Raw genomic sequence first — 57,671 nt, forward strand, 5'->3', positions numbered from 1 at the left:
ATCGGTGTTGAGCCGGACAGAAAAGGAGGTTTCCGCCGATGAGACTGATCGTGACAGGCGGTGGCACGGGCGGACACGTTTTTCCCGCGCTTGAAACGGCCCACGGAGCGGTGTCGCGAGGCTGGGACGTCGCGTACTTGGGTTCGTTAAGGGGCATCGAAGGAGAGCAGTGCCGCAAAGCCGGGATCGCGTTCGAAGGCTTTCCGAGCGGCCCGGTCTACAGACCGTTCTCTTCGAGGGGCCTGCGTTCCGTCTTAAACCTCCTCAAGGCGACGTCGTCCGCTGTCAAGGTTTTGAGGGACCGTCGTCCTGACGCGGTCTTCTCGACGGGCGGTTACGCGAGCGCTCCGGTCGTCAACGCAGCACGCAAGTTGGGGGTCCCCTACGTCCTCCACGAACAGAACACGGTGCCAGGCCGGACGAACCAGTTGCTCGGCCGGAACGCCGAGGCCGTCGCGACCGTGTTCGACTCCGCTGCGACGTGGTTCCCGGGATGTCGGGTCGTCCGGACGGGCATGCCGATCCGGAGGGAACTCCGAGACTCGGCCCAAGGCCGTCTCCCTTTAACCCATTCTCTGGAAAAGGCGGCTCCTATCGTTCTCGTCATGGGCGGGTCGCAGGGTTCGACGGCGCTCAACGACGTGGCCCTGGCGACGGCCGTCCGCATGGCGTCCACAGAGGTCCAGTGGCTTCACGTGACGGGTCTGTCGCACTTCGAGTCGACCGACTCCTCGTTGCGCAAACTGGCCGTCCGCTCTGACTACGCGATCAAGGCGTATCTGGACGCCGAAGAGATGGCGACCGCGATGTTCTCGTGTTCGCTCGCCGTCTGCCGTTCGGGAGCGGGGACGCTTTGCGAACTGGCCGCGTTCCGGAAGCCCGCGATCCTCGTGCCCTACCCCTCCGCCTTCCGCGACCACCAGACACTGAACGCGCGAGAGTTCGAAAAGATCGGGGCCGCCGAAGTCTTGTCCCAGGAGGGTCTATCGGCGAGCACGCTCGAACCGCGCATCCACGCGTGGCTGAACGACCATGACCGTGTCCGCGCGGCAGAAAGATCGATGGCCGATTGGGACGCCCCGGACGCTCTCGAACGGATCCTGGGCCTGATAGGCCAGTCCGTGAGGAAGGAGGCCTTCGTCGCATGAGGACGAAGCGCGAGATCGAGACCGAGTTCGCCCCGCGGGCGACCCTGCATGCGTCGAAGTCGTTCTTCCTCGTGGGGATCGGCGGAGCGGGCATGAGCGGGATCGCCCGTATGTTGCGCCACCGGGGATTCAACGTGAAAGGCACAGACTCGACGCCGTCGCCGTTGATCGAAGAGCTTCGCGCCGAAGGGACCGAGGTCTGGATCGGACACAGCGGCGACTTCGTCTCGATGGGGGACGCGATCGTCCTGACCGATGCGATCGATCTGAAGGCCTCGCCAGAGGTCCGCGCCGCGAAGGAGTTGGACTGCCCGCTCTACCGGCGGTCTCAAGTCCTGGGCTGGCTGCTCGAAGGGAAGAAGACCATTGCCGTCACGGGCACGCACGGTAAGACGACGACCACGGGCATGATCGGGGCGGGCCTGCGTGCGGCCGGTCTCGACCCGACGATCGTCGTCGGGGCCGAGGTCCCCGAATTCGGCGGCGCGATCGTCGAAGGGACAAGCGAATGGGCCGTGATCGAAGCGTGTGAAGCATACGACTCGCTGCGAGACTTCGACCCTTACATCGCCGTCTTGACCAACCTCGAACTCGATCACGTGGACTTTCACGGGAGTTGGGAGGGTTTGAAGAAGACGCTCCTGGACTTCGCCTGCAGGGTTCCAGAGGACGGTGCCTTCGTCTGGTGCTCCGATGACGACGGCGCCTACGAGTTTCGCAGCGAGGATTTCGACGGAGCGTGTCCGAACGGCCGCGAAACCCTCGCTTACGGGTTCCGCGACCGCATGAATGAACTCACTGACGAGGAACGTCGGTCAGGTGGCCTTGCGTTCCGCCTTCTGGAAAAGTTCATCCGCCGGGCGCAAGGGTTGCAGCCCTCGCCAGATTGGACGGGAGCGCTGCGCATGGCGGGCCGGCACAACGCCCTCAACGCTCTTGGAGCGCTTACCGCTTGCGAACACGCCGGTGCGGACCGGGAAGCAGCGATTCAAGGGATCCAAAGCTACGCCGGCGCCGAGCGTCGCCTTCAAGTCCTCCATGAAGGCGACGTCACCGTCATCGACGACTACGCCCACCACCCCACCGAAATCGTTGCCAGCCTCCAGGCGGTGAGAGAGCGGTACGTGAAGTCGGGACGGCTGGTCATCGTCTATCAGCCCCATCTTTATTCGCGCACCGAGCCGCTGATCCCTGAGTTCGCCCACGCGCTCGACGGCGCCGACCTCGTCGTCCTGACGGACATCTATCCGGCGCGAGAGGCCCCGATCGCCGGTGTCAGCAGTTTCCGGATCGCGGAGTTGGTCGAGAAGCCGTGCGTCTATGTCCCTCAACGCCACCTTTTGCCCCGAAAGGTAGCCGGCCTGGTCCGGGCCGGTGACGTCGTGGTCGGGATGGGTGCCGGCAACATCTCCGAGTTCGCGCCAGCGTTCATCGAAGAGGTGAAACGCGGGACGCCTTTCGACCGGGCAGCCAAAGTCGCCGTCCTCTTCGGCGGTGACAGTGCCGAGCGTGAAGTGTCGATCCTGAGCGGACGGGCCGTGCAGGCGGCTTTGGAAGCGAGAGGCTACGACGCCTGGCTTTTCGACGCGAGCGAAGCCCTCTTGTCCAAAGGCGACCTGTCCGGGCTCCTCGACCGTCGACCGGACGTCTGTTTCCTGACCGTGCACGGGACGAACGCTGAAGACGGCGCCGTCCAAGGGCTCCTCGAACTCCTCCATCTTCCGTACACGGGAAGCGGCGTCCAAGCCAGTGCCGTCGCGATGGACAAGCGCTTGACCAAGACGGTCTACGAGGCCGAAGGCCTTCCGTGCCCGCGAGGGGTCTTGCTCCGTGTCGGTGACGCTTTGGCTTGGCCCGAGTCCCGTACGGGGTGGGTCGTCAAACCGAACGCCCAAGGCTCGACGGTCGGTCTGTCGTTCGTCGACGACGAGCGCGGTCTGGAGGCCGCCGTGATCAAGGCTCGCAGGTTCGGCGACGACGTCCTGGTCGAAGAGTGGCTCCGCGGAGTCGAGATCAGTGTGCCCGTCCTTGGGGACACGGCTTTGCCCGTCGTGGAGATCGTTCCGGCGAGCGGCGCGTACGACTTCGAAAGCAAGTACACGCCTGGAGCGACGACCGAGATCTGCCCCGCCCGCTTGTCGCCGGAGCAGACGGCGGAAGCCCAGCGTTTCGCCGTTCGCGCCCATCGCGCCCTCGGCTGTGAAGGGTGTTCGCGGACCGACATGATCGTGACCGGAGACCGGACTGTCTGCCTGGAGACCAACACGCTCCCCGGCATGACGGCGACGAGCCTCGTCCCGAATTCGGCCCAAGCGGCCGGAACGGACTTCGGAGCACTGTGCGCTTGGATGGTGGAGGACGCCCTTGCCCGCGCGGCGAAAAAAGGCGCGTAAGGTCCGGCTCGAGCCGGGACCGTGGCTGTGGGCGGCGTTCGCCGTGAACATCGTCTTAGGTTTGGCCCTGAGCCCGTTGACCGCGGTCCAGAAAGTCCGCGCGGTCGGGGTCGCCGATTACGACCGGGAACGCACGACCGAAGTCCTTCAGACGTTGCGCGGGGTGCCCGTCGCCAGGGTCGACGGCACGCTCCTTCGTAGCCGTCTGTCGGCCGACAGGGGCGTGCTGGCGTGTTCGTTCACGCCGAACATGTTCGGACGCGCCGTCGTTCGCGTGACGACGCGCACGCCGGTCGCGGTCTTGGAAGGCGGCGGGTCTTGCCTGGACGGCGGCGGCGTGTTGTTCCCGTGTTCGGTGTCCAAAGGGTTGCCGGAACTCAAGTTGCCGGACGGCTACGGCGGAATCCGACCTGCTTTGTCGGGCTCCTGGGAATCCACGGCGGTGGCCGAAGTCTGTCGGGACTTGCCCGCACAAATCCCCAATGTTGACTGGAAGGTTGAACTGGGGACGCGCGGCGTACTATCCTTACAAGCTAGCGGCACGGAGATCGTGTTGGGTTCGTCAGAGCATTTGCCGCGCAAGATCGGAAAGTTGAAAGAACTGCTCGATGAGAGGCCCGGTCTTCTTGGAACCGCAAAGCAAGTGAACTTGACCGCACCCGACGCGCCGATGATCCTCGGCCGCTAAGGGAAAGGCGATTGGTCAATCCTTTTATCAGGAAGAGGTCCGAAAACCAATGGGTGCTGCCGTTGAGCGTCATGACGTTCGTCTTCGGCTTGATCACGTCGCTCGCTTGGATCGGAAACCAAGACCGGACGAGCCGGGTCGCCCGCCTCTCTGAGGAGCAGAAGCTCCGCTATGCCGCAGGCAAGCTCGACTTGAGCGAGGACAACGAGCGGTTGCGCGAAGAGGTCAGCAAGCTCCGCTCCGAAAACTCGAAGCTCCAGAACGCCGTCGCTCAGAACAGCAGCGCGAGCAAGTCGCTGAACGAATCGCTGCAGGAGTACAAGCTGTACGCGTCCTTGACCCCGGTCGAAGGGCCGGGCGTTTCCGTGACGCTCAAAGACGTCAAGTCTCAGCTCCCCGACGAGATCGCCAGCATCGGCGAGATCATCCACGACACGGACGTCCTGAGGGTCGTGAACGAGCTCAAGAACGCGGGCGCCGAAGCCATTTCCGTGAACAACCGCCGGGTCGGGCCCTTGACGAACTTCCGCTGCGTCGGCACGACGATCCTCGTGGACGAGTACAAGATCGCCTCGCCCGTCGTCGTTCGAGCGATCGGTGACTCGGACACTCTGTTCGGGGCGATCAACCTTCCAGGAGGGATCCTGGACGAGATCCGCAGGACGGACCCGAAGATGGTCGAAGTCGACCCGGTCCAAAAGATGCGCCTGCCCGGCTATTCGGGTCCGACGACGTTCAAAGTCGCCCAGGTCTCAGGTGACACCAAGTGATCCTGATCCCCGTCGTCGCGCTGTTGATCGGCCTGGCGCTCGGCTTCCTGTTCAGAGCGTCGTTGCCTCCTGAACTGTCGGTCTACCTGGCCGCGGGGGTCGTCGCGGGTCTGGACACGGTCTTAGGCGGCGTACGGAGTTCGATCGAAGGGAAGTTCCGGACGGACGTTTTTGTGACGGGTTTCGTGGCGAACGTCTTGATCGCGTACTTCCTCGCTTGGTTCGGCGACAAGATCGGCGTGAACGTCTATCTGGCGGCGATCTTGGTCATGGGCACAAGAATCTTCACGAACCTCAGCCTCATCCGCCGACATTTGCTGACAAAATGGCACGACGCGCGGGAGCGCAGGCGGTTGGACGCCGAAGCGAAGCAGATGCAGGCCGAGTCCGACGCCGAATCTGATGCGAAGGTCCAACAGACCGTGACGACATGAACAACAAGGAGGCAATCGTCGTCGACCTCGGGTCGACCAAGGTGGTGTGTCTGGCCGCTGTCCAGACGGAGTCCGGTGAGGTCCGGGCCGAAGCTTGGTCGCAAGTGGGCTGCCGTGGCGTCCGGAAGGGGATCGTCCTGGACATCGACGAGACGTCGGCCGCGATCGACGAAGCCGTGTCACGGGTCGAAAAGTCGGTCGGCCGGTCGGTGGACGAGATCGCCGTCAGTGTCGCCGGGGCCCACCTACAGAGCGTGAACGCCCAAGGGTTCGTCCCGATCTATCCCAATACGCGCCCCGTCCGTCGCGACGACGTGCTTGCCGTGATCAACCATAGCCGCCAGATCGTGATGCCGAGCGACCGCGAGCAGATCATGGCCGTCCCCCGCGAGTTCCGTGTCGACGGGCAACGCGGCGTCCAGCGACCGATCGGGATGTCCGGTGGCCGCCTTGAAGTCGTGACCCACCTCGTCACGGGGCAGTCGTCGCTGATCGACCTTGTTGACCGTGCCGTGACCCTTTCGGGCCGAAAGGTGCTCGAGATGGTGCCGCAACCGCTCGCGAGCGGGCTTGGGGTCGCGACGGCGGACACGATGGAAGAGGGGTGCGCCGTCATCGACGTCGGGGGAGGGACGACCGACGTCGCAGTCTTCTCGGGCGGGGCCGTCGCCCACCTCGCGAGCATCCCCGTGGGGGCCCACCACGTGACCACCGACCTAGCCGCGCTCCTGAAAGTTTCACTAGATGAAGCCGAGCGCCTGAAGACCACATATGGGTCGGCTTCGAGTCGGGACGTGCCCGAAAACGAGCGTGTCCAGGTGCAGCAGACCGATCAACCGGAACCGAGGCCCATGCAGCGTCGGGTACTCTGTGAGATCGTGGAAAGCCGTATGCGCGAGATCGTGGGTCTCGCGGTGCGGCAGATCGAAGCGAGCGGGCTGGCAGGTTCGCTCCGCGGCGGTGTGACGGTCACCGGCGGTGGAAGCCTCTTGCCAGGGACGGCGGCGCTCTTTTCGGACGCGCTCGGATCGCGCGTCCAGAACGGTTCGCCGAAGGTCGCGGGCCCGAACGCGAGGACGTTGGACGTGCCGACGATGAGCACGGCCGTCGGACTCGCAAAGTACTGTTTGGAGAGCGACGACCAGGAGTTCGCCCCCGTCTCGGGGTTCGCGAACTGGAAGGACAAGATCCGGACATTGAAAAACCCCTTCAACCGGAAGGGACAGGAGACACTCGGAAAATGAGCACGAGCGGCGCAGTCATCAAGGTCATCGGCGTAGGGGGCGGCGGTTCGAACGCGGTCAACCGCATGGTCGAGGCCGGAATCCAAGGTGTCGAGTTCATCGCGATGAACTCGGACGTCCAAGTCCTGGACCGGTCGAACGCCTCGAAGAAGGTCCAGATCGGCACGAACCTGACCCGGGGGCTCGGTGCGGGCGGCGACCCCGAAACCGGGAAGGCCAGCGCCGAAGAGAGCAAGAACGACATCCGCAAGGTGCTCGAAGGCGCCGACATGGTCTTTATCACGGCCGGAATGGGCGGCGGTACGGGGACGGGAGCGGCTCCGGTCGTGGCCGACTTGGCCCGCGAGCTCGGTGCTCTGACGATCGCCATCGTCACGAAACCGTTCGTCTTCGAAGGGCCGAAGCGGCACCGGTTGGCCGAACAGGGAGTCACCTCTCTCACGGGCCGCGTCGACACGCTCATCACGATCCCGAACGACCGACTGATGGACGTCGCCGAACGCAAGACGACGCTTCTCGACGCGTTCCGCATCGCGGACGACGTGCTCCGACAGGGCGTCCAAGGCATTTCGGACATCATCACGGTCCCTGGCCAGATCAACGTGGACTTTGCCGACGTCAAAGCGGTCATGTCCAACGCCGGCCCGGCCCTCATGGGCATCGGTTACGGCATCGGCGACCAACGCGCGCTTCAGGCCGCTCAAATGGCCACGTCGTCGAAGTTGCTCGAGCAGACGATCCATGGAGCCCGCGGGCTCCTCGTCAACGTCACTTCGAGCGAAGACCTCACGCTGAGCGAGGTCACCGAAGCGATGGCGTACATCCATTCGCTCTGCGACGAAGAGGAAGCGAACATCTATTTCGGCACGGTCGTCGACCCGATGCTCGACGGCGAGGTCCGGATCTCGGTCCTCGCGACAGGGTTCGCGCCGAACGCCTATCGGCCCCTTCCGGTGACCCGGGAGCGCGTGGTCGCCGAAATCGAGGACACCGAGCCCGTCGTGCCGGAATCAACGGTAGCGACCGAGCCGGTCCGACAGGCCGAACGGCAGGTGTTCACCGATAAGCGCATCTCTCCTCGAGAAATTTGGGAGAGGGCACAGGCCGGGCTCAGAGAAGCGTCGACGCCGGACGAGAACCTTTACGACGAGGGCGAGATCGACATTCCGGCGTTTTTGCGCGAACACCGTCAACGGCGAGACGGCTAAGTCCGCGCTCTCTGACGCTCATGACGACCCTGGCGCACTTGGCGCCAGGGTCGTTCCCTGTTTCAGGGTCGTTCCCGGTTCCAAGGCATGTGCCTCAAAAAAGCGGACATCGGGCAGAACCCGGTCGCGGCGTCCAGGAACATTCCGAAAGCCGGCAACAAAGCGAGGAACGACCATCTTGGGTCGACGGACGCCGCTAGCACGACGGACGTCACGAGCAAGAGTCCCGCGACGAAGTGGGTCTGCCGCTCGATCCTTCGGGACGGTCGGGCGATGGTCGGTGAGTCGACAGAGAGCGGTGTCACGGTCTGCATGTCGAGAGAGAGGCCACGAGGGCCGAATCCGATTCCGGCCGAAGCGACAGAGCGGCCATTGGCCCCGGTCCAGGTCCCCAATTGAATCGTTTCGCCGGGAATCGTGACTCTGACGGGCAGGAGCGCCCCAGAAGGAGGTGCAGACGACGAATGCCCCGACCCCACACCCTCTCACCCGTCCTCGCCTTGGCCGCCGCCGTGGCCGTGTCGGGCAGCCTTTCGGGCTGCCAGAGCCACGAAGCGGCCAAAGGGCGGGACCAGGAGCTACCCGCCGTTGCAGCGGAGGTCCTGACTGTTCACGGTTCCGAGACGGCACGGACGACCACGGTGTCCGGGACGGTCAAAGCCCGATTCAACGCGACGTTGTCCGCGAAGGCGATGGGTCGCGTCGTGTCGGTCGCCGTCCGGGACGGCGACTCTGTCCGTCAAGGTCAGACGCTCCTCACGGTCGACGGTCGCGAGTTGGAAGCGGCCCTCAATATGGCCGGTGCGAACCATCGGGCTTCGGTCGTCGGCATCGGAAGCGCGCGGACGGCCGCTGAAATCGAAGCGAAGACGTCGGACGCCCGGATCGCCCAGGCGGAGTTTCAAGTCCGGCAAGCGGAGGCGGCGCTCGCCTCGGCCATCGCCCGTTACGATCTGGCCGTCTCGGGCACACGGAAACAGGAGGTCGCACAAAGCCGCATCGCGGTCGTGCAGGCCGAGTCCAGTCTCAAGCTGGCCAAAACCGAACTGGACCGGACGACGCGCCTTGTCGATGCCGGCGCCGTCGCCCGAAGAGACCTCGACATGGCCCAGAACCGATACGACCTGGCCAAAGGCCAGTACGAAGCCGCGCTACAGGCCGAAAACCTGGCCCGCGAAGGCTCGCGGACTCAGGACGTCAAGGCTGCGGAGGAAGCGGTCAACCAGGCGCGGGCGGCCGTCAACGGGGCCAAGGCCGGCCTCGTGCAGGCCCGAGCGGCAGCGCTTCAGACCCAAGTCAGGCGGAAGGACGTCGAAGTCGCCCGTGCCCAGGAGCGGCAGGCCGCGGCCGCCGTCGCATCGGCCCGAGTGAGCCTTTCGTACGCGCAAGTCGTCGCGCCCTTCGACGGAAGGGTCGTCCAAAGGCTCGTCGACCCTGGGACGATGGCCGCCCCGGGTACGCCGCTCTTGGCCGTCGAGGGCGGCGGTTTCCTCTTCGAGGCCGTTGTCCCGGAACGGACGGTCCGATCGCTGCCTCTCGGAACAGTGGCGATGGTCACGGTCGACGCTCTCGACCGCCCCGTCACGGGCCGTGTGGTCGAAACCGCGCCCCAAGGCGATGCTTCGACCCACACGTTCGTCGTCAAGTTCCTGCTCGAGGGTTCACCCGGGCTCAAGTCCGGCATGTTCGCGAAAGCGGCCGTGCGGACAGGGTCGGCAAAGGGGATCGTCGTTCCATTGAAGGCGACGTGGCAGCGGGACGGGCTCCAGTTCGTCTATGTCGTGAACGACGAAGGCCGGGCCCGGTTGCGGCTCGTCACACTGGCGAGCGGTCCGGGACCGGAGGTCGAAGTCTTGACCGGGCTTGCCGAAGGTGACCGGATCATCGTGGGTGACCGGACAGGCATCGTCGACGGGGTCTCCGTCAAGGCTGACGGACGATGAAGACGGGCCTTGCGGGCCGGCTCGCGGCGACGTTCGTCAACAGCAAATTGACGCCGCTGCTGATCCTCGCGTCGTTGTTGCTCGGACTGCTGGCCGTCGTTCGGACGCCCCGTGAAGAAGAGCCGCAGATCGTCGTCCCCATGGCGGACGTGGTCGTCGACATGCCCGGTGCGACGGCTAAGGACGTCGAGCGGCGGGTGACGACCCCGATGGAGAAACTCGTCTGGGAGGTCCCCGGTGTGGAATACGTCTATTCGACGAGCAGTCCCGGGCGGGCCATGGTCGTCGTCCGCTTCTTGGTCGGCCAAGACCAGGAGAAAGCGTTCGTCCGGCTCAGGGAAAAACTCCAGAGCCACTACGACATCATTCCTCCCGGTGCGACTCAGCCCATCGTCAAGCCCCGTGCGATCGACGACGTCCCCGTTCTTGCCTTGACCTTGCACAGCAGGACGATCGGTCCTGCGGCGCTCCGAGAAATCGCACTGCGGGTCGAGGAGACGATAAAGAGCGTCCAAGACGTCAGCGAGACGGCGGTGATCGGCGGCCTCAAGCGCGAACTGAAAGTCGAACTCGACAGGTCGCGGTTGGCCGGATTCGGGCTAGGCCCAGACGACGTCCTCCGATCGATCGGTACGGCCAACGTCCAGACCGATGCGGGCCGTTTCGCCGAGGGCAAGGACGTCGTCGCGGTCAAGGGCGGAGGGTTCTTCAAGACGGCCGACGACGTGCGTGACGTCATCGTCGGGGCCAGCGGCGGGCGGTCGGTCAAGGTCGGCGACGTCGCGACCGTCACGGACGGGCCCGAGGAGGCGCAAAGCTACGTCTTCTTCGGTTCGGGGCCTGCGTCGGAAGGCGACAAAGGCAAGAGCCTCGAACCGGCCGTGACCATCAGCGTCGCCAAGCGACAGGGCGTCAACGCGATCGACGTGGTCCATGGGGTGCTCGCGAAGGTCGAAACACTGAAAGGTTCGCTGATCCCGAGCGACGTCGCGGTCACGGTCACCAGGAACTACGGGGAGACGTCGGCCGAAAAGTCGAACGAACTCCTGATGCACATGGGGCTCGCCGTGGTCTCGGTCACGGTCCTCATCGCGATCGCGCTCGGCCGCAAGGAGTCGCTCGTCGTGCTGACCGCGATCCCGGTCACCTTGGCCCTGACGCTGCTGGTCTTCTACCTGTACGGATTCACGTTGAACAGGATCACGCTCTTCGCACTGATCTTTTCGATCGGGATCCTCGTGGACGACGCGATCGTGGTCGTCGAGAACATCGTCCGACACCTCCGGATGCCCGACGCTAAGGAGACCGGACTCATCAAGACGGCGATCCGGGCCGTGGACGAAGTCGGCAACCCGACGATCCTCGCGACCTTCGCCGTCATTGCCGCGATCCTGCCCATGGCGTTCGTCGGCGGGCTCATGGGCCCCTATATGCGCCCGATCCCGATCGGCGCTTCGGCGGCGATGGTCTTCTCGCTCCTGATCGCGTTCATCGTGACGCCCTGGGCGGCGGTCCGCATCCTCAAGAAGGGCCACCAAGGGAAGTCTCACGACGAAGAGGGGCCGGAGGACGCCTTGACGAAGGCGTACCGCAGGATCATGACCCCGCTTCTCCGCTCGGCCAAGGTCCGGACGGTGTTCTTCGTCGCCATCGGACTGATGCTCCTCGGATCGTTCGCGCTGGTCGGAATGAAGGCGGTCACGGTCAAGATGTTGCCGTTCGACAATAAGAACGAGTTCCAGATCATCGTGGACATGCCGACGGGAACGTCGCTCGAGCAGACCGCGATGGTGGCGCAGGCTTTGGCCGACTACGGTTCGAAAGTGCCGGAAGTGACGGACTTCCAGATCTACGTGGGCTCGGCCAGTCCGTTCAACTTCAATGGCCTGGTCCGCCACTACTTCAACCGCAGCGCCAGCTACCAGGCCGATATCCAGGTCAACCTTGTCGGCCGCGAGCACCGTAAAGCCCAGAGCCACGACATCGTAAAGCGGATCCGTGCCGACGTTTCGGCGATCGCGGGCCGCTACGGAGCCAGGGTCAAGATCGCCGAAGTCCCCCCAGGGCCCCCGGTCCTTCAGACTCTGGTGGCCGAAGTCTATGGCCCGGACGAAGCCTCACGGCTCGACACGGCGCAGAAAGTCAAGAGGATCTTCGAGACGACCGAGGGCGTGGCCGACATCGACTGGTACATGGACGACGACCAGGCTACGGTCCGCTTTGCAGTGGACCAGGAGAAAGCGGTCCTGTCCGGGGTCAGTCCGGAAACCGTGACGAGGGCCCTGACGACGGCCCTCACAGGGAGCCAGGTCGGTCTGCTGCACGACGAGTCCGCAAGGGAAGACGTGGCCGTCCGGGTCAGACTGTCGCGCACCGAGCGAAGCGGACTGGACCGGCTGGACCAGTTGACCGTCCGGAACGCGACTGGCTCCGCCGTACCCTTGAGCACGTTGGTCAAGGCGGCTCCGATCGCAACGGACAAGAGCATCTACCACAAAAACCTGTTGCCCGTGATCTATGTCGTCGGAGACGTCGTCGGGAGGCAAGAGAGCCCGGTCTACGCGATCATGAAGATGAACCAGGCGCTGGAGAAGTTACGTCTCCCCGGCGGCTCGAAACTGGACGTCCTCACGACCCACTTGCCCGACGCCCCGGACAAGCAGGCGATGAAATGGGACGGCGAGTGGCACATCACGTATGAGGTCTTCCGAGACCTAGGAGTGGCGTTCGGCGCCGTCCTGATCCTGATCTACATCCTCGTCGTGGCGTGGTTCCAGGACTTCAAGACGCCGATCGTCATCATGGCTCCGATCCCCTTGACCTTGGTCGGCATCCTTCCGGGCCACGCACTCATGGGCGCGTTCTTCACAGCGACGTCGATGATCGGCTTTATCGCGGGGGCGGGCATCATTGTCCGGAACTCGATCATCCTCGTGGATTTCATCGAACTCCGGCGCAGGCAGGGGTCGTCGCTCGAACAGGCGGTCATCGACGCCGGAGCCGTCCGGTTCCGGCCGATGCTGTTGACGGCCGCCGCCGTCATCGTCGGTTCGTTCGTCATCCTGTTCGATCCGATCTTCCAGGGCCTTGCGATCGCCCTCATGGCGGGAGAGATCGCATCGACGCTCCTTTCCCGGTTGGCCGTCCCGGTGCTGTACTTCCTGTCCGCCCGGGGTCGGGCCGAGAAACCTGCCGGGACCTGAATCGCTTGACGAGGATCCTGCCTCTCCTAAGACATGCAAGGCGAATCAACCGACACGGGCGTCGTCGAACTGACCGCGGCCACCTTCAAGCAGGACGTCCTGGAGAACGAGACCCCCGTCCTGATCGACTTTTGGGCGGGATGGTGCGGCCCTTGCCGCGCGATGAAGCCCGTCCTCGCCGAAGCGGCCCGATCGTTGGCCGGTAAGGTCCGGGTCGCGACCGTCGACGTGGACAAGGAACGTGTGCTCGCCGAAGCGTTCGGTATCCAAAGCATCCCCACGTGCGTCCTAATGAGGGGTTCGACGGTGTTGGGCTCCTACGTCGGGGTCGTCCCGGCCCAGTCGCTGGTCAACGATGTCCTGAAACGCGTCGCCTAAGCGTGACGCGAAACTCTCCGGCGACGGTGCCCGCGTCCTCAGGACGCGGGCACCGTTCGCCGTTTGGAGCCGGAGAACAGGCCCTACTTGTCGATCGCGACCTTGACCTTTTCCCGCAGGACGGCCTGGGCCGCGGACAGTCGGGCGATGGGGACGCGGAACGGCGAGCAGGACACGTAGTCCAGTCCGAGCGAATGGCAGAAGACGATCGACTCCGGATCGCCGCCGTGTTCGCCACAGATGCCGCATTTGAGGTCGTTCCGCGCCGAGCGGCCTTCGTCGACGGCGAGGCGCATCAGACGGCCGACGCCGGTCTGGTCCAGGGTTTCGAACGGATTTGCGGCCAGGATCTTCTGGTCGACGTACCGCCCCAGGAACTTGCCCTCGGCGTCGTCCCGCGAAAAGCCGAACGTCATCTGCGTCAGGTCGTTCGTGCCGAAGCTGAAGAACTGGGCGTATTCCGCGATCTCGCCGGCGGTGAGAGCGGCTCGGGGGATCTCGATCATCGTGCCGAAGAGGTACGGGATGTCGACCCCCTGCTCTTGGACGACCTTTTTCGCCTCCGATTCCAACAGCCCTTGGACGACCCGGAGCTCGTTGACGGTCGAGACCAACGGGATCATGATCTCGGGAAAGACCCGCTTGCCCGCCTTTATGAGCTTGGCCGCCGCTTGGAGGATCGCCCGCGTCTGCATGACCACGAGGCCCGGAAGAACGATCGACAGACGGACGCCACGTAGGCCCATCATGGGGTTGGACTCGCGCATGGCTTCCACTTCCGCGAGGAGCTTCATCTTCTCGTCGTATTGCGCGCCTTGCGCGCCCGGTGTGGCGGCGCCGCCTTTGACGCGGAGTTCGGTCGTCTCGCGCAAGAGCTCGTCGTGGGACGGAAGGAACTCATGGAGCGGCGGGTCGATCAGGCGCACCGTGACGGGCTTGCCTTCCATCGCTTCGAAAATGCCCTCGAAGTCCGCTTGCTGGACGACCAACAACCTGTCGAGACACTCCTGTCGGGTGGCCTCGTCCTTCGTGAGGATCAGTTCCTGGACGATCGGGAGCCGCTCGGGCTCGAAGAACATGTGCTCCGTCCTGCAGAGCCCGATCCCTTCCGCGCCGAACTCGATCGCTTGATGGGCGTCACGGGGATTGTCGGCGTTCGTCCTGATCTTGAGCGTGCGGAACTCGTCGGCCCAAGTCATCAGGTCTCCGAAGGAACCGCTCACTTCAGGCGCGATGAGCCGAAGAGGGCCGAGGAACACGTCGCCCGTCGATCCGTCGAGCGTGATCGTTTCGCCTTCCCGGACGGTCCGTTCACCGATCTTCAAGGTCTTGGCGTGCGCGTCGACTTCGAGCTCTTCGGCCCCCGCGACGCACGGGATGCCGAAACCGCGGGCGACGACCGCAGCGTGCGAGGTCTTCCCCCCGCGAGCGGTCAGGACGCCTTGGGAGGCCATCATTCCGTGCACGTCGTCCGGGTTGGTCTCGTCCCGGACGAGGATGACTTTCTCACCTTGTCCGCCGTGGACGCCGAGTTCGGCGGCCGTGTCGGCGTCGAAGACGACTTTGCCGACGGCAGCGCCGGGCGAGGCGGCCAACCCCGAGGTCAAGCGCGTCGCTTCGGACTGAGACGCCGGGTCGATGCGGGGGTGGAGAAGCTGGTCCAGGTGCGACGCCGTAACGCGGTTGATCGCTTCCTCTTTCGAGATCAATCCCTCGCGGACCATCTCGACGGCGACGCGGACGGCCGCGGGGCCCGTGCGCTTTCCGCTTCGGCACTGGAGCATGAAGAGCTTGCCGTGCTCGATCGTGAACTCGATGTCCTGCATGTCGCGGTAGTGCGACTCTAATCGGTCCATCGTTTCGATGAACTGCTTGTACACGGTCGGATCCTGCTTCTCCAGTTCGCTGATCGGCACCGGGGTCCGGACGCCGGCGACGACGTCTTCGCCTTGGGCGTTCATCAGGTACTCGCCGAAAACGGCCTTTTCGCCGTTGGAGGGGTCACGGCTGAACGCGACGCCCGTCCCGCAGTCGTCGCCCGCGTTCCCGTAGACCATCGACTGGACGTTGACGGCCGTACCGATTTCGTCAGGGATCTTCTCGGTCTTGCGGTAGAAGACGGCGCGGTCGTTGTGCCAGCTCTTGAAAACGGCTTCGACGGAAAGGTCGAGCTGTTCCCACGGGTCGGTGGGGAAGTCGCGGCCCGCGTTGTCGTGGACGTGGGCAAGGAACAGGCCGGACACGTCTTCGAGGTGTTCCGCCGTGAGGTCCAAGTCGGACTTGGCTCCTACCTTGGCCTTGTACTGCGCAAAGATCTTTTCGTCGAAGCCGTGCTTGCTCAGCCCGAACGCGACGTCCGAGAACATCATGATGAACCGGCGATAGCTGTCCCAGACGAAGCGGGGGTTGCCCGTCTCCCGGATCAGCGCTTCGATGGTCACCGGGTTCAAACCTAGGTTGAGGACGGTGTCCATCATGCCGGGCATGGAGAACTTGGCGCCCGATCGGACGGACACGAGGAGCGGCCGCTCCGAGCCCCCGAACGTCCGGCCCATCTGCTGTTCGACGTCGGCGACGGCGGCGCGCATCTCGGCCTCGAGCCCGCCCGGAAGCCGGCCCCCCTCGGCGTAGTATTCGCCGCAGACCTCGGTCGTGATGGTGAACCCGGGCGGGACGGGCAGACCGATGTTGGTCATTTCACAGAGGTTGGCCCCTTTGCCGCCGAGGAGGTCCCTCATGCCGGCATGGCCTTCCCGGAACAGGTAGACGCGCTTCTTGCTCATGGTCGTGGTTGGCGGCTCGGCGACCGGCCCGCGAATGGGAAAGAAGGTTCAACGGACTGGAACCGGCCTGGTGCGCGCAGCGACGTCGGTGCGCGAACCTGATGTTACCGGGCGCAAGGCCCCGGCCCGGGGTCTGGAGAGCCCGTCGCGGGCCCATTGGTCCGGAGTCCCGGCCGGACTCGCAACGAGCCTGAGGAATAGGCCATAATTGACGTCCCGCTCGCCGAGCAAGGCAAGACCATGAAAACGGCCACGCATCCTGTCAACCACCCCGTCCTCTTCGTGGACGGCGACCACGAGTGGCAGGGCATCTCGACGATGAAGACGAACGAGACCCGTACGATCGACGGGATCGATCACTTCGTGGTCCGCCTTGAGATCAGCGCCTTCACCCACCCGTTCTACACGGGCCAGAAGAGGATCGTCGACACGGCCGGCCGCGTCGAGAAGTTCATGCGCCGTTACGGCAACCAGGACAAGAAGTCCTAAGTCCGGTCTTTTGATTCTCTGTCGCCGACGCCCGGTCTCGGCCCTGGCGTTCGGTTTTTTCGTCCATATCGCAAGTTCGGTTCGGTTCGCTGGACTCGGTCCGAAAGGCCGCCCATAATCGGGATATGGCACGTGACGAGGGCTATCGTGACCGTTCCGTCCTGATCCATGGCAAGTTCCGGAGCGAAAAGTGGGACTTTCAAGACCACATCCTTCCTCCCATTACGACGGCGGTGAGCTTCCGGCTCCGATCGGCCGAACGGGGTGCAGAAGGGTTCGTCCAGTTCGCTAACCCCGACGTCGACCGCAGGTCCGTCGCCCCGATCTACATCTATGACCGGTTGGACGAACCGTGCACGGGCCTGCTCGAAGAAACCCTGGCCTTTAGCGAGAAGGGAGAGTGCGCGGTCTGCTTCGGGACCGGCATGGCCGCGATCGCCGCTTCGATCGGCATTCACGTTCAAGCTGGCGACCACGTCGTCTTCCATCCTGCGCTCTATGGCTGCACCTACAGTCACGTGACCCGCTGGCTCGGCAAGTTCGGGGTCGAGAGCACGCCCGTCATGATGGGCGACCTGGACGCCTTGCGGGACTCGCTGCGGCCCGAGACCAAAGTGGTCCTGTTCGAGTCCCCGTGCAACCCGACGATGGAACTCATCGACCTCGGCGGGGTGGCCAAGGTCGTTGCCGAGGCCAATCTGAGCCGAGACCCCGGCAAGCGGGTCGTCTCGGTCATCGACAACACCTTTGCCTCGCCATATGCGCAGCGGCCGTTGTCCCACGGCATCGACTACGTCGTGCACTCCTTGACCAAGCACATCGGCGGGTTCGGCGCGACGATGGGCGGAGTGGTCGTCGGCCCGAAGTCCGCTGAAACCGACCTCTTGCTCTACCGGAAAGACTTTGGCGGCTCGATCTCGCCCGACGCCGCCTGGCACATCCTTACGTACGGTGTCCCGACGCTCGCCCTCCGGATGGAGCGCCAACAGCGGACCGCACAGCGGGTCGCCGAGTTCCTCGAACTGCACCCCAAGGTCGGCCGAGTCCACTATCCGGGCCTGGACAGCTTCCCACAGATCGCCTTGGCCATGGAGCAGATGCGCGACATCGACGGCAACTTTGCCCCAGGGGCCATGATCTTCTTCGAGATGAAGGGGGACGCCGACGCGTCGTACCGTCGGGCGATGACGGTCTGCAACCACCTGGCTTCGGACTCTTTGGCCGTGACCCTTGCCGTTTCGCTCGGGCAGATCCGGACGCTCGTCGAGCACCCTGCTTCGATGACGCACTCGGCCATCCCGCCCGAAGAGCAGGTCAAGGCGGGCATCCGGCCGGGCGGCGTCAGGCTGAGCATCGGCCTCGAGGACGAACGCGACATCCTCTCGGACCTTGAGAAGGCGCTGGAAAAAGCCTAACCGAGCCCGTCTTTGAGCTGTTCGAGGCGCTTTTCGTAGGCTTCGCGCTCCTTCTGACTGGACGCGGGGTCCCGCTCGAGCGCCTCGCAGGCCCGCTCCATGAGTTCGAGCGCGTCCTTTTTGTGGCCCGTCCGGAGCTTGGCTTCAGCCATCGCGGACAGGACGGACGGGACGTCCTTCTTCTGGATCTGGAGGACGCGTTCGAGCGCCAGGTAAGCCGTTTCATAGTCCGGATCGGCGAAAGGGGTGTAACCCATCGCGATCCCGGTCCCGATCTTCTGAAGGACGACGGCGTTGTCCTTTAACTCGCCGGTCACGGCGTTCTTGAAAAACTCCTTGGCCTTGGCCTCGTCGGCTTCGGCCAAGAGCTCGAACTTCATCAAAGGGACGAAGTCCTTGACCAAGGGGTCGAGGGAAGCGATCTCGTCGAGCCGGGCGAACGCGGCCTTCTGGTCGCCGGCCGCCAACGCCTTGCGGGCTTCGCCGTACAGTTCTTCGGTCTTTTTCCGACGCAGGATCAGTTCCTCGTGGAGCCGTCCCGCGTCTTCGGTCGTGAAGGTGCCCGCGAGCACCTTCGGGACGACTTGGTCAAGACCGGCCACTCCGGACTCGATCCAGGCAAGCTTCCCGTCGGGGCCCACGACGAAGACGGTCGGGATCGACGTTTGCAGGGCGGCCTGGATCCAGCCCTGCAGGAGCGAGTCGGACGTGTCGTCGACACACACCCGGTAGTCCATGGCCTTGCCCTGGCCTACGACCCAGTCCTGGACGCGGCCGACGTATTCCGTGCTCTTCGGATCGGGGTCTCTGTCCCACACGTTGATGCCGATGAACGTCGCTTTGTCCTTGTAGCGGCCCGCGAGGGCGTTGAAGCCGGGCATGGCGTCGAGCGACGGTCCGGACCACGTGGACCAGAACTGAAGGACGTACGTCTTGCCTTTGGCGAACTCCTTGACCGCTTCGCCCTTGACCCATGTCCCTCCGGACAGCGCCGGAGCAGGGGATCCGACACCAAGGGGACCTGCATCCTGGCCGGACAAGCACAACAGTCCGACGGCGGCGGTCAGTCCGATCAAAGTCATGTTGGTTCTACGCCTGCTCCGCTCATACCGGTTCCGGGCCGTCGCCGAGCCCGCCGAATTTCCGGAATCGACGTTGGTAGGCTGAGACGGCGTCGAGCAGTTCTTCGGCACCGAACTCGGGCCAGGTGCGGTCGGTCACGAAAAGCTCCGTGTACGCCGACTGCCACATGAGGAAGTTCGACCACCTCATCTCGCCCGCCGTCCTGACCATGAGGTCTGGCTCGGGCACGTCCGGAACGTAGAGGTTGCCGGCGATCGCGGCCTCGTCGACGTCGTCAGGCCCGGCCCCGCTCGCGATCAGCTTCTTCACGGCGTCGACGATCTCCGCCCGGCCGCCATAGTTGATCGCTAGGGTGAACCCGATGCCGGTGTTCGTCTCCGTCGAGGTGACGAGCGACCGGAGGGCGCGCTGCAACGTCGCCGGGAGCTCGTCCAGTCGGCCCGAAACGTACACTCGGACGTTGTTCTCGATGAGCGAGCGGAGTTCCGTCTTCGCCGCGTCCTCGATGAGGCGCATCAGGCCGCCGACTTCCGATTCCGGCCTCCGCCAGTTCTCGGCGGAGAACCCGTAGACGGTCAGATAACGGATTCCGAGCTCGCTGGCCTGGAGGAGGACGTTCTTGAGCGTCCGATAGCCTTCCCGGTGCCCCAACAGGCGCATGAGCCCTTTCTTCTGAGCCCATCGACCGTTACCGTCCATGATCACGGCGACGTGCGCGGGGAGCCGGGACAAGTCGATGCCCCGTTCCTCGGCCCGTCGTCGGATATCGTGACCCTTCGCCTTGGCCGGGGATGCGCCGGTGCGCGCCACCTTAGATCTCCATCAACTCGGCGTCTTTCTTCTTCTGGACGTCGTGGACTTCGGCGACGTGCTTGTCGGTCATGTCCTGGATCTTCTTCTCGTGGGATTTCAGTTCGTCTTCGGAGATCTCTTTGTTCTTCTGCGCGGCCTGGAGATGATGGATCGCGTCGCGGCGGACGTTCCGCACGGCCACGCAACCTTCTTCGGCCCTGTGGTGGACCTGTTTGATCAGTTCCTTGCGGCGCTCCTCCGTCATCGGGGGAAGGTTCAACCGGATGTTCTGGCCGTCGTTGTTCGGCGTCAGCCCGAGGTCGCTCTTCAGGATCGCGCGTTCGATCGCGCCGAGCAGGTTCTTCTCGTAGGGCGTGATCAAGATTTGGCGCGCTTCCGGGATCGTGACGTTGGCGACCTGGCTGACCGGCGTCTCGACTCCGTAATAGTCGACGTGCACCGCCTCGAGGATGATCGGGTTGGCGCGTCCCGTCCGGATGCGCTGAAAATCGTGGGCCGTCACCTCGACGGCGTGCTTCATGCGTTGGTCTGCATCCTGCAGGATTTCTTGGACTGTCATGGTCATTCTCCTTCGACTAGCGTTCCGACCGGTTCCCCTTGGACCGCCCGGACCATGCTTCCTGGCTCGTGCAAGTCTAACACGATGACAGGGAGGTTGTGTTCCTGGCACAGGGCGAACGCCGTCTGGTCCATCACCGCGAGCCGCTTGCTCGTCGCTTCGCCATAACCCAGCGTGGCGTACTTGACCGCGTCGGCGTGCTTCTTCGGATCCTTGTCGTAGACGCCGTCGACCTTGGTCGCCTTGATGAGGCAGTCGGCCTGGATCTCCAGAGCGCGCTGGGCGGCGGCGGTGTCGGTCGAATAATAGGGGTTGCCCGTGCCTGCGACGAAGATGACGATCCGGCCCTTCTCCAAGTGGCGCACGGCCCGTCGCATGATGAACGGCTCGCAGACCGCGCTGACGTTGATCGCGCTCAGGACGCGGCACGGGACTCCGAGCTTCTCGATGGCCGACTGAAGGGCGATCCCGTTCATGATCGTGCCGAGCATGCCCATCTGGTCGGCCGAGGTCCGATCGATCCCGCCTGTCTCGCTGAACACTTCGCCCCGGAAGAAGTTGCCTCCGCCGACGACGACCCCGACCTGTGTGCCGAGGGATTGGACGTCGATGATCTCCTTGGCCAAGTAGGTGAGCACGCTGGCGTCGAGGCCGAATCCGGCGCGCCCTGCCAAGGCCTCGCCGCTGACTTTAAGGACGACGCGCGAGTACGACATGCGCCTCTATTTTAACGCGTCGCCGCACCGGAATGGCGGGCTGGCGGGTCAACCGCCGTAAGGGTTTCCGCCGTACGGGTTGCTCCCGCCCGAAGGCACGTCGGACGGCGACGATCCGGGCGACGGGACCCCGCCTCCGGAAGGGCCCGCCCCGCCGGGCATCGACGACCCGCTTCCCGGCATCGGAGACCCGTAAGGCGTCGTCGAAGGCGTGTTCGGCCCGCCACCGTTGTTGGCGTAACCCGTTCCTGGCGTGGTGTCCGGCGCACCGGGATAGAGGCGTTGAGGGCCGCCTTGGCCCAACGTCGCGTCCCTCGGCTGCATCAGCAGGCTCTTGTCGGTCGCCGCGTTCGGGTCGTCGCCGTAGGGCGTACCGGGAGGGAAGGGGTTCGAGGCCTTGGCCGCCTCGGACTTCGGCTGCTCCGGGTTCGGGGCGGGCCGGCGGCTTTCGTTGAGCGGGATCGGGACGGCAGGCCCCGTCGGTTCGCAGCCCCACAGGCACCCCACCGCCAAGATCAAGACGGCCGGTCGGCGGATCATAGTCTTCTAGACGGTCTCCGGACGCCAAGAGTGCCCGCGCCGCCCTCCGAAAAGAAAGGCGCCCTGCCGGACGTTCGGTCGGACAGGGCGCGGACAGAGGGACGCCAGGGTTCAGGACCCGACGGCGATCCGCTCGTACTGGAGGACCGTGATCGGCCCGCCGCCGACCTTGCCTTCTTCGGCGAGGTAGGCGGACACGGACTTCTTGGCGTCGGTGTACATCGGTTGTTCGAGCAACACCTGGGCCTGATAGAACTCCTTGTTGACGCGGCCTTGGGCGGCCTTCTCGGCGATCTCGGCGGACTTGCCTTCGTTGATCGCGCGCTGCGTCTCGATCTCGATCTCCTTCGCGATGACGTCCTGCGGGACGTCTTCCTTCTTCAGAAAGCTCGGCGAGAACGCGACCGTCTGGATCGCGACCTGGAAGCCGGCGTCCTTGAGGTTGCTCGCGTTGCCGCTGACCTCGACCGCCGCCGCCTTCTTCGAGTCGTGGTGGTTGTAGACCGCGAACACCCCGCCCGTGCTTTTGAGCAGGACCGCCTTCTTGAGGACGATGTTCTCGCGGATCACGGCCACGGCCTCTTCGAGGAGCTGCGACACGGGCTTGCCGTCGACCACCGTATCGGCGCCGGCCGATCCGGCCGCGAGCATGCCGTTCGCAATCTGGTCGACGAGGGCCTTGAACGTGTCGTTCTTCGCCACGAAGTCCGTCTCGCTCTCGATGATGACGCCGACCGCAGTCTTGCCGTCTTCGGCCGCGACGAACTTGGCGATGCCTTCGCTCGTCGACCGGTCGGCGCGCTTGGCCGCGGCGGCCTGGCCCTTTTCGCGCAGGATCGCCTTCGCCTTGTCGAAGTCTCCGCCCGCTTCTTCCAAAGCGGCCTTACACTCCATCATCGGCGCGTCGGTCTCTTCGCGCAGTTTCTTGACGTCGGATGCACTGATGCTCATATCGTTTCTTTAGCTCTCCTGGGCCGGCTCCGGGGTGGCTTCCGCCGTCGCGGCGGCAGGTTCGGGAGCAGGCTCGGGCGCAGCTTCGGCCACGGTCGTCGCGGCAGGAGCGGCGGCTTCCGGCTCAGGCTTGCCCTGGGCGCCGGGGACGCTCTTGTCCGGCTCTTCGCCGAAGGCCCGCAGGAACTCCTGTTCGACTTCGCCGAACGCGACCGGAGCGGTCTCTTCCTCGGACTCGCCCGCCTCGCCGACGACGCCGGCGCTCGCGCCTTCGTCGATGTACGGCTTGACTTCGATGATCGCTTCGCTGATCTTCTGCGTCACGAGCCGGATCGAGCGGATCGCGTCGTCGTTGCCGGGGATGACGTAATCGGCCAAATCCGGGTCGCAGTTCGTGTCGACGATCGCGACGACCGGGATGTTGAGCTTCTGGGCCTCCTTGACCGCGATGCCCTCTTTATTGAGGTCGACGACGAACATCAGCGCCGGCATCTCCTCCATCGAGCGGATGCCTTCCAGGTAGCGGTTCAGCTTGTCCCGCTCCTCGCCGCGCTTGAGCTGCTCCTTCTTGGGGAGTCGGCCCATGTAGCCCTCGTCCACCATGCGGTCGAGCTCTTTCAGGCGCTGGATGCGGTTCTGGATCGTGTTCCAGTTCGTGAGCATGCCGCCGAGCCACCGCTCGGTGACGAAGTACTGGCCCGAGCGCTGGGCGGCCTCTTTGACCGCGGCCTGGGCCTGCTTCTTGGTGCCCACGAAGAGGACCGTGCCACCGCCCTCGACGACGCGCTGCACGTGGTTCAGGGCGTCTTCGAACAGCTTGATGGTCTGGTGAAGGTCGACGATATAGATGCCGTTGCGAGCGCCGTAGATGTAGCGTTTCATCTTCGGGTTCCAGCGCCGTGTCTGGTGACCGAAGTGGACGCCCGCCTCGAGCAGCTCTTTCATGCTGAGTTGGGGCATATGCGGTTTCCTGGGTTGTTCCTCCGGACTTGGCAGAGTTCCGCCCGATTCCCTGCTTCGAGAGACCCAGGGGCGCGCACAAGTCCGTGCGTATTGGCTTTCGCCGGGGTGGAGTGTACCTGGGCGGTGGGGCGGGGGTCGGGAACCAGGCGCCCACTCCCGACTCTCGTCTTACCGACCTTGGGGTCGCGCTCGTCCTGGTGGTCGAGCTCTTGCGAGACCGCTCACGAGGAGGGTCGGGCACCTGCGAGACCGGCAACCTGGCGGCGGGTGGCCTGACCATGGGTGACCGCCTCCAGGGTGGCCGGGGTGAACGGGATGGACCGTGCCCGTTGCACCCCGGTTCCGAAGGAACGTCTTCTGGCGAGGTCCCGCGGACAAGGACAGAAACGCTCGCTCGGTCCACGGGCCATGCCGAGGGCAGAAAGGAGCGTTTTGTCCTTGCCACCCTGTAAGGTTGTACTTCAAGCGGGTAGAGGCCCGGTGTTGGCGACTGTGACCAGGCCCATGGTCGAGCCCAGGATGGCCCATAGGGGAGCAGATCGACTCACTTTGATACCCTCAAGCGCAGGATAGCGCGGGTTGACGTCTAAGTGGTCGTGTTTCCTTGCCCATCCTTTACATCAGGTACTTTCGAGCGTCCCATCGGGTATATGAAAATGAAGGGCACGACCAAGAGGGCGATCAAGCCTGCGCCTCCAAGGACTTCCCAAGGAAATCCGTTGTCTCCGACGCCTGTGGTACTCGCGGCTGCAATCCGGGATTGTTGAGTCTCTGAATTCTGCTTTGTCCCAGTTGTGATGTACTCCAAGAGTGGTTCGCCAGTCTCAGCGTCAATTCCGTACTCACCTAAATCGGTCGAAAGAATAGCGGCAACCCTGGCCTCGTGCCTTTGAGCCACGTCTACCCCATGTGTCGAGAGCATTGCCTCTGTCCCTCCTGGTCTTACTTCGAACCTAATACTGTCTTTGACGTTGTTGTCACCCGGCCACGAATACTGATCTGCCCGCGTACTGTCGCCACGAGAGGAGTAGTACTGGCGACAAGCCTCGAAAGTTGCTCTAAACTTCTCGGCTGCTTGTTCGCTGGTCATTAGCTTAAGTGGAGGAACGAATCGCCAGAGAGTGGAAGCATTGGAGGACAGTACATTGCCTGAAACAACGTCCAGTGTTACTGATGCTGAATTAGCGAAGCCAGCGTAGCCTACGACTGTCTCAATGAACATGCATTGCCACCTATCAGCCTTGTTCAGCCGATCTTTGGCCGCGCCTGGTTCATCTGCAATCTTTCTGATGCTCTGTTCCTGCCAGTCGATGTCATCGAGACCAGATGCCGCAAGGAGCTGTCGTGCCCTTTTCCAAGCATCGGCGTCGCTCTTGATAACCCTTAGTTCACCTGCCAACCTTACTTTGAGCTTCTCGCCTGCCGTGACGTCAGAAAAGCCAACTAGATCCCCCGACTCCGAATTGATCGCCATGATGAACGAACTGTCCGCAGGCATTGCGCTCCATAGTGGCGGATCGCCTTTAACTCGCTGGACACTCCGCATTTGAAGGTCGTCACTCTTGTAAGGTAGATCGAGGCTCTTGACATACGACGCAACTAACGCCTTCGCCGCAGCCTCGTCATATTTCTGTTGAGACTGGGCGCTTACCGACAGGAAGAGTGTAACAGTGACGGAGCAGATGGCTGCGTGCTTCATAGTGGTCTATACCATTGTCCAGGAGTGATTAGATAGTGAGTGTGCGTGTAAACTCTCTTGATGCGCGTGTACTCATCACCGAAGATCGGGCAATCTGAGGAAGTTGAGGCAAGATGGCTTGTACTACCGACATGGACAGGATCGGCTGTCTCAGAGTTCAATGTTAAGAACGTGTCGCGCGAAATTTGCACGGTCTTTCCAACGACAAGGAAACGAAAGAGCCATGAGACCCTGTTTTCTGCCTCGCGCAGGTATACGACGTCGCCCCAACCTATCATAGCTTGGTCAACTATGTCCGCTGAATATGCATCGTAGTATGGATACAATACGGTCTGAAAGTCTGAAGCGGAACCGCTGTTGCAGAAGTCCATTAGGGCAAAAGCCACGTAGGGATTATCAGTACTGTTTAGTGGTGGATACCCCGACCCGTTGCGGAGAGTGCGAACATTCTGATAGTCTTGTTCGCCGGAAACAGGCAGGGCATACATGCGCTCAATTACGGGTATTAGATTGTTGGTCTGATGCGCGGCACTGTTGCCATGGGTCGCCACGTAGTAAATCCCAGGATTGCTCATGCTGTCCGTGATGTCCAGACAAGCCCAACCGTATGAGGTGGTCGTTAAGAACCCGTAGTTGTGCCCAGTCAGCTGTGTGACTAATTCGGTCACGCCGTCTCCGCCGTTGTACTGAAGGAAGTCGTGTCGACCAAAGCCGACACAGCGGTTCTTGACTTCGACGAAGTTTATGTCTTGAGCGATATCCCCCCATTGGTTTTTGCCCTTCATTTTGACTTCGACAATTGAACCGTTCGCAAAGTGGGTGCTGTCGAACATGATTTCAAGAACGATCTCAGGGACGTACTGCCCTTGATTGGGGTGAACCCAGTGGTGAACCAATTCCCCGTTCAAGTAGAGCCACGCTTCAACAATCTGTTCGGGATTCTCGTCCCGCCATACTTTCCCTGAGGCCCTTGCCTTGGTACCAGAAAAGTAGTGCGGCATGGAGTCGCCAGGAACTGGGACGGACGCCTGAATGGCTTGTGCCCAGACAAAGGTCATGGCAAGAAGTACTGCCGCACTTGACCTCCTAATGTTTTCAACCCATCGAACCATGCCTTAATATATACCACAAGATTGCTAGGGTAAAGTCGCTGCCTCCAGACTCCGGACACAACCTCATTCCGCACACCGCCGATCCGTGCCTGGAGGCTTCGTCCGCACCGGCTCACAACGCGCGGACGGGTGGCCTGACCATGGGTGACCTCCCGAAGGGTGGCCGGGCTGAAACGGGATGGTCCGTGCCCGTTTGCAGCCCGGTTCCGAAGGAACTTGCCTCCGTCCCTGGATCTGCGCGGTAGGGACTCGCAGCCACATGCATGGTTCTACCAGGGGTTGGTGCAGCGGACGTCATGTTAGGGCGCTTTTCTTTTGCTGCCTCCAGACTCCGGACACCACCTCAGACCGCACGCCGCCGAACCAGTCTGGAGGCTTCGTCCGCACCGGCTCACGACGGGTGGCCTGACCATGGGTGACCTCCTCCCGGGTGGCAGGGGTGGAACGGACCTTCAAGAGCCTGGGCTGTCCGCAGGGGACCCGTTCCGAGTCCAAACCGGCGGGTTTCTTGCCTCGCTCCAGGTTATGGCTGCCTCCAGACTCCGGACACCACCTCACACCGCACGCCGCCGGACCTCGTCTGGAGGCTTCGTATGCACCGACTCACAACGCGCGGTTTCACGGGCCTGTTGCTGCCTCCAGACTCCGGACACCACCTCAGACCGCACGCCGCCGAACCCTAGTCTGGAGGCTTCCTCCGCACCGACTCCAAGTCTAGACACGCCGTCGTGAGGAAAACGTCGGCATCCGGGCCACCCCGGTTCTGATCGTGCCGTCTCCTGGCCAAGCAGGGGGAGGATTACCGCCGAAGCCGTCCGTCAAGCCTCCAGACGAGGTCGGCTTCTCGTCGACAACCCGAGAACTTTGGCGTCTGGAGGCAGCACGAAGTCGATCACGGTCCTCGGCACGGTTGCCGGCAACATCCAGGCGGGTACACGGTTGGTGAAGGCACGGGTGCGCGTCTCTGTGAACGGGCCTGCCGCCCTCGTGGGACGTGACTAGGCTGTGAACGACCGCGGTGCGATCAATACCAAGCCTGGTTATCCTGTCGGTGGCGACTGCTCATGGCGCTGCTAAGATCATAAGACTTTGGGAGTCGTGCACAATCTCGTTCGGTCAGGGCCACCGGAAGCCTTGGCTGCGTTCTTGAAGGCGAATCCCAAGGCGAGCAACGAACTCGACGAGGACGGTCGCCCGCCGCTTCACCACGTGCTTAAGGACGAGGAGCCCTCTCCTGAAATCGTGCGCCTGCTGCTCGAAGCCGGGGCCGATCCTCTGTTCGTCTACGTTGACAAGTTCCCTGAGCCTCCGGAAGGGCTTGACCTCGATTCGATCCTTTCCGACGAGCTCGACCTCGACCTTCCGAGCGAAATGATTTCGGGTTCATACGAGATCCGCGAGCCGCTGTTCGAGCTGGCGATTCTTCAAGGCGACTTCGACACTGTCCGACTATTCGTCGAGCACGGGGCCGACGTCCATGCCGCCAATTCCAGTGGTTACTCTTCCCTGTTGAGCGCCGTCTATGGAAGGAAAGAGAATCTGCCGCTGATCGAGTACCTCATCGGCCTTGGCGTCGATCTGATGCAGCCGAGCCAATACGGTGAAAGGCCCCTGACCGCTTCGGCGAAAAACGGCAAGTACTCTTATGTAAAAGCGCTCGTCGAGGCCGGTGCACACGAGGGTGTGCTCCAGTGGACGCCGCTCATCCGGTCGGTTGCGATCGGTTCGATCGAGGACGTGGAACGTGAGCTGACCCGAGGTCCGGATCTCGAAGCACGCGACGCGTCGGGGCACACGGCCATGGATGTCGCCATTTTGAAGGGCGACATCGATGCGGCCATGCTGCTCCGTTCCTCCGGAGCGGCATTCTCAGCCACAAACGGGCGTCAAAATTCCGCAGTCTGCCTTGCCGTCCTCTCGGGAAGCACCGGCCTCGTCCAATGGTTGGTCGCCGAAGGTTGCCCGGTCGATAGCGTGGATAGAACGGGAGACACGGCGCTCGTCGTGGCCGTACATTCGGGTGACGCGGCGATGATCCGGACGTTGCTCGACCTAGGCGCCGACCCGAACTTCAGCATGGACTATTCTAGCGTCTTCGATGGGCTCGTAGACAAGGAGAGCATCATTAGTCTTCTGAGCGCCGGTGCCGATCCGACCCACCTGCGGTCTGACAATATTAGGGCCGTCTTAGGTTTCGGGCGAGCAGAGTTCGACAGTTTGGACTCTGTGACGGTCGCGGAGTACCGAGCGGCCAAGGACCCTCGCGAAGGGAGGTCGAACCCAGAGGACATGACCGGGCCGTTCAAGGTCGCAATGGTCAAATCGGGCTTTGACGCCTACGGCGCGCGTCAGCGCTTCAATGATCCTTCGAAATATGTTTGCCCGGTTCCTGGCTCGCGAGGCACTCCCGTCTGGTGCGCGGCCCGGTTTGGGCAGTCCATGACCATCCTTCCAGACGGTCGTGTGGTCTTGATCGCAGGCGAGCACGAGGACTGGTACGACCCAGATTTCTGCATCTACAACGACGTTATCGTCGGCTGGCCGGACGGGGAGCTCCGCATCTACGGCTATCCGTTTTCGGTCTTTCCTCCGACGGACTTCCATACGGCCACTCTATTAGAGAGCTCTATCGCCATCATTGGCGGTCTGGGCTGTCTCGGGGAGAGGCAGGGAGACACGCCGGTCCTGAAACTGTCTACAAATGACTTCCGGATGGAGCCCGTGGCCACGAGCGGCCCATCACCCGGTCGGGTCTTCAAACACCGCGCAGAGTTGAGCGACGGCAAGATCAAAGTGTGGGGAGGGCAGGTCGTTAGGTTCATTGGCGGCAAAGAGGAGCACGTCCAGAATACGGCCGTCCATCTCTTGGATCTCGCAACAATGACATGGACAGCGGTCGAAGTCGGCGGGTGGCCAGACCTTGGTGACCTCCAGATGGGTGGCGGATGGCCTGACCATGCGTGACCTCTCGCAGGGGTAGCCGGGCTGAAACGGGATGGTCCGTGCCCGTTCGCACCCCTGTCCGTCACACGGACCCTTAAAGCCTGGCCGTCATGGGTGCATTCGCGCTGTCGCGAGCCTCTCTTCGACTCCAAAAGGGCCGTTCCCGTGCCCCGTCCTAGGTTCCTTCGTACGCCACCCTCTGTGCTCGACACGTGCTCGACACGTGCTCGGAACGTGCTCGGAACGGCCGTGTCGAGCACGTGTCGAGCACATCCGGAGCACACGTCGAGCACAGACAGAAGCTACAGACGGCGCGTGGGCCGACCCAAGACGGCCGCGTCAAGAGTGGCCGTAACAAGGTGCCACGACCCTCCAGGCGGACAAAGCGACGGGACCAGGGGAAGGCGCTCGGCCGGCCCCTGGATCCCTCGGTCAGACGCTCACTTACCGGCCCGCTTGCGCGCCCACCAGACGATGCCGGCGATCGGCAGCCAGACCGGGGCCATGAAGACCAGGTAGATCACGCCGACGCCGATGAACCGGCCGAAAAAGCCGAGCAGGTCGCCCGCGCCCTTCGTCGTCTGGCCGAACCAGTCGTTCGGAGTCGATTCGTCGAGTTGGCCGGACTGCGTCAATGTCAGCGAGACGCGGCTCATGTCGGCGAGGCCTTCGAGCGCCTTCGTCTGGGCTTTCAGACCCGAGATGTCCTGGCGGACGCTGCTCAAGCGGCGGCGGATCTCCAGCCGGATGTCCGACTGCCGGGCCCGTTCCAACTCCTTGATCAGGTTCTGCTCTTCGTCGGCGAGGGCGGTGATGCGTCCCTTGCCGTCGGCGATCGAGGCCGTCACGTCCTGGCCCGTCACGTTCTCATGGTCGACCGTCCCGAGCCTCCGGAGCGTGTCGAGCATGGCCACGAAGCTCTTTTCCGGCACCTCGAACTGCATCGTGGCGGTCGAGGTGTCCTGGCGGCCGTCGTAACGGGTGTCGCCGACGAAACCGTTCATCGCATTGACCTGGCGTTCGACCTCGGCCACCGACTTGCGGACGTCCTTCACTTTGACGCCCATGTCGGCGTTGCGGACGACCTTGCGCGCCGTCTCGACCCCTCCCAGGCCTTGGCGCGGCGTGACGGGCTGGGCGGACGTCGCGGGCGCCTTGTCGCCGGCTGACTGCCTGAACTGCTCGCTGCCGGCCGCCCGGCCGCGCGCCACCCTCTTCTTGGCCAGCTCGACGGGAGACTCGGTCTTCATCTTGCCCGCGACGACGCCGTCGCCGAACTGCGTGCCGTTCGAGGTCTCGCTTTCGGAGGGGACCGGAGCCCCGCCGCCACCGCCGACCGCGATGTCCGCGCCTTTCTCGGCCTGCGGACGCTGCGGATCGGCGAAACCTTCGGTCAATTCCGTCCTCCGTTCCTTGTCCGTCGCACGGTCGGCGTCGGCCTGCGGCAAGGGGGCCGCCGTCGGGCTGGCCGTCTCCACGGCGCTCTTGGCCGCGCCTGCGGCGAATTCCGCCTTCGCTGCGTCGTTGGCCCCCGCGAACGGCACGCCGGGCAACAGCTTGGAGCCGACGAGCCCGATCAGGAACAGGCCGGCCACGCCGGACGCCGCATAGGCGCCCCACTTCCACATCGTCGGCCGCGACCGGACCACACGGTCCACGGCCTTGTCAGCCCCGCTCGCTTGCGGCTCGCGGGACGCGTCTTGGATCTCACCACTGAGGATTTTCATGAACAGGACCTCGTCGCGAAGCGCAGGATCTTGGTCGATGGCGGCTTGGACTTCGGCCGCACGCTCAGGGGACAGTTCGCCGTCAAGGAAAGCCTTCAGGTCGTCACGGATGCTCATGGCTGGACTCCTGAAAAGGACAGATATGCCCTGTCAAACCTTAACGCTTCTACCCGCACAAGTGCCTCCTCATGTGTTGGAACGCATGGTGCAGGCGGCTCTTGACGGTGCCTTCGGGCACGCCGACGATTTCGGCGATCTCGGCGTAGCGCAGGCCTTCGACCTCGTGCAACAGGACGACCTCGCGGTGCTCCTCGCTCAGCCGTTGAAGGGCTTGACGGAGGGCTTCCCGGTCGATCGGGGTCTGGGCCGAGGTGTCGGGCGCCTCCAGCCATGCGGCCAGGGGCAAGGGGTCGAGCCTGCGTTTGCGGGCCATGGTCCGGCAATGGTTGTGCGCGATGCCGAGAAGCCACGTCTCGAACGTGGACTTTCCTTGATAGCGCTTGAGGGACCGTTGCATGGTCACGAACGTCTCCTGAGCGGCGTCCTGGCCCAGGTCGTCGCCGAGCCGCCGGGCGCAGAAACGGAACACCCGGGAATAGTGCTCGCGCACCAGGCTTCCCAGAGCGTCGCGGTCTCCATGCCTCGCTTGCTCGATCCGACCGTCCATTACGGTTCGCTCGTGTCCTGAGTGTCGGGACGGGCGGAGTCCGTTCAACGGTCCCGCTAAAAATCTTGCGGGACGAGGGCGATGCGCTTGCGGACGGCCAAGTCTCGGGCTTGGGACACGGTCAACCGGACAGAAAGGAACAGGAGCAAGGCGACCGCGGCCGCGCTCAGGAAGTTGGAGACGGAGAGGGCCTCGTCCGGGCCGAACGAGAACCGGACCGAGAACAGCAGGACGAGGTCGATCACGGTCATGAAGATCCCCGCGACCAGCCCTTCCAACCGGAGCGGGCCGAGCTGCCGCAGGGAAGGGTGCAGGTGGAGCGGGGGAAGGCGCGTCTCCAAAGAGCCGTGGGGCCGTTCCTTGAGCCAGAGAGCCACGGCCTTGTCCAGGGCGCCTGTGCGTCGGCGTGCGGAATGGTCTTCGAACGGGTCGATGTACTTGTAACGCAGGACGAGGCCGGTCTCGGACTCGATCGGGATCCATCGGGGCGGGCGGCCCTCGTCGATGTTGGGCCGCCTTTTCCTGGGCCACTCTTGCACCGGGGGCACGTCCTCCGCGTTGACGCGGAACACGGTCTGGAGGCCCTTGAAGAAGAGCGTGCCGTCGCTCAGCCAGAGGAACCCTTCGTCGTAGCCCGTCACGACCCCGTCCTGTGCGATCTCGAGCATGACCGGACAGGCAGCGGTCTCCGGCACCTTGGTGCTGAGCCGCTTGAGGCCGGTGCCGATGTCGATGCGGTTGGACAGCCGGTAGTAGAGGAACCCGAGCGCGGCTTGGGCCGACACCATGATGAGGAAGACCTCGAGGTGCTGGGTGAACGACGTCTCCGGGTTCTGGAAGTTGTGGGCGAAGACGAAGTACCAGAGGACGCCGAAGATGAGGAACGCCCAGGCGAAAAACCGGAGCCAGGCCGTCTCGAGGGACGACTCTTCGATCCGCTCTAAGGCGTTCGACGGGATGCGCCACGTGGCTGTCGGTTTTGCGACCATGTCTTCGGTTTCGGACTCAAGCCCGCTGATCGACCCCACCTGTCCAGTCTACAGGCATTTTCGGCCGGCCGTTAGACAAGTCCGACGAGCAGTCCGGCCGTCTCCTCGACGGCCTCGCCGAAAATCCTACACGCGTCCAGCGCCTTGTCCCGGGAAATCACCAACGGCGGTTCGATGCGGATGACGCGCGGGTTGTTGAGCGTATAGGCGGCGACCATGCCGCGCTTGACCATCTGCGCGATCACGAGTTCGCCGACCTCGTCGATCGAGAACTCCACGCCGATCAAGAGCCCTCGACCACGGACTTCGGCGATGAGGTCGTGCTTGGCTTGGAGCTCCCGAAGGGCGGCGGTCATGAGCGCGCCGGTCTCGGCAGCCTTCGCGACGAGGCCCTCTTCCTCAAGGACCTCGAGGGCCGCGAGTCCCGCCGCGCAGGCCAATTGGTTGCCGCCGAAGGTGGACGTGTGCACCAGCGGGTTGCGGCCGAAGACGCGTTCCCAGACGTCGGCGGTGCCCATTGTCGCGCCGATGGGGACGACCCCTCCGCCGAGCGCCTTGGCAAGGGTCATGAGGTCGGGCTTGACGGCGTCGTGGTCGCAACCCCAAAGGTGTCCTGTCCGGCCGAGGCCCGTCTGGACCTCGTCGACGATCAGGAGCGCGCCGTGCATGTCGCAGGCCGCGCGCAGTTCGCGGAGGTAGCCGTCCGGCGGGACGCGCACGCCGCCCTCGCCTTGGACGGGCTCGACGATCATGCAAGCGGTGTCGCCGTCGATGGCATCCGTCGCGGCCTTGGCGTCGCCATAAGGAACGAACACGGCGCCGGGCACGAGCGGCTCGAACGGCTTGCGGAACTTGTCCCGGCCGGTGACGCTGAGCGCGCCCATCGTCTTACCGTGGTAACTGCCGACGGTGGAGACCATCTTCTGGCGCCCGGTCGCGAGCTTGGCGAACTTGAGCGCGGCCTCGACCGCCTCCGCGCCGCTGTTGCTGAAGAAGGTGAATTCGAGCCCTTCAGGGGCCAGGCCCGCGAGCCGTTCGGCGAGCTCGCCTTGGACGGGGTTGAAGAAGGTCTTGCCGCTCATCGGCATGGCGTCGAGCTGGCGCTTGACCGCTTCGACGACCTTCGGGTGCCGGTGGCCGAGGGTAAAGACCCCATAGCCGCCGAGGCAGTCGATGTACTCCTTGCCGTCCTGGTCCCAGACGGCGGACCCTTCGCCGCGCACTTCGACCCCGAACCCCGCGAAGCTCATGAGCTTGGCGAGCCCGGGGTTCACGTGCTCGGCATAGCGTCGGAGTGTGGCTTCGGTGAGCGCCTCGGCATCCATGCGGAGATTGTAGTTGGCCGTCTTGGTGCGGCGGTAGGCAGAGGGGAAGTCGGTCGAGGGGACGAGCGGTGCTTTTCTCTTCATAAGCGCCCCCTCCGTCCCGCCGGAGCGGTCCACCTCCCCCGATGCCGCGCACGATCATCGCGGAATCAGGGGAGGACCCGCAATCCCGACATTGGGGCCTTGATAGCCCACGCGGTTGGACAGGGCGTCCGGCCACCTGGTTCCTCCCCTGATCGGCGATGGTTCGTGCGCCTATCGGGGAAGGGCACTATGACTCTTGCACATTGGTCTCGAGAGCGGGAGTCTTGAGTGCTCATCCTGACTTCTGTCTCAGAAGAAGCGAGGCTAGCCATCGTGTAATCTCAAATCGTGACGGCCTACCAGCGGTGGCAGAGAGCGAGGCGGATGCTCCTGAGTGTGTGGGTCGTGGCGGCCGTGCTGGCGACCGCTGCTTAGGGCGTACTCCACGTTCGATTCGCCGTGTCGACGGTAGCGCTCTTAGGCTGCCTCGGCAGTCTTTTCTTCATCGTCTTTGCGCCTAAGACTGATCCCGAAAGATAGCCCGCGTGCTTCAGCCACGTCTTGACCTACTGGGAAGGGCTGTTACCCCCTCCGTCCCGCCGGAGCGGTCCACCTCCCCCGATGCTGCGCACGATCATCGCGGAATCAGGGGAGGACCTGTGCCGATTACCTCGTGCTTCCGGCAACAGAGCCTTGAGCACGCCGCCGTACCGCTTCCGATGTGATTACTGACTTGCGTCCACAGGGTCCTCCCCTGATCGGCGATGGTTCGTGCGCCTAACGGGGGAGGTGGATCCCGGATGTCCGTGCCGGGAGACGGAGGGGGTCGCGTACATTCGACGGTCAGTGCCGCCGACTTCGCGTTCCGGAACCGCCAAACCACGCTGCTAGAGAGCGCTTAAGACCGATCCCCAACGATAGCCCGAGTGACCAGCGGGTCGATCGAGATAGCACGGGAACGGCATGATAGAATGCAGTCGTGCCGCTGACACCCATGTCGAGGTTCGAGTTTTGGCTCGTGGTCGCGACCTTTGCTGCGGCATTGACCGTGGGAAAGGTCTTCGGGCCGGCTGCAGGGTTCGGTGTGATCTTGTCCGGATCGCTCGTCAATGTCATCGTCCGCTTGTCGTCCCAGAGATCCGGCGGGACGAACCGTTAGGCCGCCTCTCGGTGATCGGAGTGTGCGGGGTCTTGTTCATTCGACGGTCAGGGCCGCCGACTTCGAGTTCCGGAACCGCCTGACCACGGTGTCACAAAGCCCTCGGAACGCCTTGATCCCCGACGCACGCCGAGACGCGGCCACAGGCTTCACCGCCCCGCCGCTGATCGCGCACGGCAGCATTTCGGCCTTCTGGAACGTGCGACCTTCGAAAGTCAACCGGAATATCCCGGTCGATCCGCCCAATGGCGACACGAGGTTTCCGAGCGAATAAAAGACCGGACGCCCGGCGTAGAGCTCGGCCCCTTGGAGCACGTGGGGATGTGCGCCAAGTACGCAGTCGGCTCCTGCCTCGATCCACTTGCGGCCGAGTTGGACCTGATAAGCGTTGGGAACAGTCTTGCGCTCGGTCCCCCAGTGCGACCAGACCACGACGACGTCCGCCTCCTTGCGCGCAGACGACACGGCCGCTTTCAGTCTCCGCGAGAGCGCCTGCGCTTCGGTTGGACGGGCCGCGCCCTTCCGACCCTTGCCCACGGGGTCGAGCGCTACCGGCAGTCCGGCCAGCGTGGCGACGCCCGGGGACGAAGCCGTCGCCGGAGTGCACTTCCAAAGGGCGCCCGGAGTCTGGAACGCGTGGAACGACAAGAAGGCGACCTTGAGGCCGTTCTTGAGCTTGACGACGCGGTGTTCCACGGCCTGGGCGGCATCCTTGCCCGCTCCGCACCAGGCGATCTTCTGACGGTCGAGGGCGGCGGTCATCTGGGCCAACCCACGAGGGCCGTAGTCCATCGCATGGTTGTTGCCCAGCGACACGAGGTCGAACCCAGCCGCCGCCAAGTGCGGCGCGTGGCGCGGATCGGCCTTGAGGACGAACTGGGTCTTGGCCTTGAGTTCTGCCGCCGACTTCCGAGCCGTCGGCGTCCGGGAGTCCGTCAGCGGGATCTCGAGGTTGGCGGTCGCGAGGTCGGCCTGGCGGAACCATGGGGCGACGCCCGTGAAGACGGCTGAAGAGGGAACGACGGCGTTGAGCATGACGTCGCCTCCGACGACCATCGTCCAGGTCTGACCCGAAAGCGCCAAAGAAAGCAGCACGTTGAGTCAGACGGACCGACGGCCCCCGACGCCGCCCAAAAGGCATTCTGCACTTTGAGATCAAGGTACAACTCGGGGAACGCCCGCCGATGGAACCGACCGACCCGAAGTCGAGCCTGAGATCCGTTTTCGCCGCCGTCGCCGCCCTCCTTGTCGTCTGCTTCATCGCCGTGTTCTTGGCTGGCGGTCTCGCCCTTGCATCGGCTGAAGAGGGGACCGCCCACTCCCGCACGTCCCGGTTGTTGGAGGTCGTCCTCTCGCGGATGAGGGACATGGAAACGGGACAGCGCGGGTATCTGATCACGGGTGAGGCCGGCTATCTGCAGCCTTATCGCGAGGCGTCGTCCGCTCTCGCGGCCAGTATCGAGGACTTTAAGGCGACGGCCGAAAAGACGGGCGTACCGGCCGCGGACGTGGACAAGTTGACCGGATTGATTTCGGCCAAGCGCGCCGAGCTCCTCGACACCGTCGAAACCCATGACCGCGAGGGTCGGGACGCCGCCGTCCGGAGGGTCCAGTCCGGAAAGGGCAAGGCTCTCATGGACGAGATCCGGGCCGTCGTGCAGACCCTGCAGGCGCAGCAACAACGGTTGATGGACAAGAACGCCGTCGACCTGGCCCGGCTCACCGTCTTCCGTACCGTAGCGTTCGGGGTCGTGACGGCCTTGAGCCTCGTGGCGCTCGCTTCGGCCTACCGTCGGATCGGCCGTGAAACGGCACGGCGGTATGAGGCGGCGAAGGAAACGGTCCTCCAGAAGAACCTGCTCGAAGTCACCTTGGCGAGCATCGGCGACGGAGTCATCGTGACCGATACCGCTGGCCGCGTGACGTTCCTGAACGCCGTCGCGAACGACTTGACGGGATGGGGACAGGAAGCCGTCGGGCGACCGTGCGCGGAAGTCTTCGACATCGTCAATGAGGAAACCAGGCTGCCCGTCGAAAGCCCGGTCGACAAAGTCATCCGGTCAGGCGTCGTCGTCGGTCTGGCTAACCACACCGTCCTCATCAAGAAAGACAAGTCTGAACTCCCGATCGACGACAGTGGGGCACCGATCAAAGACGCCGACGACGTGTTCCACGGCGTCGTCCTCGTGTTCCGGGACTTCAGCGAGCACAAACGCGCGCAGAAGGAGCTCAAGGCGGCGAAGGACCACGCGGACATCGCGAGCCTTGCGAAAGACCGCTTCATCGCCTCCTTGTCGCACGAGTTGCGGACGCCTTTGACACCGGTCATAGCGCTTCTGTCCTCGTGGCAGTCCGATCCGACGTTCCCAGAGTCTCGCCGCGGCGACGTCGACCTGATCCGGCGGAGCCTCGACCTCGAATCCCGCCTCATCGACGACTTGCTCGACCTTTCCAAAATCATCCAAGGCAAGCTTTCGATCGCCTTCGAGCCGACCGATCTCCACCAAGTCTTGACGTGGACGCTTGAACTGTGCACCACGGAAGCCGAGCAGCGGGGCGTCGCTTTACGTCCGGCGCTGCTGGCCCGGTCGACCTCCGTGCAAGGGGACCAGGCCCGCCTGCACCAAGTGTTCTGGAACATCGTCCGGAACGCCGTCAAGTTCAGCGAGCCCGGCGCCGAAGTCCGCATCGAGACGCGGGACTTGGACGGGGGCCAGATCGAGATCACGGTCAGCGACGACGGTTTCGGCATGGACGTCGAGACGCTCGACAACCTGTTCGAGCCGTTCCAACAAGGTGCAGGAGCAAGCCGGTTCGGTGGCCTCGGTCTCGGACTCTCGATCTCGAAGGGACTCGTCCTGGCACACGGAGGCGAGATCTTCGGATCGAGCGACGGTCCAGGCAAGGGGTCGAAGATCAAGGTCGTCTTTCCGGTCCGATCGGCGACGACTTTCGAACACGCCCCCGGCGGCGTCGTCGATTCCGCGACGGAGGTCAAGCCCTTGCGTGTCCTCCTCGTCGAAGACCACGTCGACACCGCAACGATCGTCGCCAGACTCTTCGAGGAGAGCGGGTACCGGATCAGCGTCGCTCACGACGTCGCCGGGGCGATCACCATGGTCGAAGGGTCTGGTCCTTTCGACGTCATGATCAGCGACGTCGGCCTTCCCGACGGGACCGGATACGACCTTCTGGCCAGAATCCGGTCGTCTGAAGCGGGACAGGGGACGCTCCGGGCCGTGGCCCTGACAGGCTACGGTATGGACGAAGACGTCCGTCGGTGCCGAGAGGCCGGGTTTGACGAGCACCTCACAAAGCCGGTGGACTTCACTAGGCTCCTCAAGACCGTCGTGCGGTTGGGGAGCGGGGAAGCCGACTAGCGGACCAGACCCTCAACGACCTCCCCATGGACGTCGGTCAACCGGAAGTCCCGACCCTGGTAGCGGTAGGTCAGACGTTTGTGGTCGATCCCGAGTTGATGCAGGAGTGTCGCTTGAAGGTCGTGGACGTGGACGGGATCTTTGGTGACGCTGTAACAGAAATCGTCGGTCTCGCCGTATACGGTGCCGCCCTTGAACCCGCCGCCTGCGATCCAAAGGCTGTAGGCGTCACCGAAGTGGTCGCGACCATGGGCGTCTTTGCGGTTGATGTCGCCTTGCACGAAGACGGTCCGCCCGAACTCTCCGCACCACAGGACGATCGTGTCCTCGAGCAGGCCTCTTTCCTTGAGGTCTTTGACAAGGGCGGCCGAAGGTCGGTCGGTGTCGCGGCACTGGACGGCGAGCTGCGTCGCCAGGTTCTGGTGCTGGTCCCAACCCGAATGCATCAGTTGGACGAACCGGACGCCGCGCTCCACGAGCCGCCGGGCAAGGAGGCAGTTGCGCGCATAGGAGCCAGGACGATGGACGTCGGGCCCATAGGCTTCGAGCACCGACGCGGGTTCCTTGCTGATGTCGAGAAGTTCGGGGACGCTGGTCTGCATGCGGAACGCCATTTCGTACTGGGCGATCCGGGCCTCGGTCTCGGGGTCGCCAAAGTCCTCGTGCCGTTTCCGGTCGAGCTCACCGATGTCGTCCAAGAGCCCGCGACGGAGCTCGGGCGACATCCCCGGCGGGTTGGAGAGGTAGAGGACGGGCTGCCCTTCGCTCCGGAAGCGCACTCCCTGGTATTGGGACGGGATGAAGCCGCTCCCCCAGTAGTAGTCGTAGAACAACTGGCCGCACGTCTTGTCCTGGTCGGACGAGGTCATGACGATGAACGAAGGCAGGTCGTCCGTCATCGTGCCTAGCCCATAGGACGCCCAGGCGCCGAAACTGGGTCTGCCGGGAATTTGGCTTCCCGTCAAGAACAACGTGACTCCGGGGGCGTGGTTCACGGCTTCGGTGTGCATCGATCGGACGAGACAGAGGTCGTCGGCTATCGAACCGATGTTCGGGAGCAGCGAGCTGAGCCACGTGCCCGATCGGCCATATTGCTGGAACGGCTCGATCGCCGGGAGGACCGGGAACTGCTTTTGTCCGCTCGTCATCGTCGAGAGGCGTTTGCCGGCGCGTACGGACTCGGGCAACTCTTCGAGCCGGTGGCGTTCCAGGCCCGGCTTGTAGTCGAACAGGTCGACCTGGGAGGGCGCGCCGCCTTGCCAAAGGACGATGACGCGTTTGGCCTTTGCCGGAAAGTGTGGGACGCCAGGTCGTCCACCGTGCCGCCCACCGTCCTGGGCGAAGGCCTGTTCGGACAACATCGCGGTCAAGGCGAGCGAACCGAGACCCGTCGCGGTCTTCCCGAAGAACTGCCGACGGGTCAGGCGGAGGTCGCGTTCGAATCGCAGGTTCATGGTCACTCCCGGGTCAGGGCTTCGTCGAGGTTGAAAACGGCGTGGCAGACGGACGCATAAGCGGCGGCCTCGATGGGATCGAGCTTCGGGTCGCGAGGCGAATCTCCCTGTGACAAGTATGCGACCGCCTCGTCGGGATGCGCCCGAAAGCGCTCTTGCGAACGTGTCAGCCCGCGCTCCAGGACGTCCAGTTCGTCCGACCTCGGGATCCGTGAGCAAACCCTCCGGAACGCGTCGGCGAGCCGCTGGCGGGGCGACTTTGAGGCTTTCATCACCCGTTCGGCGAGCACGCGGCCCGCTTCGACCCACGTGACGTCGTTCAAAGTCGTCAAGGCGTGCATCGGAGTCGACGTCACGGTGTTCCGGACCGTGCACGCCTGGCGCGACGAGGCGTCGAACATGTTCCCAGGGGCGGCTGTCCTTCGCCAAAAGGTGTAAAGGCTGCGCCGATAGAGGTCGCGGCCGTGCGATTGCGGATACGTGAAATCGCGCTCTTTCGTGATCGCGAGCCCGTCCCAAATGTCTTTCGGCTGGTAGGGATAGACGGGCTTGCCGCCGGTCCTCAGGTCGAGGAGGCCGCTGGCGGCCAGAGCGGTGTCGCGGATGAAGAACGACGGCAGGCGGAACCGGGCACCCCGCGCCAACAAGCGGTTGGACGGGTCCTTCGCTAGCAGCTCGGGAGTCTGGCGCGACGACTGGCGGTACGTCGCGCTCGTCACGATCGTCCGCACCAGTTTCTTCACGCTCCAGCCCGATTCGCGGAACTCGACCGCGAGCCAGTCCAGCAACTCGGGATGGCTAGGCGGCTCACCTTGGACCCCGAAGTTCTCCGACGTCTTGACGAGCCCCGCACCGAAGAACGTCTGCCAGATCCGATTCACTTGGACACGCGCCGTCAAGGGGTTTTCGGCGCTGACGATCCAGCGAGCGAGGCCGAGCCGGTTCGCCGGTAAGTCGGCAGAAGATCGAGGCAGGGCGTCCGGCGTCCCGCAGGTCACGGCCTCGAGAGGCGACTCGTAGTTCCCTCGCGAGTAGACGTGGGTCTCTCGCGGCATCGCGTCGGACATCACCATCACACGGGGCGTCGCCGATCGGACGGCTTCGAGCCGCGCCGCTGCCGATTCAGCCAGGGCCTTGGCCGCGCGCAGCCTGGGCGGCGGTTCGAGGGTCAGGAACGTCTCCCGGGCCTGCTTCCTCCGTTGAACGTCTCGGCCCTCGGCCAGGGATCCGGCGATGCTGTCCGGTGCGGAAGTCCGATGGGCTTGGAACACGAAACCGCCGATGCCTCCTCCGTTCAAGATCTTGAGAAGGAGGTCGTTACGTCCTCTTCTTACGTCTACAATGGCGCGCTCTTGGTCAGGGGCCGCGCCACGGGTGGTCTTGACGGCCACGACAGGCCGACCGTTCCACCAGGCCTTCACCGCGTCGTCGCTTCCGAACGATAGCAAGACCTTCCGAGCGTCGGGCGAATCGAACCGACGGCGGAAGTAGAACGCGGTGTTCTCGCCTTCGAGAGGGTGGACGGTGCCGTCGATAACGTCCGACCGTTCCGTCCCTTGGAGGGAAGCGTCGGTCTCTGGGCTGAAAGCGCGGTCGTAAGCTTGATCGAACGAGTCGGCTTTGAAACGGCCAAGATCGATCCAGGCGCCAGGGACGAGCGGTCGAGTCTTGGCCTTCCGCTCGTCGCGGGCCGTCCGGTCGAGCCAGGCGTCGAACGCTCGGTCAAGCGAGGGATCCGACTGCACGGCTTTCAGCGCGTCGGCGGCCTTGGTCGCGGCCGCCTCGGCGTCCTGCAACGTCTTCAATTGTGCCGCGTCACCGGCGTAGATCCAAGGATCGGCGATCCGGTACTGGCCCGATCCCGCCGGGACACCCGTTTCCGGGACGTTGTTGAAGTACGCCATCAGCCGATAGAAGTCCTTCTGACTGACCGGGTCGTACTTGTGGTCGTGGCACCGGGCACAGGCCATGGTCAAACCGAGGAACGTCGTCGACGTCACGTCCACCCGGTCGAAGAGGACGACGTTCCGCTGTTCTTCCGGGATCGCGCCGCCCTCGCCGTTCAACATGTGGTTCCGGTTGAAGGCGGTGGCGACCCGTTGGCCGACCGTCGGCTTGGGGAAGAGGTCGCCGGCGATCTGTTCCATAGCGAACCTGTCGAACGGCATGTCGTCGTTGTAGGCCTGGACCACCCAGTCGCGCCAAACGTACTGGAAGGTGTCGCCGTCCTGCTGGAACCCGTTGCTGTCGGCATAGCGGGCCGCGTCGAGCCATGGGAGGGCCATGCGCTCACCGTAACGGGGGCTCTTCAGGAGCCGGTCGACGACTGTCTCGTAAGCCCTGTCCGACGGATCGGCGAGGAACGCGTCGACCTCCGTCAACGTCGGCGGAAGGCCCGTCAGGTCGAGCGTCAGGCGGCGGATCAACGTCGTCTTCTCGGCTTGCGGAGAGGGGCTAAGACCCTCTCGCTCCAGACGGTCCAGGACGAACGCGTCGACCGGATTACGGACCCATGCCCTGTTCCGCGTCAGGGGGACCGGTGGCCGGACGGGGGCGACGTACGACCAGGGTTTGGTGGAGGCCCCGCTCGGAGCCTTCGCGCCCGCCGCGATCCACTCGACGACCGCTCGGACCTTCTCGTCGCTGAGGGGGGCGAAACCCATGGGCATGCGCTCCATGCCGCCTTGACCGAGGATCCGTTGGACGAGGAGGCTTTCGGAAGGCTTGCCGGGCTTGACGGCCGGGCCGCTGTCGCCACCTTTCATCAAGCGTTCAAAGCTCCCAAGGTCGAGCCCTCCCGATGGCCCGTCGCTCGAATGGCACGAGACGCAGTGCGCTTTGAGGACGGGCTGGACGTCCCGGCCGAAGTCTGGCCCGTCGCTGGGCGGACCGGGGGGCTCGGCCGCGCCGCGCAGGAGGAGGCCTGCCAGGAAGACGCCGGCGGCGGCCGCCCGGACAAGTGCCGTCGCGGTCGGGTGTGCGGAACTCAGAACACGACGATACCTGCCGAGCCTGCTGTCCGCGATACGGGAGCCGAACCGTCGACCGAACGGTCGACCCGCAAAAACTCGGGCCGATTGTGCCCGGGAACCCTGTAAGAACGACCGGCCCGCACCGATGATACACACGGGCCCTCACAGGCCTCGGCGTCCAAGGACCGGACGTCGGACGGTGCGAACGGAGGCGCGGCAAGGAGACATTGACCGTGCGACCATTGGACGGCCTTTTCGGCCCAAAAAGCAGGAACCTGGAGCGTGCGCTCGGCCGCACGGCCCAGCGGCACGCCCTCTTGACGGAGAACCTGGCGAACGTCAACGTCCCCGGGTACCGCCGAAAGGACGTCGATTTCGGCATCGAACTCGAAAAGGCCACGGACGCTCAAGGCGGACTGGAACGGGTGAGGGCGAAGCTCGGGGCCCGGCCGTCGACGGCCGGCGGGGAAGTCCGTATCGACGGTAACGGCGTCGACTTGGAAAAGGAAGTCGCCGGCATCGGCGAGTCCGAACTGCGCTACGAACTCTTGACCGAGATCACGGGGAACTACTTCAGCGGGCTTCGGAACGTGATCCGGGAAGGTAGATGATGAACATCAATTCCGCACTCCGCTCGAGCTCTAGGGGGATGACGGCCGAGCGCTTCCGCATGGACGTGATCGCGTCCAACATCGCCAACGCGAACAGCGTCAAGACCAACGGCCAAGACCCGTACCGAAGGCGCGTCGTCGAGTTGACGACGACCGAGGACGGTGTCGAAGTCACGAAGATCGGGGAGGACGCGAGCGCGTTCCGCCGTGTCTACGAACCGGGCAACCCGGCCGCCGACGCGGACGATATGGTGACGTACAGCAACGTCGACCCACTGAAAGAGATGGTCGACATGATGTCCGCGACCCGCGCCTATGAGGCGAACATTGCAGCCTTCAACAGTGCCAAGGGCATGGAAAAAGCCGCTTTGAGCATCGGCAAGGTCTAAGAGTAGGGAACGGACATGAGGATCGACGGCGCCGCGAGCGCGGCAAAGAGCATAGCGAACCCACTGAACGGTCAGAAGGCGTCGGGCGACGACTTCGGCCAGATGTTGATGGACGCCATTAAGGACGTGAACGAAGTGCAGCAGAAATCTGAGGCGCTTCAGAACGACCTGATGGCGGGTCGACCGGTGGAGACCGCGAACCTGATGATCGCTATGCAACAAGCTTCGACGGCCATGAACCTGACCTTACAGGTCCGGAACAAGCTGCTCGAGGCCTATCAAGAGATCAGCAGGATGAACGTGTGACCGTAGAGGTCTGAGAACGCGAACGGTATCGAGAGTCTGCGACGTACCGCCCTCTTGGTGCCGTCAGCACTCAATGGCCTTTCGTGAGTCCGTCTCCCTGGCGACCCGTGTTCGGTTTGAACCGCCATGGGCGCATTGTTGAATCGTATTAAGGACTGGTGGCAAGGCGCTGACCGTACGCAGAAGTTGGTCAGCGTCTTCGGATCGTTGTTCCTCCTCGCATTGCTGGGAATGACGGGCTACTTCGCGAGCAAGCCGAAGATGCAGCCCGTCTATGCCGGCCTGAACCCCGCCGACCAGGGCATGGTCGTCGAGGAGCTCCGGAAGCGCGGCATCCCCGTCGAGATCGGGCCTTCGGGCGCGGTCCTCGTCCCGAGCACCCGCGTCGACGAAGTCCCGATGGTCCTCGCGACGGCAGGAAAGATGCCCTCGAGCGGGGACAAGGGCTCAGCCTGGCTCGACAACATGAACTGGCTCGGGACACCGGCCCAAGAACGCGAGCGGATCAAAGCGGGCAAGGAGAGCGAACTCGCCCGATCGATCATGACCCTCGAAGGCATCGAATCGGCGATCGTCCACATCAACTTTGGGAAGGACAGCGAGTTCATGGACGAAAAGGTCGCCCCGACCGCCGTCGTGAACATCAAGGAGTCCGGGCGCGGCGCGGTGAGACCGGAGCAGGCCAAGGCCATCGCACGGCTCATCCAGAACTCGGTACCCGGGCTGGGGCCGGAAGGCGTCAGCGTCATCAATTCGGCCGGCAGGCTCGTCTACGACGGACAAGAACAGAACTCCACGGAAGGCCTCGCTAACAAGAAGCTCGAGACCGAGACCGCAGAAGCCAAGCACCGCGAAGCCGATCTCCAACGCCGGCTCGACGTCGCGTTCGGTCCTGGCAACACCGTCGCGATGGTGCAGCTCGAACTCAACATGGACGCGGTGAGCCAGGACAAGACCGAACGGCTCCTTGGGGACAAGAAGGTCACGGGCGAATCTACGGAAACGCTCAACGATGCGAACGCCTCGGGCGCGGTCGGAGGAGCCACGGGCATCGACCCGAACACGCCCGGTGCACCCGCCACGGCGACAGGGCCGAACGGCAAGGTCGCGTACCAGAGCAGTACGAAAAGTATGGACTACCCGTCGACCGAAACGCACACGTCGACGAAGAAGGCCGCCGGTGAACTCGTCTCGATGACCGTCAGTGTCATCGCGAACAAGACGAAGGACAAGGACCCGACCGCCCAGATCCAGGCGGTCCTGGACGACTATCTCGGCGCGAAGAAGGGACAGCCCGGGTTCATCGCTTCCGTCCAAGCCGTCGAGTTCGACACATCGGCCCAAGCCGCCGAGAAGAAGGCCGCGGCTGCGGCAGCGGGCCAGGCACAGATGCAGCAGATCGTTTCGATGATGCCGATCGTCGCGTTGATGATCGTCGGGTTCATGGTCGCCAAAGCCATCGGCAAGATCCCGGGTCGGACCTTGACGATGGCCTTGCCGAACGGAGGCACGATGAACGTTCCGATGCCGGCCGTCGGGGCGGGCGAACAGGTCCCGGCGATGGAATCGGCAGCCCAGGGCGTCCTCCCCGAGCGGATGTTCACGAGCGTACAGCAGCTCGCCCAAACGGAACCGGAACTGGCCGAAGCCCTGAGCGCGATGGGCATCGACCACATCGACGACACCGTCGACGTCGAGGCGATCCGACAACGCATCGACCTCCCTCTTGAGCAGATCAAGAAGATGGCCCGCCAGAAGCCGCAGGCCGTAGCGATGTTACTGAAGAGTTGGCTGATGGAGGAACGGCGTTGAGACGGGCTGCGTCCGCCGAACTGAACACCCGCCAAAAGGCGGCGATCATCATGGCCGTCCTCGGGCCCGAGGCTGCGGCCGAGGTCCTCAAGCATTTGACCGAAGACCAGGTCGAAGCCATCTCGCTCGAGATGGCCCGGCTGGAGAAGGTCAGTCCCGACATCAGGTCCAACGTCGTCAGGGAGTTCCACGACATGGCCCAGGCGCAGGACTTCATCGCCGAAGGCGGCGTCGACAACGCCCGCAAGATCTTGGAGAAGGCGTTCGGCGAAGAGAACGCCGACCTGATGATCCGCAAGGTCGTCAACGCCATGCAGATCGTCCCGTTCGAGTTCCTCAAACGGACGGACCCGAACCAGCTTCTGAGCTTCATCCAAGACGAGCACCCGCAGACGATCGCCCTGATCCTGGCGTACATGCCGATCAACCAGGCCGGCATGATCCTGACCAAGCTCCCTCAAGAGCTTCGTGGGGAGGTCGCTGAGCGCATCGCCGTCATGGAGCAGGCATCGCCCGAGGTCATCCGCCGGGTCGAGGCGGTCCTGGAAAAGAAGATGTCCAACGTCATCTCGCAAGAGATGAGCAAGGCGGGCGGCCCTAAGGTGCTCGTCGACCTCCTGAACCGCGTCGACCGCCAGACCGAGCGCGTCATCCTCGACTCCTTGAGCGAGAACAACCCCGAGATGGCCGACACGGTCAAGAACATGATGTTCGTCTTCGAAGACATCGTGCAGCTCGACGACCGCGCCGTCCAATCCATCCTCAAGGAAGTCGACGTCAAAGAGCTCGCTACGGCCCTCAAGGGCGTGAGCCAGGAAGTCCAGGAGAAGGTGTTCGGCAACATGTCCGAACGCGCCATGAACATGCTCAAGGAAGACATGGAGTTCATGGGCCCGGTCAAGCTGCGGACGGTCGAAGAGTCGCAACAGAAGATCGTCGCGATCATCCGGCGCCTCGAAGAGTCCGGCGAGATCAGTATCGGACGCGGAGAGGAGGACGTCCTTGTCTAGACGGGTCGTCTTCGGCGGGTCGGGGGCTTCCGGTTTTACCGAGACGTTGTCCACGATCGAAGACGACGTCCTGGTCTCGGGCCGTCGGAGCGGTTCGGCCCGTTTGCAGGCGAACGCCCAAGCGATCTTCGACAAAGCCCGGGAGTCCGGCCTTGCCGAGGGCCGGGAGGCCGGACGCCAGCTCGGTTTCGAAGAGGGCTATGTCGAAGGGACGGAACGGGCCGGCGCCGATTTCGAGCGGGAGCATTCGGCCAGGTTGCTCGAGTTCTCCGAAGCCCTGGAGGGAGTCGTCGAACACGTCCGGAAGGCCGTGGAAGGGTGGTACGCGGCCGCGGAATCGTCGTTGCAGACGCTCGCCGTCGAGATCGCCCGCAGGGCCATTGCGCAGGAACTCGGACAGTCGCGGGAGAGCGTGCTGGACATCACGCGCCAGGCCCTTGCCGAAATCCGGCACGGAACGTCCGTCCGTATCCGGCTGAACCCGGTCGACTGCAGCATCTTGGAGTCGCGCCGTATGGACGTCTTAGGTGCGGCCGCGAACGTCGACGGCCTTGAAGTCGTCGCCGATCCGTCCGTCCTCGCCGGGTGTGTGATCGAAACGACGGGCGGGACGATCGATGCGACCGTCGAGGGCTACCTCGACCGGGTGGAAAGGGAGGCGGCTTGAAGGTCGCGTTCGAGAGGACGCGGTCGGCGGTCGAACGGACGACCCGGTTCGAAGTGCTCGGTCGCGTCTCCCAAGTCGTCGGCCTGGTCGTCGAATCAGACGGCCCATCGGCAAAGATCGGGGACCTCTGCTTCATCGAACCGGACAAAGAGGCCGGACCGGTCGCTTGCGAAGTCGTGGGCTTCCGCGGCGAGAGGGTCCTCCTGATGCCGCTCGGGGAAATGACGGGCGTACGGAGCGGCAGCCTGGTCCGGTCGACCGGAGACTGTCTCCGCGTCCCGGTCGGACGAGGGTTGCTCGGCAGGGTCTTGGACGGACTCGGTCGACCGATGGACGGCCTCGGGCCGCTCGAGAGCGAGACGTCTTATCCGAACATCGCCTCGCCGCCTAACGCCTTGGAGAGGCAGATGATCTCGACGCCGTTCCTGACGGGCGTGCGCGCGATCGACGGTCTGAACACTGTGGGCGTCGGCCAGCGGGTCGGCATCTTCGCCGGATCGGGCGTCGGGAAGAGCACCTTGCTCGGCATGATCGCCCGGCACGGCGACGCGGACGTCAACGTGATCGCGCTCGTCGGAGAACGCGGCCGTGAGGTCCGCGAGTTCTTGGCCAATGATTTGGGCCACGAAGGTCAGCGTAAGAGCGTCGTCGTCTGCGCGACCAGCGACGAGCCTGCGCTCGTCCGCATCAAAGCCAGCCTGACCGCGACGGCGATCGCAGAGTTCTACCGGGACCAGGGCCTCAACGTGATGTTGATGATGGACTCGGTCACGCGGTTCGCGATGGCGCAAAGGGAAGTCGGCCTGGCCGTCGGCGAACCACCCAGCACAAAGGGCTATACCCCCAGCGTCTTCGCGCTCTTACCGAGGCTCATGGAGCGCGCCGGATGTGGAAGGACGGGTGCGATCACAGCGTTCTATACGGTCCTTGTCGACGGCGACGATACGAACGAGCCGATCGCCGACGCGTCCAGGTCGATCTTGGACGGCCACCTGGTGCTCGACCGCAAACTGACGAGCCGGGGCCACTATCCGCCGATCAGCATCCTTCAAAGCCTGAGCAGGGTCATGCCGATGGTCACGGCCCCTGAGCACGTCCGGACGGCGAACGCCTTCCGGGAGCTGGCCGCGGCCTACGCCGACGTCGAAGACCTCGTGAGCGTCGGCGCATACAAGCCCGGGTCCCAGCCGCTGTCGGACAAAGCGATCGCCGTCTGGCCCCAGTTGACCGCCTTCTTGAAGCAGGACCGCGACGAAGCGAGCGCGTTCCCCGACACACGGCACCGAATGGAGGAGATCGTCAATGGCACAGTTCCGGTTTAGGTTCGAAAAGCTGCTCGAATATAGGACGTTACAGGAGAAGTGGGCTCAAGACGCCCACGTCGAAGCCATGGCCCGACAACGCGAATGCGAGCAAGAGATCGAGGCGTTGGTCCGACGGCGACAGGAAGCCATGACGGCGGGGACGTGCGGCCTCGAAGGCCGGTTGGCCCTCGACGGCTACCTGAACAGGCTGAGCGACGAGGCCGACGAGTTCCGTGCCGTCCTCGGTGTCTTGGAATCCGACGTCGAAAAGGCGCGAAACGAGTGGCTGAAGGCCAGGCAGGACAAACAGGCGATGGAAAAGCTCCGCGAGTCCGACCTCGCCGAATGGCAATTGGAGGAGAACCGTCGAGAGCAAGCAGAGCTCGACGAATGGGCCGTGATGCGGAGGGCGTCGTGACGATCGGTCCGAAGGGCTACGAAGCGACTCAACAACGGGTCAGCGAACTGCTCGCAAAAGTCCGGTCGATGAGGCAGGAACCAGTGGCGCCACGCCCCAGCCCGGTCCCGTCCCCGATCTCGGGCCGGATCGGAGGAGGCACGGGAGGCGGATCGTGGGACACCGACGGCGGCTTCGCACCGTTCGATCCGATGAGCGGAGGGACGTCGCTGGGCCGTTCGGACGAGAAGTACTCGGGTCTGCTCGAAGGGGCGGCCCGGCAAGCTGGGATCGACCCCTTGTTGCTCCGCTCCCTGGTCCAAGCCGAGAGCGATTTCGACCCGAAAGAGGTCTCGACCGCGGGCGCGATCGGCCTGACCCAGCTCATGCCTCAGACCGCCCGGCAACTCGGCGTGACCGATCCGTACGATCCGGCCCAGAACCTTCTCGGCGGCGCCCGCTACCTTGCGAGCATGCTCAAAGAGTTCGGAGGCGACGAAAGACTGGCGCTCGCCGCGTACAATGCCGGCCCCGGGGCGGTCAAACGGTTCGGTGGGATCCCGCCCTATTCCGAAACACAGAACTACGTCCGCAAAGTCATGGCGCAGGTCGAGGCGCTTAGAGGTCGACGCTGATGGCCAAAGGTGGGAAAAAGGGCGGCAAGAAGCTCTTGCTCCTCGTGTTGCCGGTGATCGTCCTCGGTGGCGGCTTCGTCGGACTGGCGGTGACAGGGATCGTCAAAGTTCCCGGTCTGACGCCGAAGAAACCTCAGGTCAAGCCGATGTACGGTGAGACGGCCAAGAAAGACGAAGCTCCCAAGAAGGAGCCTGAAAAGCCGAAGGCGAAGCCGGACGACAAACCTGCGGTCGCTGCGGCCCCGCCTCCGAAAATCGACGCCGAGGCGGGCGCGAAGAAGGTCGGTCAACTTTGGAACGGCGTCCCGACGCCCCAACTCGTCGAGATCGTGAAGTCGTACAAAGACGACGAACTGGCCAAAGTCCTTGTCTTGATGGATCCCGAGAAAGTCGCGGAACTCTTAGCGGCCGTCGACGCCAAGCGCTCCGCCAAGCTCAGCAAAGAGCTTCAGAAAGTCGCTTCGATCGTCAAGGACGAGAAGGAGTCCTGATTCAGGCGCCTTCGGAACGAGGTTCGTCGCGGCGGGATTCGTCCCGACGGGCCGGCTCGTCGTCGTTCAGGCTCTGACGCATCTTGTCTTTGCCTTCCTTGATGCCTTCTTGGAACTCGCTCACGCTACGTCCGACTCCACGGGCGAGTTGCGGGATCTTAGCGCCGCCGAAGAGCAACAGGATCACCAAGAGCACGATCAGCCACTCTTGCCCCGCGAAGATCGACGCCTGCGCGTCCAAGATCCAAGTCAATTGTCCGATCATGGTTACCTCTGATTATACGTCGCTCGCGGGCAGGTCGTCGCCCATCTGGGGACCTCGCGTCATTGATCCGCGCCTTCTCCACCTTTGTCGGTCGATCCTGACGAGCCTTTATCCGTCCCTTTGCCGGGTGTCAAGGCATCGTCCGGACTGAATTCGAACGAACTTGACGATGACGAGGACGTTTCCATGGGGTCTTTCGAGCCTTCGATGTAGAAAATGATCCAGTCCCGCTGTTCGTCCATGAACTTCGGCCGCTTGGCTTTCGGCTGTTCGAAGTACTTCATGTGGACGTTCTGGCCCGTCGTCTGGGTCTCGAAGAACATCACCGTCTTCGTCGGCTCTTTGAACGATGCGACGGGCTTGTCCGCGATCTCGGAGTTGTAAGCGATGCCGGTCTTGACCCCGTCGGACTCGCATTCGAGAGGCTCGCCGGCCGCGGGCGGCCCCATCATCTGCCGAAGCTGCTTCGAATCGAGTTCTTTGTCGATCTTGGCCACAAGCCGCTCGTAGTACGGCTTGATGTCGTCCTGCCACGTCTCGGCTTTCGGGAACTTACCGCCGTGCTCCTTCGCATAGGCCAGGGTCGCGTCGTGCGCGGTCTTGAACATGACGGCGCACCGCAACGTCGCCGTGCCCTGGTTGAACACGTTCTTGAAGAAGAACGCTCCGACGGCGCACGCGACGACGCAGAGCAACAGCACCATGACGACCGCGATCAGGCACGCCTTGTTCGCCGAACTCGTGGCAGGGGCTTGTGGCGGCGCGGGCGCTTGAAACGGGGGCGGGGTGGCGGCCATGTTCCGTACGATCTTACTTGAGTCTGCCAAACTCGGTTGCAGGGTCGCATGGACATCACTTCACGGAGGCACTTGCCGAACGTCGACGCGCTCGCCGCCAGGCTGGAAGCGCGGGGTGTCCCGGCCCGAGTCCGGATCCGCGCAGCCCAAGAAGCGGTCGCACGGTCCAGGTTGACCCTGGCCGAAGGGAAGGCCCTGACGTTCAGCGAGCTTGTCGACTTGGCGGAATCCTTATGCGACCGCTTCGAGCGCGCAAGCGGACAGCCCGCCGTGAACATGTCGGGGACCGTGCTTCACACAGGACTCGGACGGGCCCGGTTCGACCGTGGCTCCGTCGACGCTGTCCGAGAAGCGGCCGAATCCCACGTGTTGCTCGAACTGGACTGGGAGCACGGGGGCCGCGGTGACCGGCTCGAGAGCGTCCGAAGACGGCTCGTCGCGCTGACGGGCGCCGAAGACGCCTTCGTCGTCAACAATTGCGCCGCCGCGGTCCTGTTGGCCCTCAGGACGCACTGTGCCGGGCGGGACGTCTTGCTGTCGCACGGACAGATGGTCGAGATCGGGGGATCGTTCCGAATGCCGGACGTCGTCCTGGAATCCGGGTGCCGCCTCGTCGGGCTGGGTTGCACGAACAAGACCCGACTGAGCGATTACGAGCGAGCGTGGTCGGACGAGACCGCGGCGGTCCTCCGGTGCCACCCTTCCAACTTTCGGATCGTAGGCTTCACCGAGGAGCCTTCGGCGCGGGACCTGGCCGCCTGGGCCCATGGTCGGGGCGCGATCTTGATCGACGACGTCGGGCACGGATGTCTCGTCGATACGACCGGATTCGGCCTTCCCAAAGAGCGGACGTTGCGCGAAGCGGTCGCGGACGGCGCCGACCTCGTCCTCTCCAGCGGCGACAAGCTCCTGGGCGGCCCGCAGGCCGGTCTCGTCCTCGGCACCCGGGCGTGCGTCGAAGCGATGACCCGGCACCCTCTGGCCCGCGCGCTCCGGGTCGACAAGTTGACTTTGGCGGCCCTGTCCCATGTCCTCGAAACCTACGAGGAGGGAAGGGCGCAGACCTTGCCGACCTGGCGCGCGGCTGCCAAAGGCCTCTCGACGGTCAAGCGCGAAGCGCAAGCCCTTGCGCGCGCCTACCCGGGCCCGGCCGTCGTCGAGCCAGGAGAAACGGAGATGGGCGGCGGCTCGATGCCGGGCTACGGTATCAAGACCTGGAGGGTCGGACTACACTCCCCTTCTCCAGACGTCCTCCTGACCCGGTTGCGGCAGTCCCGACCGTCCGTGATCGGGCGGATCGAGAAGGGCCTGGTCTGGCTGGACCCGAGGACGGCAGAATCGGACGAAGTGAAGACCGTCTGTGCGATCTTGAAGGGGCTGACGACGTGACGACGGACGACAGGGGCGTCGTCGACCTCTACGATTCGTTCAACGACACCGTCCGCGCGCTCGTCCAGGCCCTCGACCTCCACGAACCAGGCGAGGGGGGGCACTCCGAACGGGTGTCGGTCTATGCCACGGCGATGGGGCAGGAACTCGGCATGACGTTCGACGACCTGCTCGACCTTCGAAGGGCGGCCGCCCTCCACGATATCGGCAAGATCTCCGTGAGTCAAGCCACCCTCCGCAAGTTGGGAGATCTTGAAGAGGGCGAACTCGAAGAACTCCGTTCCCACGCTCTGATGGCCTTGAAGATCGTCGGATCGTTCGAATGGCTGAGACCGACCGTCCCCATGATCCAACACCACCACGAACGGTGGGACGGGTCCGGTTATCCGGACGGGCTGGCAGGGGAAGACATTCCCCTCGGCGCCCGGATCATCGGTGTCGCCGAGGCGTTCGACGTCCTGGTCACGGGGTCGCCATGGAGGCGGCACGTCACGGACCCCGAAGCGCTCGAGGAACTTCAACGGTGCTCCGGCGCACAGTTCGACCCTCAGGTCGTCGACGCGCTCGTGAAAGTCCAGCCCTTGATCCAGCCCGTCGGCCGAAGCTAACCCGCCTTCTCGGCGAGCAGTTCTTTGACCTTCGTCTCCGTGTCCCGGTCGGCGTCGACGTACCGTAGGACGCCTTTGCGGTCGATCAGGAACCACGTCGGGAACGCGTTGACGCCCCACGACAGTGCGAACGGGCTCGACCAGCCGCCGCCCTCGAAGACGTGGTTGAAGTCCAGCTTGTAGTCGTGGACGAAGTCGAGGAACTTCTGCTTGTCGTCCTCGTCGTCCATCCCCACGCTCATGACGGCGAGTCCTTCGTGCTCGTGCCGGAACCAGATCTTCTTGACCTCTCGAGCTTGGGTCTTGCAAGGTTCCAACCGTGAGTTCCAGAAGAAAAGCAGCAGCACCTTGCCCACGTAGTCCTTCTCGCTCAAGTCCTTGTCGTCTTTCGCGTTCTTGAGCGCGAACGAGAACGGTTGGCCGATCTGTTCGAACCTGTGGGCCTTGCCTTTGTAGAAACCGATGCTCGGATGGTCCGGATAGCTCGTGAGCAGTCGTCCATAGAGCGCGCGCGACGAGACAGGGTCTTTGCCCGCTTCCGCAAGGATGTCGTAGAGCTTGGCCCCACGGACGTCTTGAGGGTACTGCTCGGTGAACTCCTCGGCAAGGCGCATGCCTGTCAAGATCATGTCCCGGCGTTCGCGGTCGTCGGACGGTGCCTTGACGCTGTCGAGGAAGATCAACCGGTTCCAGACCACGTTCATCCGGTAGTACGCGCGCCAATAGTGGCCCATCGTCACGACCCATTCCGGTGGTCGGTTGACGAGCAGGCTGTCGATCGCGAGGACGGCCTTAGGCACCCGGGCGTCCGTGCAAGGGACGGTGCCGCCGCCCAGGTTCTGGTACCACTCGTCCATGAGGGGCCGGGCCCGCTCGTGGTCGGGATAGTTCTTGACGAACTCCCAGATGTACTCGTTCCGCTTCTCCAGGTAGCGGAGGAACCCGATCAGCCACTTGTAGCGGAACTCGCCGTCGCTCTTGTCTTCTGTGTACGCCGGCGGCTTGTAAGCGTCGATCCGACCGAGCATGGCCTCGGCAGAGTTGACCTTTTCGTCCTGTCCGGACAGCCCGAGCGGCGCGACCGCAAGGGCGAAGAGCACTGCGGCGAACGGCATGTGGGTGTAGACGGACGGCCCGTCTCCGACGTTTCGGGTTTCGGCCCTCGAAAGCTTCACAGCCGGCGTCGGCCGACGTCCGGCACCCGGGCCCCGCACGGCCGGACTTGGTAACCTCGCCCGCATGAGCAGCCTCGCCGCCTTGAAGTCCCGACTCGCCGACGTGAACGCGCTGAACGCCGCGATCGCGATGATGGACTGGGACCAGCAGACGTACATGCCGCACGGAGCGGGCAACGCTCGGGCGCAGCACAGCAGCATCCTCAGCCGCATGGCGCACGAGACGTTCACGGCGGACGAGACCCGAGCGCTCCTCGACAAGGCGGTCGCAGAAGGAGGCGACGAGGACGAGACCGCAATGATGCGCGTGGTGCGCCGCGACCTCGACCTCGCCACGAAGATCCCGTCGAGCCTCGTCGAAGAAAAGTCGAAACTGGCGGCGTTGGGCCACGAGGCCTGGGTCAAAGCCCGCGCGAACAACGATTTCGCCTCGTTCGCGCCGCACCTGGAAAGGCTCTTCGACATCTGCCGGAAAGAGGCCGAGTGCCTGGGCTATACCGACCACGTCTACGACGCCCTGACCGACCTCTACGAAGAGGGCGCGACCAAGGCGAAGTGGGACGCGATGTTCGGCGCGGTCCGTCAGCCGCTCGTCGACCTCGTCCGACGCATCCAAGAGAGGGGCGCCCAGCCGGACGACGCGTTCCTGTACGGGAAATGGGACGTCAAGGCGCAGTCCGAGTTCACGGAAATGCTGGCGAAAGCGGTCGGGTTCGACTTCGACCGCGGACGCCAGGACACCGCCGCCCACCCGTTTTGCGGAGGATGGTCGGTCAACGACGTCCGGTTGACGACGCGCTACAAGGACTATCTCGCCTCCGCGATTTTCGGCACGCTCCATGAAGCCGGACACGGCATGTACGAGCAAGGCTCGCCGCAAGCGTGGGACATGACCCCGCTCGCCGGAGGCGTCTCGCTCGGGGTCCACGAAAGCCAAAGCCGCACGTGGGAGAACATCGTCGGACGTTCGCGCGCGTTCTGGTCGAAGTTCCTGCCCGACCTGAAAGCGAAGTTCCCGTCGCTGCCAGACGTCGACTTGGAGACGTTCTACCGGGCCGTGAACAAAGTCCAGCCGTCGCTCATCCGCGTCGAAGCTGACGAGGTCACCTACAACCTCCACATCATGGTCCGCTATGAGGTCGAGTGCGCGATCCTCACGGGTGCGCTCGCCGTCCGCGACCTTCCCGACTTCTGGAACAGCAAGTACGAGGAATACCTCGGCGTCACGCCTCCGGACGACGCGCGGGGTTGCCTCCAGGACGTCCACTGGAGTGCAGGTTCGGTCGGCTACTTCCCAACGTACTCGATGGGGAACCTCCTCAGCTACCAGATCTGGGAGAAACTCGCCGCCGACCTCGGCGACGTCGACGCTTTGATGTCGAAGGGCGAGTTCGCGCCCGTCTTAGAGTGGCTCCAGAAGAAGGTTTACCGGGCGGGACGCAAGTTCCGTCCTGCCGAGCTGATGGAGTCGGTCACGGGCCGGGCCCTCGACCCGCAGCCGTACCTCAAAGGCATCACCGCGAAGTACGAAGCGATCTACGGACTCGAACCCGCCCTGGCCTGACGCGCGTCACTCTTCGAAGTCGTCGCGTTCGGCGTCGAGGTCGTTCGGCTCGGCGTACATCGGCGGCAACATCGAGTCCAACCGGTCGCGACGGAGTTCCGGCTCGCGTCGCGGCCGTTCGGCTTCGTCCTCGTCGTCGACGTCGTCGAGCGGGCCGGTCTCTCGTTGCAAGAGCCGGTCGAGCGCTCCGCCCGCATCGTGGTCGCGCGAGCCCATGACCCCGGCTTCCGTCAGCCCGTGCAGGCCGAGCCCTTCCTCGTCACCCAGGCCGAGGCCGCCGTTCTCTTGGGTCGGGCCGGCTTGTCCGTTGTCTTCCCGGTCTTCCGGGCTCAGGGGCGCTTGCCAGCGGTCGCCCGCCACGCCGAGTTCCTCCGGTTCGACCCCCTCGATGGGGCTTAACCAATTGGAGGCCATGTCTTTCGGTGCGTCTTCCATGTCGTCGTCGTCGTCTTCGATCGGGGTCGGGTCGTCCCAGACGTCCGCAGGCCGTTCCATGCTGTCCAAAGTGTCTCCTCCTGCGTCTTTCTACGTCCGTGGACGACGGGTGTGGCGTCGTTCTTGGAGGGCTTTCAGTAGGCCGGAGGAGAATAGACGTTGAGCGTACGGAGCGGGGATGGGCCCGTGTTCCGGATCTGGTGGTCTTCGCCCGCGCGGATGAGAACGGTGTCCCCTTGGGCCAAGACCACGGTCTCGCCCGAAACGACCGCCTCGCCCGTCCCAGCGGTGACGGTCAGGACTTGGTCCGAACCAGGATGCTCCGTTCCGTAAGCGCCGGAGTCTTGCCCAGGAAGGACGGTCATGACCGCGACCTGGCACGTCTCTCCCGTCGCGAGGACGGTGAAAGCGTCGTTCCTCGTCCGCAGGTCCAGACCGCTCAGCCGACGGGGCGCGGGCGGCACGTCGTCCATGGCTTGCTGCAAGTCCTGACGGGCGTCAGGGTCGGAACCTTGACGGCCCTGATGGAGCGTCTGCCAAGGCGTCCCCGTGTCCGGGAGCGCGCCGGTGAGCGGGTCGACCGCCGCCAGCTCGGGCCGGAACCCTTCATAGAGGCTGCGCTCGTCTTCACCGAAAACGGCGTC

Annotated in this window: 51 protein-coding genes and 1 pseudogene (1 of these 52 only partly in view); 29 read left to right on the top strand and 23 right to left on the bottom strand. The window is 64.0% G+C overall.

Going from position 1 to position 57,671, the window contains the following annotated elements:
- The 8 genes in view from JST30_10210 to ftsZ are tightly spaced (at most 11 nt apart) and all read left to right on the top strand, a layout consistent with a single transcriptional unit that may run on beyond the window.
- A protein-coding gene (locus tag JST30_10210; GenBank protein MBS1714695.1) for an FtsW/RodA/SpoVE family cell cycle protein crosses the window boundary here: on the top strand, nt 1-94 show its 3' end. 1,118 nt of this gene lie to the left of the window's left edge; the window shows 94 of its 1,212 coding nt (coding positions 1,119-1,212); the start codon falls outside the window, past its left edge; the stop codon is at nt 92-94.
- Nucleotides 39-1,148, top strand: a complete 1,110-nt coding sequence (murG, locus tag JST30_10215; GenBank protein ID MBS1714696.1) for an undecaprenyldiphospho-muramoylpentapeptide beta-N-acetylglucosaminyltransferase — start codon at nt 39-41, stop codon at nt 1,146-1,148. The genes JST30_10210 and murG overlap by 56 nt, the downstream gene beginning before the upstream one ends.
- Nucleotides 1,145-3,541: a UDP-N-acetylmuramate--L-alanine ligase gene (gene murC, locus JST30_10220; GenBank protein MBS1714697.1), complete on the top strand. Its 2,397-nt coding sequence runs from the start codon at nt 1,145-1,147 to the stop codon at nt 3,539-3,541. The genes murG and murC overlap by 4 nt, the downstream gene beginning before the upstream one ends.
- On the top strand, nt 3,513-4,229 hold the full coding sequence (locus tag JST30_10225) for a hypothetical protein (GenBank protein ID MBS1714698.1): 717 nt from the start codon (nt 3,513-3,515) through the stop codon (nt 4,227-4,229). Before murC ends, JST30_10225 begins: the two co-directional genes overlap by 29 nt.
- Nucleotides 4,230-4,240: 11 nt before the next feature.
- Entirely contained in the window at nt 4,241-4,999 is a 759-nt protein-coding gene (locus tag JST30_10230; GenBank protein MBS1714699.1) for a DUF881 domain-containing protein, read from the top strand.
- The gene (locus JST30_10235) at nt 4,999-5,433 is read left to right on the top strand and encodes a small basic family protein (protein MBS1714700.1); all 435 of its coding nucleotides are present in this window, start codon (nt 4,999-5,001) and stop codon (nt 5,431-5,433) included. The genes JST30_10230 and JST30_10235 overlap by 1 nt, the downstream gene beginning before the upstream one ends.
- A complete protein-coding gene (gene ftsA, locus JST30_10240; GenBank protein ID MBS1714701.1) occupies nt 5,430-6,677 on the top strand; it encodes a cell division protein FtsA in 1,248 nt (415 codons plus the stop codon). The genes JST30_10235 and ftsA overlap by 4 nt, the downstream gene beginning before the upstream one ends.
- On the top strand, nt 6,674-7,885 hold the full coding sequence (gene ftsZ / locus JST30_10245; protein MBS1714702.1) for a cell division protein FtsZ: 1,212 nt from the start codon (nt 6,674-6,676) through the stop codon (nt 7,883-7,885). The genes ftsA and ftsZ overlap by 4 nt, the downstream gene beginning before the upstream one ends.
- A 62-nt stretch (nt 7,886-7,947) precedes the next feature.
- Here the strand turns inward: ftsZ and JST30_10250 are convergent, their stop codons facing one another.
- A complete protein-coding gene (locus JST30_10250; GenBank protein MBS1714703.1) occupies nt 7,948-8,280 on the bottom strand; it encodes a DUF2892 domain-containing protein in 333 nt (110 codons plus the stop codon).
- Nucleotides 8,281-8,349: 69 nt separating this feature from the next.
- On the opposite strand from JST30_10250, the gene JST30_10255 reads away from it, so the two are divergent.
- From JST30_10255 to trxA, 3 genes are read left to right on the top strand one after another with little or no spacing between them, the layout of a single operon-like run.
- A complete protein-coding gene (locus JST30_10255) occupies nt 8,350-9,828 on the top strand; it encodes an efflux RND transporter periplasmic adaptor subunit (GenBank protein MBS1714704.1) in 1,479 nt (492 codons plus the stop codon).
- Nucleotides 9,825-13,031: an efflux RND transporter permease subunit gene (locus JST30_10260; protein ID MBS1714705.1), complete on the top strand. Its 3,207-nt coding sequence runs from the start codon at nt 9,825-9,827 to the stop codon at nt 13,029-13,031. The genes JST30_10255 and JST30_10260 overlap by 4 nt, the downstream gene beginning before the upstream one ends.
- Before the next feature lie 33 nt (nt 13,032-13,064).
- Nucleotides 13,065-13,409: a thioredoxin gene (trxA, locus tag JST30_10265; protein MBS1714706.1), complete on the top strand. Its 345-nt coding sequence runs from the start codon at nt 13,065-13,067 to the stop codon at nt 13,407-13,409.
- An 83-nt stretch (nt 13,410-13,492) separates the two neighbouring features.
- On the opposite strand, the gene JST30_10270 is transcribed toward trxA, so the two are convergent.
- Complete coding sequence (locus JST30_10270; GenBank protein ID MBS1714707.1) at nt 13,493-16,192, bottom strand: pyruvate, phosphate dikinase; 2,700 nt, start codon at nt 16,190-16,192, stop codon at nt 13,493-13,495.
- 240 nt (nt 16,193-16,432) lie between these two features.
- Here JST30_10270 and rpmE point away from each other — a divergent pair, with 240 nt between their 5' ends.
- Nucleotides 16,433-16,681: a 50S ribosomal protein L31 gene (gene rpmE / locus JST30_10275; GenBank protein MBS1714708.1), complete on the top strand. Its 249-nt coding sequence runs from the start codon at nt 16,433-16,435 to the stop codon at nt 16,679-16,681.
- A gap of 125 nt (nt 16,682-16,806) precedes the next feature.
- Nucleotides 16,807-18,096: an aminotransferase class I/II-fold pyridoxal phosphate-dependent enzyme gene (locus tag JST30_10280; GenBank protein MBS1714709.1), complete on the top strand. Its 1,290-nt coding sequence runs from the start codon at nt 16,807-16,809 to the stop codon at nt 18,094-18,096.
- Here JST30_10280 and JST30_10285 read toward each other — a convergent pair.
- The 9 genes and pseudogenes from JST30_10285 to JST30_10325 form a co-directional block, all read right to left on the bottom strand.
- Entirely contained in the window at nt 18,093-19,178 is a 1,086-nt protein-coding gene (locus tag JST30_10285; GenBank protein MBS1714710.1) for a redoxin domain-containing protein, read from the bottom strand. The two genes, JST30_10280 and JST30_10285, sit on opposite strands and share 4 nt — an antisense overlap.
- A 22-nt stretch (nt 19,179-19,200) precedes the next feature.
- Nucleotides 19,201-19,911 carry a di-trans,poly-cis-decaprenylcistransferase gene (uppS, locus tag JST30_10290; GenBank protein MBS1714711.1) on the bottom strand — a complete coding sequence of 237 codons (711 nt, stop codon included), beginning with the start codon at nt 19,909-19,911 and terminating at the stop codon, nt 19,201-19,203.
- Nucleotides 19,912-19,990: 79 nt separating this feature from the next.
- Entirely contained in the window at nt 19,991-20,551 is a 561-nt protein-coding gene (frr, locus tag JST30_10295) for a ribosome recycling factor (protein ID MBS1714712.1), read from the bottom strand.
- A gap of 2 nt (nt 20,552-20,553) precedes the next feature.
- Nucleotides 20,554-21,267: a UMP kinase gene (locus JST30_10300; GenBank protein ID MBS1714713.1), complete on the bottom strand. Its 714-nt coding sequence runs from the start codon at nt 21,265-21,267 to the stop codon at nt 20,554-20,556.
- A gap of 48 nt (nt 21,268-21,315) precedes the next feature.
- Nucleotides 21,316-21,807, bottom strand: coding sequence for a hypothetical protein (locus tag JST30_10305; GenBank protein MBS1714714.1), 492 nt, complete (start codon nt 21,805-21,807; stop codon nt 21,316-21,318).
- Nucleotides 21,808-21,918: 111 nt separating this feature from the next.
- Complete coding sequence (tsf, locus tag JST30_10310) at nt 21,919-22,758, bottom strand: translation elongation factor Ts (protein ID MBS1714715.1); 840 nt, start codon at nt 22,756-22,758, stop codon at nt 21,919-21,921.
- Between the two features lie 285 nt (nt 22,759-23,043).
- A pseudogene (rpsB, locus tag JST30_10315) lies at nt 23,044-23,718 on the bottom strand (30S ribosomal protein S2).
- A 589-nt stretch (nt 23,719-24,307) separates the two neighbouring features.
- Entirely contained in the window at nt 24,308-25,420 is a 1,113-nt protein-coding gene (locus JST30_10320) for a hypothetical protein (GenBank protein MBS1714716.1), read from the bottom strand.
- Nucleotides 25,417-26,478, bottom strand: a complete 1,062-nt coding sequence (locus tag JST30_10325) for a hypothetical protein (protein ID MBS1714717.1) — start codon at nt 26,476-26,478, stop codon at nt 25,417-25,419. Before JST30_10325 ends, JST30_10320 begins: the two co-directional genes overlap by 4 nt.
- Nucleotides 26,479-27,630: 1,152 nt before the next feature.
- On the opposite strand from JST30_10325, the gene JST30_10330 reads away from it, so the two are divergent.
- Nucleotides 27,631-29,496: an ankyrin repeat domain-containing protein gene (locus JST30_10330; GenBank protein MBS1714718.1), complete on the top strand. Its 1,866-nt coding sequence runs from the start codon at nt 27,631-27,633 to the stop codon at nt 29,494-29,496.
- A gap of 419 nt (nt 29,497-29,915) precedes the next feature.
- Here JST30_10330 and JST30_10335 read toward each other — a convergent pair whose 3' ends face one another.
- Genes JST30_10335 through JST30_10350 form a run of 4 tightly spaced genes read right to left on the bottom strand, consistent with a single transcriptional unit; the run spans nt 29,916 to nt 34,183 of the window.
- On the bottom strand, nt 29,916-31,319 hold the full coding sequence (locus JST30_10335) for a DUF4349 domain-containing protein (protein ID MBS1714719.1): 1,404 nt from the start codon (nt 31,317-31,319) through the stop codon (nt 29,916-29,918).
- Between the two features lie 49 nt (nt 31,320-31,368).
- Nucleotides 31,369-31,869: an RNA polymerase sigma factor gene (locus JST30_10340; protein ID MBS1714720.1), complete on the bottom strand. Its 501-nt coding sequence runs from the start codon at nt 31,867-31,869 to the stop codon at nt 31,369-31,371.
- A gap of 56 nt (nt 31,870-31,925) precedes the next feature.
- The gene (locus JST30_10345; GenBank protein MBS1714721.1) at nt 31,926-32,897 is read right to left on the bottom strand and encodes a hypothetical protein; all 972 of its coding nucleotides are present in this window, start codon (nt 32,895-32,897) and stop codon (nt 31,926-31,928) included.
- Between the two features lie 32 nt (nt 32,898-32,929).
- On the bottom strand, nt 32,930-34,183 hold the full coding sequence (locus JST30_10350; GenBank protein MBS1714722.1) for an aspartate aminotransferase family protein: 1,254 nt from the start codon (nt 34,181-34,183) through the stop codon (nt 32,930-32,932).
- A gap of 1,003 nt (nt 34,184-35,186) precedes the next feature.
- On the opposite strand from JST30_10350, the gene JST30_10355 reads away from it, so the two are divergent.
- Nucleotides 35,187-35,366: a hypothetical protein gene (locus tag JST30_10355; GenBank protein MBS1714723.1), complete on the top strand. Its 180-nt coding sequence runs from the start codon at nt 35,187-35,189 to the stop codon at nt 35,364-35,366.
- 36 nt (nt 35,367-35,402) lie between these two features.
- Here the strand turns inward: JST30_10355 and JST30_10360 are convergent, their stop codons facing one another.
- The gene (locus tag JST30_10360) at nt 35,403-36,461 is read right to left on the bottom strand and encodes a CapA family protein (GenBank protein ID MBS1714724.1); all 1,059 of its coding nucleotides are present in this window, start codon (nt 36,459-36,461) and stop codon (nt 35,403-35,405) included.
- An 89-nt stretch (nt 36,462-36,550) separates the two neighbouring features.
- Between JST30_10360 and JST30_10365 the strand changes: the two genes are divergently transcribed.
- Nucleotides 36,551-38,746, top strand: coding sequence for a CHASE3 domain-containing protein (locus JST30_10365; protein ID MBS1714725.1), 2,196 nt, complete (start codon nt 36,551-36,553; stop codon nt 38,744-38,746).
- Here JST30_10365 and JST30_10370 read toward each other — a convergent pair.
- Together JST30_10370 and JST30_10375 are read right to left on the bottom strand one after the other, a co-directional pair.
- Nucleotides 38,743-40,200, bottom strand: coding sequence for a DUF1501 domain-containing protein (locus tag JST30_10370; protein ID MBS1714726.1), 1,458 nt, complete (start codon nt 40,198-40,200; stop codon nt 38,743-38,745). The two genes, JST30_10365 and JST30_10370, sit on opposite strands and share 4 nt — an antisense overlap.
- A 2-nt stretch (nt 40,201-40,202) precedes the next feature.
- A complete protein-coding gene (locus JST30_10375) occupies nt 40,203-43,328 on the bottom strand; it encodes a PSD1 domain-containing protein (GenBank protein MBS1714727.1) in 3,126 nt (1,041 codons plus the stop codon).
- 77 nt (nt 43,329-43,405) lie between these two features.
- Here JST30_10375 and flgB point away from each other — a divergent pair, with 77 nt between their 5' ends.
- The 10 genes from flgB to JST30_10425 all read left to right on the top strand — a co-directional run bounded on the left by flgB (nt 43,406) and on the right by JST30_10425 (nt 50,794).
- Entirely contained in the window at nt 43,406-43,783 is a 378-nt protein-coding gene (gene flgB / locus JST30_10380; protein ID MBS1714728.1) for a flagellar basal body rod protein FlgB, read from the top strand.
- Entirely contained in the window at nt 43,783-44,172 is a 390-nt protein-coding gene (gene flgC / locus JST30_10385; GenBank protein MBS1714729.1) for a flagellar basal body rod protein FlgC, read from the top strand. Before flgB ends, flgC begins: the two co-directional genes overlap by 1 nt.
- 15 nt (nt 44,173-44,187) lie before the next feature.
- Nucleotides 44,188-44,478 (top strand): flagellar hook-basal body complex protein FliE, encoded by a 291-nt coding sequence (fliE, locus tag JST30_10390; GenBank protein ID MBS1714730.1) that lies wholly within the window; start codon nt 44,188-44,190, stop codon nt 44,476-44,478.
- Nucleotides 44,479-44,616: 138 nt separating this feature from the next.
- Nucleotides 44,617-46,290 (top strand): hypothetical protein, encoded by a 1,674-nt coding sequence (locus JST30_10395; GenBank protein ID MBS1714731.1) that lies wholly within the window; start codon nt 44,617-44,619, stop codon nt 46,288-46,290.
- Nucleotides 46,291-46,340: 50 nt separating this feature from the next.
- On the top strand, nt 46,341-47,300 hold the full coding sequence (fliG, locus tag JST30_10400; protein ID MBS1714732.1) for a flagellar motor switch protein FliG: 960 nt from the start codon (nt 46,341-46,343) through the stop codon (nt 47,298-47,300).
- The gene (locus JST30_10405) at nt 47,293-47,967 is read left to right on the top strand and encodes a hypothetical protein (GenBank protein MBS1714733.1); all 675 of its coding nucleotides are present in this window, start codon (nt 47,293-47,295) and stop codon (nt 47,965-47,967) included. Before fliG ends, JST30_10405 begins: the two co-directional genes overlap by 8 nt.
- Complete coding sequence (locus tag JST30_10410) at nt 47,964-49,289, top strand: FliI/YscN family ATPase (GenBank protein MBS1714734.1); 1,326 nt, start codon at nt 47,964-47,966, stop codon at nt 49,287-49,289. Before JST30_10405 ends, JST30_10410 begins: the two co-directional genes overlap by 4 nt.
- A complete protein-coding gene (gene fliJ / locus JST30_10415) occupies nt 49,270-49,689 on the top strand; it encodes a flagellar export protein FliJ (GenBank protein MBS1714735.1) in 420 nt (139 codons plus the stop codon). The genes JST30_10410 and fliJ overlap by 20 nt, the downstream gene beginning before the upstream one ends.
- Nucleotides 49,690-49,880: 191 nt before the next feature.
- Complete coding sequence (locus JST30_10420) at nt 49,881-50,303, top strand: lytic transglycosylase domain-containing protein (protein ID MBS1714736.1); 423 nt, start codon at nt 49,881-49,883, stop codon at nt 50,301-50,303.
- Entirely contained in the window at nt 50,303-50,794 is a 492-nt protein-coding gene (locus JST30_10425) for a hypothetical protein (protein ID MBS1714737.1), read from the top strand. The genes JST30_10420 and JST30_10425 overlap by 1 nt, the downstream gene beginning before the upstream one ends.
- 1 nt (nt 50,795) lies before the next feature.
- Here JST30_10425 and tatA read toward each other — a convergent pair whose 3' ends face one another.
- On the bottom strand, nt 50,796-51,059 hold the full coding sequence (tatA, locus tag JST30_10430; GenBank protein MBS1714738.1) for a twin-arginine translocase TatA/TatE family subunit: 264 nt from the start codon (nt 51,057-51,059) through the stop codon (nt 50,796-50,798).
- 59 nt (nt 51,060-51,118) lie between these two features.
- A complete protein-coding gene (locus tag JST30_10435) occupies nt 51,119-51,856 on the bottom strand; it encodes a hypothetical protein (protein ID MBS1714739.1) in 738 nt (245 codons plus the stop codon).
- 48 nt (nt 51,857-51,904) lie between these two features.
- On the opposite strand from JST30_10435, the gene JST30_10440 reads away from it, so the two are divergent.
- Together JST30_10440 and JST30_10445 are read left to right on the top strand one after the other, a co-directional pair.
- Nucleotides 51,905-53,245: an L-seryl-tRNA(Sec) selenium transferase gene (locus JST30_10440; GenBank protein ID MBS1714740.1), complete on the top strand. Its 1,341-nt coding sequence runs from the start codon at nt 51,905-51,907 to the stop codon at nt 53,243-53,245.
- A complete protein-coding gene (locus JST30_10445; GenBank protein ID MBS1714741.1) occupies nt 53,242-53,853 on the top strand; it encodes an HD domain-containing protein in 612 nt (203 codons plus the stop codon). The genes JST30_10440 and JST30_10445 overlap by 4 nt, the downstream gene beginning before the upstream one ends.
- On the opposite strand, the gene JST30_10450 is transcribed toward JST30_10445, so the two are convergent.
- Nucleotides 53,850-55,028, bottom strand: a complete 1,179-nt coding sequence (locus tag JST30_10450; GenBank protein MBS1714742.1) for a TlpA family protein disulfide reductase — start codon at nt 55,026-55,028, stop codon at nt 53,850-53,852. The genes JST30_10445 and JST30_10450 overlap by 4 nt on opposite strands.
- A gap of 64 nt (nt 55,029-55,092) precedes the next feature.
- Here JST30_10450 and JST30_10455 point away from each other — a divergent pair, with 64 nt between their 5' ends.
- The gene (locus JST30_10455; protein ID MBS1714743.1) at nt 55,093-56,592 is read left to right on the top strand and encodes a carboxypeptidase M32; all 1,500 of its coding nucleotides are present in this window, start codon (nt 55,093-55,095) and stop codon (nt 56,590-56,592) included.
- Nucleotides 56,593-56,598: 6 nt separating this feature from the next.
- Here JST30_10455 and JST30_10460 read toward each other — a convergent pair whose 3' ends face one another.
- Entirely contained in the window at nt 56,599-57,087 is a 489-nt protein-coding gene (locus JST30_10460) for a hypothetical protein (GenBank protein MBS1714744.1), read from the bottom strand.
- A 74-nt stretch (nt 57,088-57,161) separates the two neighbouring features.
- The gene (locus JST30_10465; protein ID MBS1714745.1) at nt 57,162-57,500 is read right to left on the bottom strand and encodes a cupin domain-containing protein; all 339 of its coding nucleotides are present in this window, start codon (nt 57,498-57,500) and stop codon (nt 57,162-57,164) included.
- Between the last annotated feature and the right edge of the window lie 171 nt (nt 57,501-57,671).

This window comes from Armatimonadota bacterium, assembly GCA_018268395.1.
In the GTDB taxonomy this organism is placed as follows: Bacteria; Armatimonadota; Fimbriimonadia; order Fimbriimonadales; family Fimbriimonadaceae; genus JAEURO01.

Coding starts and splice junctions, on each gene's coding strand:
- murG (MBS1714696.1), top strand. CDS start 39: ATGAGACTGATCGTGACAGGCGGTGGCACGGGCGGACACGTTTTTCCC.
- murC (MBS1714697.1), top strand. CDS start 1,145: ATGAGGACGAAGCGCGAGATCGAGACCGAGTTCGCCCCGCGGGCGACC.
- ftsA (MBS1714701.1), top strand. CDS start 5,430: ATGAACAACAAGGAGGCAATCGTCGTCGACCTCGGGTCGACCAAGGTG.
- ftsZ (MBS1714702.1), top strand. CDS start 6,674: ATGAGCACGAGCGGCGCAGTCATCAAGGTCATCGGCGTAGGGGGCGGC.
- JST30_10255 (MBS1714704.1), top strand. CDS start 8,350: ATGCCCCGACCCCACACCCTCTCACCCGTCCTCGCCTTGGCCGCCGCC.
- JST30_10260 (MBS1714705.1), top strand. CDS start 9,825: ATGAAGACGGGCCTTGCGGGCCGGCTCGCGGCGACGTTCGTCAACAGC.
- trxA (MBS1714706.1), top strand. CDS start 13,065: ATGCAAGGCGAATCAACCGACACGGGCGTCGTCGAACTGACCGCGGCC.
- JST30_10270 (MBS1714707.1), bottom strand. CDS start 16,192: ATGAGCAAGAAGCGCGTCTACCTGTTCCGGGAAGGCCATGCCGGCATG.
- rpmE (MBS1714708.1), top strand. CDS start 16,433: ATGAAAACGGCCACGCATCCTGTCAACCACCCCGTCCTCTTCGTGGAC.
- JST30_10280 (MBS1714709.1), top strand. CDS start 16,807: ATGGCACGTGACGAGGGCTATCGTGACCGTTCCGTCCTGATCCATGGC.
- JST30_10285 (MBS1714710.1), bottom strand. CDS start 19,178: ATGACTTTGATCGGACTGACCGCCGCCGTCGGACTGTTGTGCTTGTCC.
- frr (MBS1714712.1), bottom strand. CDS start 20,551: ATGACAGTCCAAGAAATCCTGCAGGATGCAGACCAACGCATGAAGCAC.
- JST30_10300 (MBS1714713.1), bottom strand. CDS start 21,267: ATGTCGTACTCGCGCGTCGTCCTTAAAGTCAGCGGCGAGGCCTTGGCA.
- JST30_10305 (MBS1714714.1), bottom strand. CDS start 21,807: ATGATCCGCCGACCGGCCGTCTTGATCTTGGCGGTGGGGTGCCTGTGG.
- tsf (MBS1714715.1), bottom strand. CDS start 22,758: ATGAGCATCAGTGCATCCGACGTCAAGAAACTGCGCGAAGAGACCGAC.
- JST30_10320 (MBS1714716.1), bottom strand. CDS start 25,420: ATGAAGCACGCAGCCATCTGCTCCGTCACTGTTACACTCTTCCTGTCG.
- JST30_10325 (MBS1714717.1), bottom strand. CDS start 26,478: ATGACCTTTGTCTGGGCACAAGCCATTCAGGCGTCCGTCCCAGTTCCT.
- JST30_10335 (MBS1714719.1), bottom strand. CDS start 31,319: ATGAGCATCCGTGACGACCTGAAGGCTTTCCTTGACGGCGAACTGTCC.
- JST30_10340 (MBS1714720.1), bottom strand. CDS start 31,869: ATGGACGGTCGGATCGAGCAAGCGAGGCATGGAGACCGCGACGCTCTG.
- JST30_10350 (MBS1714722.1), bottom strand. CDS start 34,183: ATGGATGCCGAGGCGCTCACCGAAGCCACACTCCGACGCTATGCCGAG.
- JST30_10365 (MBS1714725.1), top strand. CDS start 36,551: ATGGAACCGACCGACCCGAAGTCGAGCCTGAGATCCGTTTTCGCCGCC.
- JST30_10370 (MBS1714726.1), bottom strand. CDS start 40,200: ATGAACCTGCGATTCGAACGCGACCTCCGCCTGACCCGTCGGCAGTTC.
- flgC (MBS1714729.1), top strand. CDS start 43,783: ATGAACATCAATTCCGCACTCCGCTCGAGCTCTAGGGGGATGACGGCC.
- fliE (MBS1714730.1), top strand. CDS start 44,188: ATGAGGATCGACGGCGCCGCGAGCGCGGCAAAGAGCATAGCGAACCCA.
- fliG (MBS1714732.1), top strand. CDS start 46,341: ATGGCCGTCCTCGGGCCCGAGGCTGCGGCCGAGGTCCTCAAGCATTTG.
- fliJ (MBS1714735.1), top strand. CDS start 49,270: ATGGCACAGTTCCGGTTTAGGTTCGAAAAGCTGCTCGAATATAGGACG.
- JST30_10420 (MBS1714736.1), top strand. CDS start 49,881: ATGAGCGGAGGGACGTCGCTGGGCCGTTCGGACGAGAAGTACTCGGGT.
- JST30_10425 (MBS1714737.1), top strand. CDS start 50,303: ATGGCCAAAGGTGGGAAAAAGGGCGGCAAGAAGCTCTTGCTCCTCGTG.
- tatA (MBS1714738.1), bottom strand. CDS start 51,059: ATGATCGGACAATTGACTTGGATCTTGGACGCGCAGGCGTCGATCTTC.
- JST30_10435 (MBS1714739.1), bottom strand. CDS start 51,856: ATGGCCGCCACCCCGCCCCCGTTTCAAGCGCCCGCGCCGCCACAAGCC.
- JST30_10440 (MBS1714740.1), top strand. CDS start 51,905: ATGGACATCACTTCACGGAGGCACTTGCCGAACGTCGACGCGCTCGCC.
- JST30_10455 (MBS1714743.1), top strand. CDS start 55,093: ATGAGCAGCCTCGCCGCCTTGAAGTCCCGACTCGCCGACGTGAACGCG.
- JST30_10460 (MBS1714744.1), bottom strand. CDS start 57,087: ATGGAACGGCCTGCGGACGTCTGGGACGACCCGACCCCGATCGAAGAC.
- JST30_10465 (MBS1714745.1), bottom strand. CDS start 57,500: ATGGACGACGTGCCGCCCGCGCCCCGTCGGCTGAGCGGTCTGGACCTG.